Genomic DNA, 49932 nt, shown 5'->3' with positions numbered 1-49932 from the left:
GCAGCATCCCGCACGATGCAGGGAACCGGTGCGGTTTTCGCTAGCCGCTTCTGCTTCACCAGCAGCGACAGCGCCTGGAAGCGACGGCCACCGGCCGGGATCTCGAACATGCCGGTTTCGACACCATCAGCATCAAGCACCGCCCGCACGTTCAGGCTCTGCAGTAGCCCGCGGCGGGGATGTCCTCCGCCAGTTCCTCTACCGAGACGCCCGCCTTGATGCGCCGCACGTTGGACTGGCTCAGTACGAGCTTGTCGAAGGGGATGTCCCGCGAGGGGGACAGGGTAACTTTTTGGACAGCTTTGGCCATCAGGTCTTCTCCACGGCGGGCGCCGGAAGCCACTCTCCCGATCTCACTCCCCGTCCCTTCAATCTCAGCAACGCTCGTCCTCTTAAGGCGTTGGGGATGTTTACCCCAGTATACAGGTGCCAACTGCCGCGTCAGGTTTACCGGGGTAAACATCAGGCACACGCCAACCCCGCCGGATGGAGGCCTGTGTCGTGAGCGAACGGAACATCCGTATCGGATCAAGGTCTTCAAGCTGCGCGCGTTTGGCAAGCGAACGCAGGTAGGCGCGCGGATTTCGGATCCGACCGAACGACTCTACAAGCCCGATGACCGCCAAGGCACAGCCAAGCACACCCATGCTGCTGCGCGCAGTTTCGATATCGCCGGTTTGAAGGCCGATCGCTGGTGCGAGCTGCGTGGATAGTTTGACGACACTATCCCAGTCCCTTGTAGGCTCACAGGCGAATGTGGCGGCATTGGGTGCAAGGCTCATGCATTCGCCCACGGTGATATCTTCTGCCTTCTTGGCGTTCGTTACAGGTCCGCGATCTGGAAGGATCTCGGTAACGCCGCTCGTTCTCACGCGTTCAGAATCTAAATCTTCTTTATTCGAATTCTGAATGTGCCGGTCATTTTGGCTGTCGCTGGCGGTCAGAACGCTTGTCTCGCGCGCCTCCTGTGAATGGCTCGCGCAGGTTTCCTCGCGCAGTTTATCGACGATTGCTTGCAGATCGTCACTGGACAGGGCCCGCCGCAGGGCTCGATAGGCGGTTTCCGCGAGGTCGGGCGCAAGCAAGTGGCTGCTGTGGAACAACAGATCACGGATCACCGATCTGAGTGCCTTGCACCGAAGCGCGTCTTGTCGGCACTGTGCGGCAAGCGCCTGCAGATGGCCCCGTATCATGAACAGGGGCGATAGGTCGATGCCGTAGGTCAGACGAATTTCGGCGGCGTCATCGCGCACTTGGTATCGTTTGCCGTTCGGGCTTGACCGTCGTGCAAGCAAGCCGCCCGTTCTGAGATGTTCGAGGCGGCGGCGCAGGGTGCGCTCGTCAATCCCGTCGCAGCGCTCGATCAGGACACGGTTCGACGCGAAGACAATCCATTCGTGCGGACGGGCTGATCCCGGGACAAGAGACAACAGCCCTCTCAGGACCGTGACATCCCGATCCCGCAGGCCAAGGCGGTCACGGCATGTCCGGACAAGGTCGAGGAGCGACCAACGGGGGTCGGCCCCGTCCGGTTGTTGTACCTCCTGGGCGCGCGGGTTTCTCTGACATGAAGAAAGAGTGCGCCGTTCGTGCCGAGGCACGGGCGAAGACATGACATGTTCCATGATGCGATCTGCGGAACGTTCAGGTCTACCGTAGGGTGCCACAGCATGCACTACATCGTCGTCAGGCGACGCCCTTATCCCAGAAAAAGGATAAAAGATATCGGATCACCGCGATGCGATGTTGCGTGCGATTCGGGCCTGCGCTAATCTGCTCGTGCTAGAAGATGAGCATTCTCAGGGTTGGCGCCCTGTGCTTTGCGCGGGCCTTCCGGGTGGTTTCCATTCGGGAGGCCTATCCTTTTCCGACCCTGCTCCTCTGTTGTTGTCGTTGCATTGTCACTCAGCCTTTCGCTTTGAACTGAGCGAGAAATTCCTCATGGAGCCGTGAAAAGACGGTCTCCGCGTTCTGGTGAAGCCAGCCTGCGAAGGCGGCGTTGTGGGCCGATGGACGGAAGCCAAGCTTGCCTCTGGCCAGCTCCACCTCACCCAGCGCGGTGCCATCGTTTGCCTTGACCGGGACCGCTTGACTGGGCTTGCTAGGCTTTTGGGGCCGCGCGGTCGTGGCTTCGACAAGCGCAGCCGCCCAAGCGGTAAACCGTTGGTCCGTGGTGGACGCGGTGGGAAACGGGGCAGGGTGGATGGTCCCGACGTCGATCTTCTGCTCCAGCACTTTAACGGCAAGATCATACCAGCGCTTCCAGCCGACAGAGGGCGCGGCACCGATCCGTTCCAGCACCTCGCGCGGGAACGCCTCGCGGACCTTGCGCATGTGCGAGGTGTGGCTGCGGTTCACGTTCAGGGCGTCCTGCACGACGCGAGCATCATACCCTGCCTCTTCAAGATCGCCCGCAAACAGCGCCTTCTCGATGAAGGAGGGGTCCTTGCGCATGTTGTTCTCTTGCCCTTGGGCCAGCACCGCCTCTTCGTCCGAAAGGGTACGGATCAGGGCCTTGACCGGCGTTCCCAGGGCCTTGATCGCCGCAAGCCTGCGACGGCCATAGACGACCTGATATCGGCCGCTCAGTTTCGGGTGCGGCCGCAGAAGGATCGGGACCTGCTGGCCATGCTTTGCGATGCTGTCTCGAAGCTCTTCGATGCCGTCATCCAGGGGGCCGATCCGATCTTTCAACCCAGTGTCCTCGATCAGGTCCGGGTCGATGTCCTGCACAGACCGGCTGCCGACGCTGCGCAGATCGTTGCGGATGGCTGCAATGGGACCCGCCGTCTGGAACACCTCTGGCATCTTGTTGGACGGTCGGGGCAGGGGCTCCTTCGCCGCATCCTCGGACCGCGCGCCCGGCGTGATGCCCTCGAACATGTTCTTTCGGGCCATATCAGTCTCTCCCCCACGCTTTGTGGATGTCCTGTTCCAGCTCGCGCGCGACGGCGTTGATCGACTCCATCGCCCGGTCGTAGGTGTTGCGATTCATGCTGCCGCGACCGACCTCGAACAGCGTCTGGTGCGTCAGCCCAGCATCAGAGACGGCGGTCGATTTCAGGAAGGCCTCGGTCATCACGCGCTTGCCGAAGTTCGCTCGCAGCAATCCGGCAACCTGCGCCTGCGGGCCATCCGAAGGCTCAAACCGCGAAACGAGGTAGCGCAGGAAGTCGTAGTCCAATGTCATGCCCGCATCCCGGATTGTATCGAGAAGCGACGAGGTCATCGTCAGGAACTGGGCAAGGGACGCGACGTCAATGAAATTCGGCACTACGGGGATGATGATCGACGAGGACGCGACCAAAGATGACAGCGTCAGGAAGCCAAGCTGCGGCGGGCAGTCGATAAAGACGAGGTCATAGCTCGCCTCGACCGACAGGATTGCCTCGCGCAGGCGCAGGTAGAAGGGCGGTTCCGACCCCCTGCGCAAAGCATAGGGCGTCTCGGTTTCGTATTCCGACAGGATTAGACCGCCCGCCGCGATGTCCAGACCGTGGAAATAAGTCTTGCGGACCACCTCGCTCATCGGAAGCGGGTTCTCGTAGCGGATCGCGTCGTAAATCGTGCCTTTGTGCGTGAAGTCGATTTCGGGCCGCAGGCCGGTCATCGACGATAGCGAAGCCTGCGGGTCCATATCGATGACCAGCACCCGATAGCCGTGCAGCGCATACCACTGGCTAAGGTAGGCGGCGGTGGTCGTCTTTGCCGAACCGCCTTTAAACGAGACGCAAGAGATGATCTGCAAAGGCTCCGTCCCGACCCGACCACGCAGGTAGAGAGATGGGTCGCGCGTCGTGCGCGCGAGTGCGAGCCTGATTTGGGCAAGGTCTTCGGCGGAATAGAGTTTTCGCCCTCGCTCGTCGAGGGGAGCGTCAGGGATCTTGTCTTCCGCATGCAACTTGCGCAGATGCCCGGGTGCCATACCCAGAAACTCCGCTGCTTCACTTGATGAAAAGGTCCGAAGGAATTTACGAGCGTCGGGGGCGAAGTTGCGCTCCAGATGCATACGGATCGACTCATGCAGTGTTGATGCGTCACTCTGAAGCTCGGCAAATACCTGCTCTGCTGCCATGCTGCCCTCATGTATCTTACCGGTGCGGTTGATCCACACTCAGCGAACTCGTTCGATTATCTGTTCGTAGCGCAGAAATCTGCAATTCTCGCACTTTCCTGCTACGAATATGAATGCGCCAAGTAGGGCTGGGGCGCAAGATAATTCTACAGATCGTGCTCGATGACCGGCGCGGCGTGCCGCGCCATCCAGAGGGTGCCCAACTAAGTGTTTGAAATTTTGTCGTTTCGTCTGTATGAGTTCAGAATAGGCCTTCTATATGTTGTAGCAATTCATGTGGAAGGCCCTGCCGCATCGCTGCTTAGCTTCGAATCGTTAAGGGATCGGCCGGCTTTGATGATGTGACCGCCCCCCGACGGCATCGATGTGCCAAGGTGGGTCTGCGACGATCCGTGCTGGCATTAGTTGACGCCGCGAGGTGACTGCCCCACCCCAAGAATGGACATTCTGGGGCGGGGTGTCTCAGGTCGCGGCCATTGATCGGCCCGACGCAACGCGCTGGCGCAAGAGCAGCGATGCGCGGTTGCGCGGGTCGCCGCGTGGATAGCATCAAGCCCGGTCAAAGTGCGGCCTGCGCCGACTCTGTCGGCCCAGACCAAAGGCCCAGCGGGATAGTTCACGCCCAGGCAGAGGCGGCTGCGGAAATCTGAACAGCCGGGATAAGTGGATTTTCTGCGCAACAGCAGCATAATGCTGCGAGCGAGGAGAAGACCATGGCAAGACGACCGCGCCGGAACCACAGCCCGGCTTTCAAGGCGAAAGTGGCGGTAGCAGCGATCAAGGGCGAGAAGACCATGATCGAGCTTGCGCAAGAATTCGACGTCCATCCGAACCAGATCAAGCAGTGGCGTGACCAGTTGCTTGAGGGCGCGACCGGGGTATTCGGGGAAGCCCTTAAGGCGGAGCCGACCATCGATGTGAAGACCCTGCATGCGAAGATCGGAGAGCTGACGCTGGAGAATGATTTTTTGTCCGGCGCGCGACGCACTGCGCGGTGAGCGCCATCGGTTCGAGCGAACCGCGCAGGGGTCTGTTGCCGAGCGCAAAAAGATGATCGATCCCACAGCGTAGCTGAGCGTCAGCCGGTAGGCTATCGTGCTAGGGATCAGCCGGGGCAGCGTTTATTACAAGCTCCGCCCGGTGTCGGACGCCGATCTGAAGCTGATGCACCGGATCGACTAGCTGCACATGGAATTCCCGTTCGCGGGCAGCCGGATGCTGCGGGGTCTGCTGCTTCAGGAAGGGTTCAAGGTCGGGCGGCTGCACGTTGCCACGCTGATGAAGCGCATGGGCATCGCGGCCCTGTATCGCCGACCTAACACCTCGAAACCGGCGCCGGGGCACAAGATCTAACCGTATCTGCCGAGAAAGCTGCCGATCACGCGGCCCAACCAGGTCTGGGCGATGGACATCACCTACATCCCGATGGCTCGGGGGTTCATCTGCCTCGCCGCCGTGCTGGACTGGTTCACCCGGCGCGTTCTGGCATGGCGGGTGTTGATCACGCTTGAGGCCGATTTTTGCATAGAAGCTGTGGAGGAGGCGCTTGTACGTCACGGCGCGCCCGAAATCTTCAACACCGATAGTCATACGATCAATGCCAGTTCTCGGATGGTTTGACTCAAACACCGATAGACCATTTGCTGGGTTGGTGCCGCAGGGCTTTCTGGTGTGATCTGACCCTCACTCCGATCGATCCAACACGTGTCTTTCCCTGGACCTGTCGATCATCCGGGAACGCCCTGCGGCGAGGCTTTGCCTCGAAGGTGCTGCCGTGACCCAAGAAGGGCATGACCATCCTGTCCCTGCATCCTTCGGATGCAAAGAACAGACAGGCGGCCCAGGAAAGGATAATCGGATGGCAGCACACCCAGCAGAAACTCACGTCATCGGTGGCGTCGACACGCACAAGGATTTGCATGTCGCGGCTGTCGTTGATCATCGTGACCGTGTTCTCGGCACCGAGAGCTTCCCGACAACGCGGCATGGATATCGCTTGATGCTGGCGTGGATGAGGTCCTTCGGCGACCTTCGACGTGTTGGGGTTGAGTGCTCGGGAAGTTACGGCGCCGGGCTGCTGCGCTACCTGCAAGCCGCGGGTGTCGAGGTGCTGGAAGCGACCGCCCCAGACAAACTCGATCGCCGCCGACGCGGCAAGAACGACGACTATGACGCGGAAAGCGCGGCTCATGCAGCATTCGCGGAGCGCCACACGGTCACACCGCGCAGCCGGGACGGAATGGTCGAAAGTCTTCGGGTTCTGAGGGTTTGCCGTAAGACGGCTGTTCAAGCGCGCCGAATTGCGCTGGAAATGATCCAGATGACGATCGTCTGCGCGCCCGACAAGATCCGGGAGCCGTTGCGATCCATGACGCGGATGCAGCTGATCCGCACACTTGCCGCGTGGCGCCCCGATCTCACGGCATATCGCCAGGTCGAGGAAGCCTACCGGATCTCGCTCAAGCCCCTCGCGCGGCGCTATCTCGAATTGCATGACGAGGTCTCCGACCTGGACGACATGATCGGTGCCATCGTCAAGGATCTGGCCCCGGAGCTGCTGGCCCAAACCGCGATCGGTTTGAACAGCGCGGCGCAGTTGCTGCTCACGGCTGGGGACAACCCGGACCGGCTAAAATCCGAGGCTAGCTTCGCGGCATTGTGCGGCGTCAGCCCGGTCCCGGCCTCATCAGGAAAGACGGTGCGGCACAGGTTGAATAGGGGAGGCGATCGCGCGGCCAACAGCGCCATCCACATCATCGCCATCGGGCGCCTGAGACTGGACCCACGTTCGCAGGACTACGTCGCCAAACGCATCGCTGCGGGCCATTCCAAGCTGGAGGCCATTCACTGCCTCAAACGCTATATTGCCCGCGAAGTCTTCGGCATCATCATGAGGTGGCATCGGGAGATCAACCAAAGCCAGATCGCCGCTTGACTCTTAGAAGGGCGTCCAGGGCAGCCAGTTCACCTCGACCGAGTTCATCAAGGTGCTGGCCGCCCGCGAGATCCAGATCAGCATGGATGGCAAGGGCGCGTGGCGGGACAATGTCTTCGTCGAGCGCTTGTGGCGGACCATCAAATACGAAGAGGTCTACCTGCGCGCCTATGCCAGCGTGTCCGAAGCCCGGGCCGGGATCGGCCGGTATCTGACCTTCTACAATGGCCGCCGCCCGCATTCATCGCTTGACGGGAAAACCCCCGATCAGGCCTACTTCAACCAGCCGATGCCCGAAGGGGTGGCGGCGTAACCGAGGCGGAAAACTACTTAGAAAACGCAGGAACCTGTTCAGATCAGCCGAGCCACCTCTCTTCTCTTTCCACGCAATGCCGTTTTCAGGGTGGAACTTAAGTTGACCTAAGCGGCCCTATTGATTATATATCATATATCTAACGGGCGGGAGGCCAAGCGTGGACTATGTGATAGTTGGGGGTGGCTCTGCGGGCAGTGCTTTGGCAGGGCGACTTGCACAGTCTGGGGCGAAGGTGCTTGTGCTGGAATCCGGTCCGAAAGACTGGCATCCGCTGATTCATATTCCGGCGGGCTTCGTCAAGCTTCTGGATAGCAAGCTGCTCTACCACTACCAGACCGAACGGCAGGACGCGTTGAACGGTCGCGCGCCGATCATGCCACAAGGCAATGTGCTGGGCGGCGGCAGTTCCGTGAATGCCGCGATCTATATTCGCGGTCAGCGCAGCGATTATGACGGATGGGCGCAGGCGGGGGCGGCGGGCTGGTCCTACCGCGATGTGCTGCCCTATTTCCGCCGGGCCGAAGGCAATGACCGCCTGTCGGATGCCTGGCACGGCACCGAGGGGCCGCTCGGCGTTTCGGACCTGCGTCAGATCACCGATCTGACCCGAGCCTTCGTGCGCAGCGCGCAAGAGGCGGGCATCCCCTTTACCCCCGATTTCAACGGAGCGCGTCAACGCGGCGTCGGCTTCAACCAGACCACCACCCGCAACGGCCGCCGCTGTAGCGCCGCCGTCGCCTATCTGCGGCCCGCGCTGAAAACCGGAAATCTGGAGATTCGCACCGGCTGCCTTGTGACCCGCATCCTGTTCGAGGGCGACCGCGCGGTTGGCGTCGAATATGTGCGCGGCGGGCGGATCGAGCAGGCACGGGCGGCGCAGGAGGTGATCCTGTCGGCGGGGGCCGTGCAGTCGCCCAAGCTTTTGATGCTGTCGGGCATCGGCCCCGAGGCCGAGTTGCAGCGCCACGGCATCGCCATGCAGCACCGGCTTGAGGGCGTGGGCCAGAACCTTCAGGACCATCTGGAGTTTCCCGCCATCCGCCTCTGCACCGGGCGGCATGGCTATTTCGGCGAGGACAGCTTTCTGCGCAGCATCAAGAACGGCTTGCAGTATCTGCTGTTCAAGTCCGGCCCGGTGATGTCGAACGTCACCGAGGCCTGCGCCTTCGTCAACGTTGATGATCCGGAGGCAGAGCCAAATGTGCAGATGCACTTTGTTCCCATCGTTTTCATGGATGGCGATCAGGCGCCGGTGAAGAAGGCCGGGGCGACCATCAACCCCTGTGTGTTGCGCCCCGAAAGCCGGGGCGAGATCCGTCTGCGCTCTGCCGATCCGGCGGCGCATCCGGTGGTGGACCCGCGCTATCTGTCGGCGCCCGAGGATATGCGCCTGTCGGTCAAGGGGCTGAACATGGCGCGCCACATTCTGGCGCAACCCGCCCTCTCGCGGTTTGTCGAGCCGACCGAGGCTTTCCCCGGCGCTGCGTTGCAGGATGAGGCGGCGTTGCAGGCCTATATCCGCGCCAGGGGCAAGACGGTCTACCATCCGGTCGGCACCTGTCGGATGGGCAGCGATGACATGGCCGTTGTGGACCCCGAACTCCGGGTGCGCGGCATCCGCAACCTGCGGGTGGTGGATAATTCCATCATGCCGACGCTGATTTCCGGCAATACCAACGCCACTGCAATCATGATCGGCGAGAAGGCTTCGGATATTGTCCGGGGGATGACGCCCTTGCCACCGTCGAATGCCTGAGGAGGCCACCTTGCCGGGCAGGCCCGAGGCTGCGATGATGGGAAAACTGCCGTAGGGGGTGAGATGAGTCCGTTGCCGAAGATCGCCAAGGGCAACCTGTCCGAACAGGTCTATGGCACGATCCGCGCCTCGCTGATGGATGGCAGGTATGAGCCGGGCGAGCGGCTGACCATCGCCAGCCTTGCCGAGCAGTTGGGCGTGTCGATTACCCCGGTGCGCGAGGCGATCTTTCGCCTTGTGACCGAACGTGCGCTGGAAATGCGGGCGGCGACCTCGATCCATGTGCGCCGCTTGACCGCGCCGGAGCTGCGGGAAATCCAGCTGATCCGCCACCATCTGGAGGGCGAGGCCGCAGCGCAGGCGGCGCGCAAGATTGCGCCCGCCGGGCTTGCCGCGCTGGAGCGTTTGCAGGCCGCCTTTACCGAAGCTGCGGCGCATGATCCTCTGGAAGCGTCGCGGGTGAACCGCGAGTTCCATTTCCGGCTGGCCGCAGCCGCCGAGATGCCGCTGCTTTACGCCACGATTGAGGCGATGTGGGCCCAGATGGGGCCGCTGATCCACCTCTATCACCTGAACACGCCGACGCGGGTGCTGGCCAGTGGCGACCATGGCCACTATCCGCTGCTGCGTGCCCTTGCCGCCCGCGATGCCGAAGCCGCCCGCCGCGCCATTCAGGATGACATCGGGGTCGGCGTTGTGATGGTGGACTGGCTTGAGGCAAAAGGGGTGGCCGAAGCCACCCCCTGAGGTCTCAGAGCTCGATCCAGGTCGTTTTCAGTTCGGTGTATTTGTCCAGCGCGTGCAGCGACTTGTCGCGCCCGTTGCCCGACTGTTTGAAGCCGCCGAAAGGCACGGTCACATCACCATGGTCATAGCAGTTGACCCAGACCGTCCCCGCCCGCAGCTTGCGCGCCATCTTGTGCGCCCGGCTCAGGTCTCGGGTCCAGACCGCCGCAGCCAGACCGTAAGAGGTGTCATTGGCCACGCGCACCGCCTCTTCATCATCTTTGACAGTGATGGTTGACAGCACCGGACCGAAGATTTCCTCCTGCGCGATGGCCATTGAGTTTTTCACATCGGCAAAGATGGTGGGGTTGACGTAATAGCCCGCCAGATTGGTTTCGGGCCGCGCCCCCCCCAGAACCAGCCGCGCCCCCTCGGCCTGACCTTTGGCGATATAGCCTTCCACCCGGTCGCGGTGGCCGGATTCCACCAGCGCACCCAGCCGGGTATCGGGGTCAAGCGGATCGCCGGGGTGGATGGCGCGGGCCGTTTCTACCACGATGTCCAGAAACTGGTCCTGAATCTTCTCCGACAGGATCAGGCGCGAGGGGGCGACGCAAACCTCGCCCTGATTGAAGCAGATCGCGGTGGCGGCGCGTTCGGCGGCGATGCGCAATTCGGGCACGTCATCCAGAATGATGTTGGGCGATTTGCCGCCGCACTCCAGATAGACCCGCTTCATGTTCGACTGCCCGGCATATTGCAGGAACAACTTGCCCACCTCACCCGACCCGGTGAAAGCCACGCAATCCACGTCCATATGCAGGCCAAGCGCCTTGCCTGCCGTCGGGCCAAACCCCGGCAGCACGTTGAAGACGCCATCGGGAATCCCGGCCTCGGCGGCCAGTTCGGCCAGCCGCAGCGCGGTCAGCGGTGATTGTTCTGCCGGTTTCAGGATCACCGAATTGCCGGTGGCCAACGCCGGGGCCAGCTTCCACGCTGCCATCAGCATGGGGAAATTCCACGGCACCACGGCCGCCACAACACCAATCGGCTCTCGCGTGATCATGCCCAACTGACCGGGGCCGGTGGGGGCGATCTCGTCATACAGCTTGTCGGGGCATTCGGCATACCATTGCAGCGTATCCAGAACGACATTCACGTCGATGGTGCGACTTTCGGTGATGGGCTTGCCCATATCCAGCGTTTCCAGCACCGCCAATTCATCCATATGCGCCTCGAACAGGGCGGCAAAGCGTTGCAGCACCTTCTTGCGGGCCTTGGGGCTTTGGTCGCGCCAGACGCCCGCCTCAAAGGCGCGGCGGGCAGCGCGCACGGCGCGGTCCACATCCTCGGCATCGCAAGAGGCGACCTGTGCGATCACCTGCCCGTCGCGGGGCGAGATATTGGCGAAGGTCGCCCCCGAAGCCGCATCGACAAACCGCCCGTCGATGAAAGCCTGCCCCTTGAGCTGAAGCCGCGCGCGGATCGCGGCAATGTCGCTGCGTGTCAGTGTCAGAGTCATCGTTTCCTCCCGAATTTTCCCGGTGACATATATCATATATGATGCTACATCAAGCCGAAGCAAGGATTCGTTGCCGCCCCACGCGGTGACTGGAAGGGGAGGCTGGTGTGACCGCACCAATCAGAAACGACAATCGCCCGACCGAGGCGGAAATCGCGCATCTGCGCGACCGGGCGCAGTTCATCCGGCTGGAGACCATCCGCCTGATCGAGATTGCGAAGGTGGGGCATTACACCTCGGTATTTTCGGCCGCCGAGATATTTGCGGCGCTGTACTATGACGTGATGCGGCTGGAGGCTGATCCGAAGCACCCCGATCGCGACCGTTTCCTGATGGGCAAGGGCCACGCGGCTGTGGGGCTGTTCCCGATCCTGGCCGAGAAGGGCTATATCCCGCTGGAAGTGCTGAACGGCTATACCCGGCTGGGCAACCCGCTGGGCGACCACCCCGACATGCGCAAGGTGCCGGGGGTGGATTTCTCGTCCGGCTCCATCGGGCACGCGCTGTCGAACGGGCTGGGCATGGCCTTGGGCGGGCGGATGCAGGGCCGCGATTTCACCACCTTTGTCATGCTGGGTGATGGCGAGATGCAGGAGGGTCAGGTCTGGGAGGCTGCGATCAGCGCCGCGCACCATGGGCTGAACCGCCTTGTCGCCATCGTTGACCGCAACGGCTTTCAACTGGACGGCGCCGTCGATGACGTGATGGGGATTGAACCTCTGGACGCCAAATGGCGCGCCTTCGGCTGGGAGGTGCATGTGGTGGAAGGTCACGACATTGCGGAGCTGACCGCCACCCTGCGCCGCGTCAAGGCCGATGCCGGGCGCACGCAGCCCTGCTGCATCATCGCCCGTACGCTCAAGGGCAAGGGCGTGTCCTACATGGAGACTGAACCGGGTTGGCACCTTGGCTATCTCGACCCGACCGACGCCGAGGCGGCGCGGCAAGAAATCCTGTCGAAGGTGATCTGACATGACAATCCACAGCCGCCCGCAATCGCCGAACTCGTGGCATTACCGCGAGTTGAACATGAAGAACCCGGGGCTGGACCATCTGTCCAACGGCCTGATTTCGCTGGTCGAGGCGGGGCATCCGGTGGTGGCCGGGTCTGCCGACCTGCAATATTCCAACGGGCTGAACCGCTTTGCAGAGCGTTATCCCGACCGCTACATCGGCTTTGGCATTTCCGAGCAGAACATGGTGTCCGCCGCTGCCGGTCTGGCGACGACAGGGATGATGCCCTATGTCGCCACATTCGCCTCGTTTCTGGGCCTGTTGACCTGCGAACAGATCCGCATGGATGTGGCCTATTGCGCGTTGCCTGTGCGGCTGATCGGGCACCATACCGGCATTTCCATGGGCTTCTACGGCACCTCGCACCACGCGACCGAGGATATCGGCACCATGCGCTCGATTGCCGATCTGACGGTGGTTTCCACCGCCGATGGCCCGCAGCTTGAGGCTGCGATCCGCTCCAGCGCCGACCATGACCGCCCGATCTATTTCCGCACCGGGCGCGGGCGCGAGCCGGACCTGTATGATCCGACGCAGCCTTTCACCTTTGGCCGCGCCATCGAACATGCGCGCGGTGAGGAGGTGACGATCATCGCCTGCGGCTTGCCGGTGCATCCGGCGGTTCAGGTGGCGCGCAAGCTGGCCGCCGAGGGGCGCAGCGTCGGCGTGCTGGACATGGCGACGGTCAAACCCATTGACCGCGATGCCATTCTGGAGGCCGCCGCCCGGTCGAAATTCATCCTGACCATCGAGGAACACAACATCCTTGGAGGCCTTGGAGCCGCTGTGGCCGAGGTGCTGGCCGAAGAGGGCGGGCCCTGCAAACTGCGCCGCCACGGCATCCGCGACGAATACGCCCTGATCGCGCCGCCCAGCCATCTTTATGCCCATTACCGGCTGGACGAACCGGGGATCGAGGCCGTGGTGCGCGAGATCATCGGCTGATCTGACGACCCGCGCGCCGGGAGGGTGCGCGGCAAGGCCCGGGGCCAACCCGGGTTTCCACAAGGGAGAGAGAGCATGAAACACGTCACGAAAGCGTTTGCGCTGCTGGCTTCGGCTGCGCTGCTGAGCGGCCCGGCATGGGCTGAAGGCAAACACGAGATCTATACTCTGCTGCCGAACTCCGCCCTCTCTGGGGTGATTGACCCCGATATGGCCGACCGCAGCGCCATCGCCAAGGCGCTGCCCGTCGCACCGCGTGCGCCGGACGACAAGCTGGTGATCGGCTGGACCGAAATCACCCTGGGCAACCCGTGGTTCGTGGCGGTGGTCGATACCGCCAAGGCCAAGGCCGAAGAATACGGCTATGAGCTGGATGTGCAGGTGGCCGATGGCGACCCGGCCAAGACCAGCGCGCAGATCGACGCCTTCATCGCCAAGGGCGTGGATGTGATCGTGCTGGACCCGACCGATCTTGCCGCTGCGGCCGCCGATGCGCAGCGCGCCGTTGATGCGGGCATTCCGGTGATCGCTCTGGGCACTGTCCCCGACGACAGCCCGCTTGTGACCACCGTGCTGGCCAATCCCTATGGCAACGGGTTCGAGGCAGGCCGCTATGTGGCGCAGACCATGGGTGCCGAGGCGCAGATTACCGCCGCCGCCATTCTGGGCACCGTGGGCAACTCGACCTCGGAAAGCCGGGTGAATGGCCTGATCACCGGCATCATCTATGAGCGGTCCGAACAGCTTGGCCTTGGCCTGTCGAAAGAAGACGCGATGCTGACCGGCTTCAACAAGTTTCAGGAGCTGAAGAACCACGGTTCCTTCACCTATCCCGAGGCAAAGTTCGACGTGAAGGCGATGGGTGTCGGCTTCTGGACCGAAGAAGGCGGGCTGGATGCGGCGGAAGACATCCTGACCGCGCATGGCGCGACGCTGAACCTGATCCTGGCAGAGAATGACTTCATGGGCATCGGGGCGCTGACCGCGCTGGAAAATGCCGGGCTGAAGGGCAAGGTTCTGGTGGCCTGTGCGGCGGATGGGTTCCGCGTGGCGCTGGACCTGGTGAAATCAGGCGACATGCTGGTCACGGGCCTTAACGCCGGGTCGATGACCGGGCAGGCGGCGGTGGAACTGATCCACGAGATCTTCGATCAGGGGCTGGATGCCAACAACCTGCCGCTGGGGTCTTACTTTCCTTCGGCCATCGTGACGAAGGATACCGTGGACGAGGTCTATGACACCGACACCGCGAACCCCTTCTTCAAATACACGGTTCCTCCTTTCAAGACGATCACCGACCTGCGGGGCTAAGAGTGTCAGCACGGCGGGCCGGATCGCGGCCCGCTGCCACAAGCAAGGGAGGGGTTGTGATGGACCGGCTGGACATGCGGGCCATATCGAAAGAGTTTGGCGGCATTGCGGCCCTGCGCGGTGCCGGTTTTTCTGCCCGCGCGGGCGAAGTTCATGCCCTGATGGGCGAAAACGGCGCGGGCAAATCCACGCTGATGAAAATCCTCGCCGGGGCCTATGACCACCAGGGCGGCGAGATCCGCATCGACGGCGCCCCGGTGGCCATCCACAGCCCGCAGGACGCCATCGGCAAGGGCATCTCGGTGATCTATCAGGAGTTCTCGTTGGCCCGCCACCTGAGCGTGGCCGAGAATATCCTGATCAAGCAACTGGGCCGCCGGGTGTTGGTTGACCGCAAGGCGATGCGGGCGCGGGCGGCGGAATTGCTGGCCGGGATGGGCTTTGCCGACATTGACCCCGATCAGGTGGTGGGCGGTCTGCCGGTGGCCTATCAGCAGGTGGTCGAAATCTGCAAGGCGCTGTCGCGCGACTGCTCGATTCTGGTGCTGGATGAACCGACAGCGGTGCTGACCACCCATGAAGCGGAAAAACTGTTTACGCTGGTGCGGAAGCTGCGGGAACGCGGGGTCTGCATCATCTATATCTCGCACCGCTTGGACGAGATCTTTGCGCTGTGCGACCGGGTGACGGTGCTGAAAGATGGCGCGACGGTCGGGACATGGGACACCGCGGCGCTGGACCATGACCGGCTGACCAGCCTGATGATCGGTCGTGACCTGAGCGATTTCTTCCCGCCGCGTCAGGCCGAAATCGGCCCGGTTGCGCTTGAGGTGCGCGGCCTGTCAGCGCCGCAGGTTCACGATGTCAGCTTTACGGTCCGCAAGGGCGAGGTTCTGGGCATCGGCGGTCTGGTCGGCTCCGGGCGGACCGAGGCCTTGCGCGCCCTGTTCGGCGCCGATCCCCGCAGCGCGGGCGAGGTTCTGCTGCATGGCAGGGCCATCCGCATCCGCAACCCCGGCGATGCGGTGCGCGCCGGGATCGGCCTTCTTCCTGAAGATCGCAAGCAGCAGGGCGTACTTTTGAACCTGCCGATCCTGACCAATGCGATGCTGACGGCGGTCAACGCCAACCTTGGCCCGCTGGGCCTGTTGCGCCCCCGGGCCGAGCGGGCGGCGGCGCAGGCCCTGCGCGAGGAGTTGCAACTGAAAGCCGCCAGCCTTGAGGCCGAGGTGGGCACGCTCTCGGGCGGCAATCAGCAGAAGGTTGCGCTGATGAAATGGCTGGTTTCGGGCAGCGACGTGCTGCTGCTGGACGAGCCGACGCGCGGCGTCGATGTGGGCGCGAAGGTGGAAATCTACCGCGTGATCAACGAACTGGCCGCGAAGGGCGCGGCGGTGGTGGTGGTGTCTTCGGAAATGATCGAGCTGATCGGCCTGTGTGACCGCGTCCTTGTGATGCGCGCGGGCCGGGTCGCCGGTGAACTGTTAGGCCCTGGCCTGACCGAAGAACGGATCATCGAACTGGCAATGGGGCGGGCGCATGTCCACTGAAACAGCACGTCCGGGGGCTCTGGCGCTTCTGGTGAAATACAATATCTACCTGATGCTGGCGGTGCTGATCATCGCCTCGGCGGCACTGTCCGAGCATTTCCTGACGCTGCAGAACCTCTACAATCTGCTGCGGCAACTGGCACCGCTGGCGTTGGTTTCGGTGGGAATGCTGTTGGTGGTGCTGACGGGCGGGATCGACCTGTCGGTTGGGTCTGTCGCAGCCATCGGCGGGATGAGCGTGGCCATGGCGATGCCCGCGCTGCCCTTTGACGGCGGGTTCGCCTTGCTGATCTGCGTGGCCGGGGCGGTGGCCTTTGGGGCAGCACTGGGGGCGGTGAACGGGCTGCTGGTGGCGGGCTTCGGCATGGCGTCCTTCGTGGCGACACTGGCGATGATGACCATGGCGCGCGGGCTGGCCTATATGCTGTCGAACGGCCAGCCGGTGCGCTTTCCGCGCGAACTGCCGACGGCGCAGATCCTGACCACCTTCGGCAGCAAAGGCCTGCCCGGGTTGGGCACCCCTTGGCCGGTAGTGGCGGCGCTGGTGATCGTGGCCCTCTTCATCTTCCTGCTGCGCCGCACAAGCTGGGGTCGCCTGACGGTGGCCACCGGTAGCAACGAGACGGCGGTTCGGTTGGCGGGCCTGCCGGGCGGGCGCTACAAATTCCTCGCCTACGCGATCTGCGGCGGGCTCAGCGCGCTGGCGGGTATCTTCGTGACCGCGCGCACGGCGGTCGGCACGCCTGTCACCGGCGTCGGGCTGGAGCTGGACGCGATTGCCGCCTGCGTGATCGGCGGGGCGCTATTGTCGGGGGGCAAGGGCACGGTGGTCAATACGATGATCGGGGTGCTGATCCTGGGCCTGATCGGCAACATCATGAACCTGATGAGTGTTCCGGCCTATCCGCAGCAGATCATCAAGGGACTGATCATCATTTTCGCAGTGCTTTTGCAAGGCGTTGGTGCGCGTGCCAACCGTCGGGTCTGACCTCCCGACCCGGCCAGACTGCCCGCGCCGGTCGGACCGGCGCGGGCTTCTGTCAGGCCAGAAAATCAACCAGCAACCCGACCTGCTGCTCTACCATATGGAGCCCCTTGTGAATCGCCAGACCCCGCGCTTCGGCGGCGCGTAACAAGGGCGTCACATCGGGCTGCATCACCACTTCGGCAACCAGCGTGCCGGGGCTCAGGCGGTCGGGATCAAGCGGCAGCGCATCGCCTTCGTGCATGCCCAGCGAGGTGCCATTGATCACGAGGTCATGCCCGCGCGGATTGGCGGGGCCAATGCCAAGCCGCGCCTGCGGAAAGGCGCTGCGCAACTGTTCCACAAGAAGGGCTGCCTTCTCGGCTGAGCGGTTGGCGATGGTCAGGCTGTCGACACCGGCCGCAACAAGCGCATGGGCCACGCCCGAGGCCGCACCGCCCGCCCCGATCAACAGCACACGCCGCCCTGCCGGATCGTGGTCTTGATGGCGCAGCCCTGCAACAAAGCCCTCGCCATCGAACATGCCGCCGGTCAGGCTGCCATCCGCCTCGCGCCTGACGATGTTGCAGGCACCGACAAGGGCCGCCGCGCCCGTCAGCCGGTCACACAGGGTGGCAATGGCGGTCTTGTGCGGGATGGTCACCACCATTCCCGCCAGATTTCCGACTGCCCTCAACGCGGCCACGGTCGGTTGCAGCATCTGCGGCTGCACGTCCAGCGGCAGCATGACCATGTCAATCTGTCGCGCCGCACATTCGGCATTGAACACCTTGGGCGTGCGCACATGACGACAGGGATGGGCGAGCAGCGGGGCAAAGCGGGTGGTTCCTGTGATCATGGAGGGTGTCCTTTTTGGAGTCTTTGAAGAACGTGCTTGCGAGAGATGCAATATCATATATCATATATTATAAAGAATGGGCGGAGTAAAATGACGAATCCCCTCAATATTTTCGACGCCGCTGTGACGGTCTTCGGGGCCCCTGGGCGCTATGTGCAGGGGCCGGGCGCACTGGACCGGACTGGCCGCTTTGGCGCCCAACTGGGCCAACGCGCGGTTCTGGTGGCCGATGCGCTTATCCTGCCGTTGATTGAGGCGCGGCTTGCAGCCTCTTTCGCGACGGCGGGGGTGGCGCTGGAGGTTCTGGGCTTTGCAGGCAAACTGGGGGCGCAGACGGCGGCGGAATTGGCCGCGCGGATGGTTTCGGCCCCGCAAGTCGTGATCGCCGCAGGGGGCGGGCGGGCGATCGACGCGGGCAAGGCGCTGGCCGATCTGGCAGGGTTGCGGCTGATCACACTGCCCACCGTCGCCTCGAATGATGCGCCGACCAGCAAGAACTATGTGCTTTACGACGCGCAGGGCCATCTGTCCGAGGTGCGGCATCTGGCGCGTAACCCCGATTTCGTGGTGGTCGATACCGCGCTTCTGGCAACGGCGCCGCAGGCCATGTTTGCGGCAGGCCTGGGCGACGCCCTGTCGAAAGCGGCCGAGGCCGAGGCCTGTGCGGCGGGCGCGGGCACGACGATGTTTCTGGCCCGCCCGACACGGCTGGCCATGGCGATTGCCGGTCAGTGCCTTGCCACGCTGCTCGCCCATGGGGCCGCCGCTTTCGATGCTGCAGGCAGCGGCCATGCCACCCACGATTTCGAGGCGGCGGTCGAGGCGATGATCCTGATGGCCGGGCTTGGCTTTGAAAGCGGCGGGCTCTCGGTGCCCCATGCCCTGACCCGGGGGCTGACGCTGTTGCCCGGCGGGCTGGCCGCGCAGCACGGATTTCAGGTGGCTTACGGGCTGGTCGTGCATCATCGGCTGCTGGGGCAGGCGCTGCCCGATCCGCTGGCCGCCCTTTACGCCCATGCCGGATTGCCCTGCAGTCTGCGCGCCCTGACCGGGCAGCCGGTCACGACCGCCCAAATGCATACGGTTGCTGAAGCGGCGATGCCGGTGCGGCACATGCTCAATTTCCCGCGACCGCTCGATCTTGGGCAGGTGGTGGCCGCGATGGTCGCGGTCGAGGCGCAGGACCAGTCAGAGGCAGGCGCCCCGCGCGCCGCCGGGTGAGGAGACAGATATGCAGGTGAATACGGATACACGGCCCCTTGCCGTGGTGACAGGTGGTGGCACCGGCATTGGCCGCGCGGTGGCCGAGGCGTTGCTGGCGGGCGGCTACCGGGTGCAGGCGCTGGGGCTGGACCGGGAAGACGATCTGCCAGCAGCGATCGGCTTTGCCCGGGTCGATGTCACCGATACGGCGGCCTGTATGGCGGCGCTTCCGGCAAACGCTCCGGTGGCCGCGCTGGTCAATTGCGCCGGAATGTTGCGCCATCAGCAGGAATGGCAGACCGAACCGTTCGAGCAGGTGATGCGTGTCAATGTGACCGCCGGATTTGCGCTGGCCAATGCGCTGCTTGAACAACTGGTCGCGGCGCAGGGGGCGGTGGTCAATGTGGCGTCGATGTGGGCGATCTTCGGTTCGCCTGGTGCGCCGGCCTATACCGCCAGCAAGGCCGCCGTTGCGGCGCTGACCCGCTCTCAGGCCGTGGCCTGGGCACCGCGCGGGGTGCGGGTGAACTCGGTCGCGCCCGGCTGGGTGGAAACGCGGATGGCCGAAAAGGCCCGCACCGACCCCGAGCGCGCTGCCCGCATCGGTGCCCGCATCCCGATGGGTCGCTGGGCGGCACCGGGAGAGGTTGCCTCGGTCGTGCGCTTCTTGCTGTCGGCAGAGGCGGGGTATGTGACCGGGGTGATGATCCCGGTCGATGGCGGCTATTCGGTATGTTGAAGGAGCGCACGATGAAAGCCTGGGTGCATCACGAAACCGGCGGTCCCGAAGTTCTGCGGCTGGAGGATCGTCCCCTGCCGCAGCCCGGCCCAGGCGAGGTGCTGGTGCGCAACCGCGCCATCGGACTGAACCCGGTGGACTGGAAGTTCATCCTCTGGGGCCATCCCGCCTGGGACTGGCCGCATATTCCCGGCGTCGATGGCGCGGGCGAGGTCGCGGCGCTGGGTGAGGGGGTGGCGCATCTGGCCCTTGGCGCCCATGTGGCCTATCACAACGATCTGCTGCGGCCCGGCTCCTTTGCCGAATACACCGTCATTCCGGTGCGGGCGGCTATCCCCCTGCCTGAATCGCTGTCCTTCGCGGCGGCGGCGGCCATTCCCTGCCCCGGACTGACCGCGCGGCAGGCTGTTGACAAGCTGCCGCTGGCGCCGGGCGCGCAGGTGCTGGTGACAGGGGCTTCGGGTGCGGTGGGCGGAGCGGTCTTGCAACTGGCGCGCGGGCGGGGCTGGGTGGTACATGCCGTTGCCTCACAGCCGCAGGCGGCGCGGGTGCTGCGGCTCGGGGCCGCTACCGTGACGGATTATCGCCACGCCGGTTGGCAGAACGACTGGGCCGTCCGCATCAAGGACCAGCCGCTGGACGCGATCATTGACATGGTCAGTGGGGTCCATGCAGCGTCGCTCGCGCCGCTGCTGTCGGCAAATGGCCATCTCGTCTGCATCCAGGACCGGCAGGAAGCCGCGCCGCTGCCCGCCTTCACCACCACGATTTCCTTGCATGAGGTGGGGCTGAACGCGCTGCACGCTCATGGGTCAGACCGCCAATGGGGGGCCTTGGTCGCTGCCGGGGCGCAGATGGCGCAGGCCATCGCCGCGGGCCATTTTGACCCGCAGATCATCGAGGTTGCGGGTTTCGGCGACCTTCCCGGCGCGTTGGAGCGGCTGCGGGTCGGACCGAACCCCGGCAACCGGGTGGTGGTGCTGTAAACTTGGCGCCGAAAGCCCCACCTGTAATACCTGACGCGGATCGCCTTGAGCGGAAGGGGATCCGCGTCAGGGCGCTGCGAAGGCCGCCTGGCAACTCTGACCGCATTGCAGCAGTGTTTCCTGCAAACGCGGGAGCATGAAATCCAGAAACAGCCGCAGCCGGTGCGGCACATGCAGACCGCCCAGAAACACCGCGTTCACATCCTCGTTGTCGCCTTCGGCATGGGGCATAACCGGCAGCAACCGGCCCGCCGCAATATCCCCGGCCACATGGAAATCGCCCAACCGCGCAAGACCGGCACCCGCGATGCACAACCTGCGCAGCGTTTCGCCGTTATTGGCCAGCAGGCTGCCCGCGATCTGCCGGTCAACCAGCTTGCCACCCGCCTGCACCTGCCAGACCGGACGGGCACGACGAAAGTTGAAGCCAAGACAGTTGTGGCGATCCAGATCCTCGGCGCTGGCGGGGCGGCCGTGTCGCGCCACATAGTCAGGCGCGGCGACGATCAACCGATGCGCCGTGCCGATCCGGCGCACGGTCAGACCGGAATCGGCCAGAGGTCCGATGCGAAAGGCAACATCGGTGCGGTCGAGATAGATGTCCACCACCTCATCCGACAGCGACAGATCCACCACAATCCCCGGATGTTCGGCCCAAAAGGCGGGCAGCAGCGGTTCCAGACAGAGCGTTCCGAAAGCGACGGAGGCGTTCACGCGCACCGTGCCGCTGGCCTGCCGCGCGCTCCGTGTCAGCGCGGCCTCTGCCTCGTCCAGCTCGGCGATCAGCCGGGTCGCGGCTTCGTAATAGCGTTGCCCGTCGGGCGTCAGCACCAGCGCGCGGGTGGACCTGTCGAAAAGCCGCAGCGCCAGCCGGTCCTCCAGCCGCCGGATCAACTTGCTGACGGTCGAGGGTGTCATGGTCATGGCCCGCGCCGCCGCCGAAAAGCTGCCCAGTTCGACCACGCGCGCAAAGACGGCCATTTCGCCGATCCGATTGTCCATGAGGGTGCCTCCTGTTTGCCGAAGCATGGGGCATGCAGGCGAAGGGGGGAAGGGCCATCTGTGAACTTGGTTCACAAATATTGCGAAACGCCGCTGGCTTCTGTGACGCGCGGATAAGGCGGATAGTCAGCTTCTCTCGAATCTGAATGGAATCCCTCCCATGCCTTTAGCCCTTTTCGCGTTGACGATCGCCGCCTATGCGATCGGAACGACTGAGTTCGTCATCGTCGGACTGCTGTCCACCGTTGCCACCGACCTGAATATCACCCTGCCGCTGGCCGGTCTGATTGTCAGTGTCTATGCCCTTGGGGTGACCTTTGGCGCCCCTGTCCTGACCGCGCTGACAAACGGGATCGGGCGCAAACCCTTGCTGGTTGGCCTGATGGGCCTATTCACGCTGGGCAATGTCGCCGCAGCCATTGCTCCCAACTACGAGATGTTGCTGGTCGCCCGCGTTCTTGCGGCCTTTGCCCATGGCGTGTTCTTTTCGGTCGGGGCGACCATTGCCGCCGATCTGGTGCCAGAAGACCGCCGCGCCTCGGCCATTGCCATGATGTTCATGGGTCTTACCGTTGCCATCGTGACGGGTGTGCCCTTGGGGACGTGGATCGGCCAAAGCTTTGGCTGGCGCGCGACCTTCTGGGCGGTGGCGGCCATCGGCCTTGTGGCACTGATCGGCGTGGCGGCCTTGTTGCCCGCGACCCTGCGCAAAGCCCCGCCGGCGCGATTGCTTGATCAGGTGCGCGTGCTTGGCTCTGGCCGGTTGCTGATCGTCTTTGCCATGACGGCTCTGGGCTATGGCGGCACGTTTGTGGCCTTTACCTATCTCACCCCGATCCTTGAACAGATCACAGGCTTTTCCTCTGCCAATGTCAGTCTGATCCTTGTGCTTTACGGTCTGGCCATTGCGGCGGGCAACATTGTGGGGGGCCGTCTGGCGAACCGCAATCCGGCTGTTGCGCTGGTCTGGTTGTTTCTGGCGCAGGCGGTTGTGCTGGTGCTGTTCGGCTTTGCCCTGCTGTCGCCGGTTCTGACCCTGATCACCCTTGTTGCGCTTGGGTTCCTGCAATTTGCCAATGTGCCGGGCCTGCAACTTTATGTCGTGCAACTGGCGCGGGAGCATCGTCCCGAAGCGGTCGATGTGGCCTCGGCGCTGAACATTGCAGCCTTCAATCTGGGGATCGCCTTGGGCGCGTGGCTGGGCGGCGTGGTGGTGGAAAGCCCGCTGGGCCTTGGGGCAACGCCCGCCGTGGGGGCCGCGCTGGTGGTCGGGGCGGTGATCCTGACCTTGTGGAGCGTGCGGTTGGACAACCGCTCGCCGCGCCTGAACCTTGCCAGGTAATTTTCACAGGAGCAATGACATGCACAAACTGTCCGCAAATGGCGCCGCGATCCCGGCCCTTGGCTTTGGCACTTTCCGCATGAGCGGCCCAGAAGTGGCCGAGGTGCTGCCCGCCGCACTGACACAGGGCTTTCGCCATATCGACACGGCCCAGATCTACGGCAACGAGGAGGCCGTGGGTGCGGCGATTGCCGCATCGGGCGTGGCACGGGCGGATGGCCGCATCGTCAACCCAGAGGGGCTGGCCCCAAAATGGGACTGAATTACGCAGATCTGCCCCGCAGGCCTGACCATTCCTCAGAAGGCCCTGGTATGAATCCGAATGATAAACCCGACGCCCTGGATCTGATCCGGCGGAAGGACGGTGGTCTGACCCTTGGCATCGAGTTGCCGCTGGACAATGACTGGGCGCCTGATCGTGTTGCGGCAGCGCAGGCCGAAGGGCGGCCCTTTGGCGTGCCGGACCTGACGCAATATCGAGACCGGGTTGTGCAGGTCGATCAGGCCGGGTTTGCCGCTGTCTGGCTGCGTGATGTGCCAGTGTTCGATCCCCAGCGATTTGGCGATGCGGGGTCGATCTATGATCCCTTTGTCAATCTGGGCTTTCTGGCGGGGATCACCAAACGGGTGGCGCTCGGGACGGCGGCAGTGGTTCTGCCGCTGCGCCACCCCTTGATGGTGGCCAAGGCCGCCGCCTCGGTGGATCACCTTTCGGGCGGGCGGCTGATCCTCGGTGTCGCCTCGGGGGATCGGCCCGTCGAGTATCCTCTGATGGATCTGGATTTCGAAGGTCGGGGCGAGGCCTTCCGCACTTCCGTCGATTGGATGCAGCGGCTGTGGCAAGGTCCGGGGGTGCCTTGGCGCGCGGGCGTGGTCGAAGGGCTGGATCTGTTGCCCCGCCCGGTTCAGGCCCGGATTCCGATGCTGGTGGCAGGGGGTGGCCAGCAGACGCCGGACTGGATTGCGCAGCATCTTCAGGGCCGTTTTGCCTATCCTGAATCCCCTGACAGACTTGCCGCGCGCATTGCAGACTGGCGGCAGCGGCGGTGGACGCTTGGGCGCGACAACGGCATCTTCGTCAGCGCGATGCACCTTGATCTGGCGGAGGATCCGGCCACCCCGATGCAGCCCTTCCGGTTTGGCGGGCGCATCGGGCGCCAGGCCCTTGCGGCGCATCTGCACGCGATGGCAGAGGCGGGGCTTGATCACCTCGCCTTGCTTTTGCGCCCCTCGCGCCGCCCGGTTGAAGACGTGATCGAAGAGCTGGCGTGCGACATCCTTCCGGCGCTTTAGCGCCTGTTGTCCAACGGCTTGCCTGCCTTGGCCCATCCTCGATCTGGTCCGGTTGAAGATGGGCCCCTAGGGCAAAACCAGCCGTTCGAGCGCGGCCATGTCGGTCAGGGCCTCGACACCGGCAGGCGCGGCAACGGTTGCGTGGGGCACGAAAACGGTGCGGATACCCGCTGCCAGCCCCGCTGCGGCACCGCTGGCGCTGTCCTCGACCACCACGGCCTGATCCGGCGTGCAATCCAGCAGCCACAGTGCCCGAAGATAGCCCTCGGCGGCGGGTTTGCCCTGACGCAGGTCATTGCGACTGACGCTGATCAGACCAGGGCGGGAGAGGCCGATCGCGCGCAGATTGGCATCGACGATCATCCGGTCACTGTTGGACACCACCGCCTGCGCGATGCCCGCTGCCTCGAACCGTCGCCAGGTCGCCAGCGCATCCTCAAAGCCGCGCAAGCCACCGATGGCCGCGAAGTAACCCGCATGTTTGCGCTGTTCCCAGACCACCGGCGGCAGCGACAGCCCCAGATCGCGCACGAAGCGATGGTAAAGATCATCCGCCGCGCATCCGACCACGGTTTCATACAGGTCATCCGGCACCTGCAACCCGGCCTCGACCATGGCCAGGCGCAATGCCTCGACCGCAATATGCTCGCTGTCGGCAAGGGTGCCGTCCATGTCCCATAGCACTGCTTTGATCGTCATGGTAATGGCTCCGACAGGGTTGAATTGAGCGACGCCATCAGCGTGCGGATTTGATCGAACCGCGCGGCAAGGGCGGCGTAACGGTCTCGGTTGGCGGCAATCGGCTCGACCGGGGGGCGAAAGCGCACCAGCGCACGGGCGGCTTCATGGGCATCGGCAAAACGCCCCAAGGCTGAATGGGCTAGTGCCGCCACGCCGATCAGCCCACATTCGGCCTCTTCGGTGGCAATGATAGGGGTGCCAAAAACATCGGCCTTGATCTGCAACCACAGGGGCGAGCGGGCCCCCCCGGCGGCGGCGATGATCTGCTCGGGCGGGCCGGTAAGAGCCGAGACCGGTGCAAAGGCCGCCTTCATCGCCAGCACGACCCCCTCCATGACCGCACGGTGCAGATGGGCCGTGCCATGAGCTGCGGTCAGACCCAGAAACCCGGCCTTGGAGGTGGGCCCCTGACCCAGCCGCTCGCCGGTCAGATAGGGCAGGAAGATCAGCCCTTCGGCACCGGGTGGCACCGCTGCAGCCGCATCGGACAGGGACTCGAAGCTGCGACTGTCATTGTCGAGCACCCGGGCGGCCCACCGCACGGCGTCCCCGGCCGCATCGACCACGGCAAAGGCGCCCCAGCCGCGCAGGGGCAGCGCCACGTTCATCACCTGCGGATGGACCAGCGGTGCGCTGCCGATCCGCGTCAGAAGGAACGAGGTGCCGGTAACATCCGAGACCTGCCCCAACTCGGTCACTCCCGAGCCAAGGATGGCACAGGGAAAATCCCCCGCGCCGACAAGCACCGGCGTTCCGGCCGCAAGGCCCGTCGCCTCGGCGGCGCTGGCCTGCAACGGGCCGAGGATGGTCTGCGATGTCAGAAGGGCGGGCAAGATGTGCTGCGCTACCCCCAGCCGTGCCGCCATCACCGCAGACCAGTCGCGCGTGCCCGCATGGCACAGGAAGCTGGAGCCTGCCTCGCTCCAGTCCATCGCCAACTCACCTGTCAGGCGGAAGTTGATGTAGTCCTTGGGCATCAACAACGTATCGGCGCGCGCCAGCGTCGCGGGGTCCGTCTCGGCCAGCCATTTCAGCTTGACCCCCGGCCAGGCGGGGGTCGCGGGGTTGATGGCGCCGGGCAGCCCGCGCAGGTTGGGCAGCGCGTTCAAAGCGGCGGCCTGTGGCGCGGCGCGCTTGTCGTTCCACAGCGGCACGCGCTCCTGTACCAGTTGCCGGTTGCGGTCCAACAGCACGGGCGCGTGCATCTGGCCGCAGACCGCAATGGCGCCGATCTGATCGGGCGGCAAGCCTGCCATCTGGAGCATCTGGCGGATGGTCGCAACCACGCCTTCCCACCAGTCCTGCGGGGCCTGTTCAACCCAGCCGTGGCGGGGGAAATGCGTGGCATGCGCCCGCGCGGCGGTGGCGATCAGCCGCCCTTCGGCATCCACCACACCTGCTCGAACCGAGCCGGTGCCAATATCAAGACCAAGGATCATCCGCGTCAGCCCGGCAGAAAGTAAAGTCGGACAAGGTTGAAGACGATCATCAGGATGGCTGCCCAGAACAGGAACTCCATCGGCCATTTCAGCAGGCGCAGCCTGTCATTCGCCAGCTTGGCCACTAGGATCGTCAGAAGGGCTGGCAGGGTGGCAGGCCAATGCGACAGATCGCCCGCGATCGCGGTGCAACTGCCGCCGAGAACGGCCATGATACCCAGCAGGATCAGCCAGTTGGCGCGAGTCGCAGTCATGCGTGGCTCCTGTCGGTAAAGGCGGCCTGAGCCAGAGTGCGGCCCGTCGCGTGGTCGAAAAGATAGATGTGGTCTGCGGGCGCGCGCAGATGCACGCGATCCCCCTCGCGGAAGCGGTCGCTTTCGCCGGTGGGGCGGCGCAGCTTGAAATCGCGCCCGCCAAGGGTGAAGGTCAGCAGGTTTTCCGGCCCCATCGGCTCGACCACCTCCAGCGTCGTGGTGAATCCGCCGGGCAGGGGATGGGCCGAAAGCTCCAGATGCTCGGGCCGGATGCCCAGATCATGCGCGCCGGGCGAAATGCGGTTGCGCGCCAGCCAATGCGTATCGAGATCGGCCGAAAAGCCTTCCGCCTGCGCCCGGCCATCTGCGAGTTGCACCGGCAGGATATTCATCTGCGGCTCGCCGACGAAACCGGCGACAAAGGCGTTGGCGGGGCGGTCGAACACCTCTTGCGGTGGGGCGAATTGCTGCACCGCGCCGTTGTTCATCACCGCGATACGGTCGGCCATCGACATTGCCTCAAGCTGGTCATGGCTGACGAAGACGGTGGTGCGGCCAAGCTGCTTTTGCAGGTGGCGCAACTCGGCCCGCATATGGGCGCGCAATTTGGCGTCCAGATGGCTGATCGGTTCATCCATCAGGAACACATCGGCATCGCGTACCAGCATCCGCCCGATCGCCACCCTCTGCGCCTGACCGCCCGACAGGCTGTCGGTGCCCCGTCGCAGCGTATCGCTGATCTGCAACATCGCCGCGACCTCCTCGACCTTGGCGCGGGTGGCGGACGAGGACAGGCCCCGCACCTTCAGCGGATAGGCGAGGTTCTCGTAAACCGAGAGGTGGTGGTAAAGAACGTTGGACTGGAACACCATTCCGACATTGCGATAGCGCGGTTTGAGATAGGTGACATTGCGCCCCCCCAACTCGATCCGCCCATCCGAGGGCATCAGCAGCCCTGCGATCATCCGCAGGGTCGTGGTCTTGCCGCAGCCCGAGGGGCCAAGGAAGAACACGAACTCGCCATCGGCGATGGTAAAGGAGATGTCCGCAACGGCGGTGAACTCTCCAAAGCTGCGGTGCAGCCTTTCGACCCGAACTTCGGCCATGACCCCTCCCTAGCGCACCATGCCCATCGACAGGCCGCGGATGAATTGCTTCTGCACGGCGATCACGAAGATCATGATCGGCGCGGTGATGATCAGACAGGCAGCGCCCAGCACATCCCAACTGACTTCGGCATTCACCGCAAAGGTGACGACGGCGGGCGGCAGGGTCTTGGTCGTGCTGCCCGAAAGGAACAGGGCGAAGGCATACTCGTTCCACGACAGGATCAGCACAAAGATCGCGGTCGCGGTGATCGAGGGTGTCATCAGCGGCAGCACCACCCGGCGGAAGGCGCCAAACCATGTATCCCCATCGACCAGCGCGATTTCTTCAAGCTGGCGGGGAATATCCTCGAAATAGCCTTTCAGCATCCAGACCACGAAGGGCAGTTGCATCGCGGTATACAGCAGGATCAGCCCGAAATAGGTGTCCAGCAGGTTCAGCGTCTTGAAGATCAGAAACATCGGCAGGATGACGGCAACGGCAGGCATCATGCGGTTGGTCAGAATCCAGAAGGATACGTCTTCTTTCCCGGCAAAATCGAACCGGGCCAGAGCATAGGCGCAGAACATGCCCAGCGTCACCGACAGGAAGGTCGATGTGACCGAGACGATCAGGCTGTTTTTCAGATAGCCCAGCATCCCCTTGTCCACGATCAGCACGCGGAAGGCATCCAGCGTGGGGGTGAAGATCCATTGCGGTGGCACGGCCTTGGCCACATCGCGCGGCATGAAGGCGGTCATCACCATCCAGACCACGGGCAACATGGCCACCACACAGATCACCAGCAGCACAAGATGAACCCACCAGTTGCGTTCGGCTTCGGGGGCGGCGGGCGAGGTCACGGAAGTCAGATCACGGGCCATGGGCTATTCTCCCTCGTCGATGCGGGTGCGGCTGAGAATGCGGATGAAGATGGTGCTCATCACCAGGATCAGCACGAAGATGATCAGCGACAGGGCAGCACCTTTCGAGACATCGAAGAACCGGAAGGCCAGATTGGTCAGCCAGATGTTCAGCGTCTCGGTCGAATTGCCGGGGCCTCCTGCGGTCAGCACCGCGATCTGGTCATAGGTGCGGAAGGCGTCCATCGTGCGGATCACCAGCGCAATCAGGATGGCGGGTTTCAGCATGGGCATGGTGATGGTCCAGAACACCCGCCATGCGCCGGCGCCGTCAATCTCGGCGGCTTCATAGGGTTCGGCGGGAATGGCGGCCAGACCGGCATGCAGGATCAGGAACATGAACGGCGTCCATTGCCATACGTCGATGAAGATCAGGGTCTGCAGTGCCGAGCCGGGTTCATTCAGGAACGTCGGCGGCGCAATCCCGATCAGCCCGGCCAGCGCGTTGGCGTAATAGGAAATCAGGCCCGAATTCGGGAACAGCATGTATTTCCAGATCAGCCCCACCACCAGGGGCGGCACCACCATGGGCAAGAGGATCGCCAGCCGATACAGCGCCTTGCCCCGGATCTGACGGCGGAACAGCAGCGCAAGGCCAAGCCCGGCCCAGAATTCCAGAAACACCGCAGAGACGGTGAAGATCAGGGTGATCCGCAGCGCGTTGAAGAAATCGGGGTCCTGGATCAGGTACTGATATTGCTCCAGCCCGACGAAATAGGTCTCGAGATAGGGCTTGGACAGGATGATATTTGTTGAAGCGAGATACAACGAATAGCCGAAGGGAAAGATGCCGACGGCAAACAGGATCAAAAGCGTTGGCCCCATCAGGAGCCAGGGAAACCAGCGGCGGTTCTGAAGTGCAACCTTCGGGGCTGTGCGCAATGCGTCCGGCATTTTGTGCGTCCTTCATGGCAGGGGAGGGGCGCCGCCCGGGAAGGGGCGGCGCCTGTGAGGATCAGCCCCAGTCGGCGGGTTTGCGGTCGTAGTAGGACAGGTCACGCCACAACTGCTTGGGGTTCTGCGCGCCGCTGCGATAGTAGCCGCCGCGCTTGAACGCGCCGGTCATATCCGCCTGCATCGCCTCAAGCGCCTGTTCGGCCGTGATTTCACCGCCCCAGGCGCGGTTGCCATGCAGGCCCATGATCTCGGAAATCTCGGCCCATTCCGGCACGCGGATCCGCTCGTCGGGGTTGGCGGTCTTGTCCATGTAGTCGTAAAGCTTGGCGCCCCAGGGCTGCGCCGCCTGATACTCGGCATCCTGGAAGGTGGAGTGACGCACAGCCGGGTTGCCGCCGATGCAGGCTTTGCGCAGGCGTTCCTTGTGGGTGATCCACTGCACAAAGAGCCAGGCCGCCTCTTTGGCCTTGGAGTCGACCGAGATCGACAATCCCCAGGAGCCGAAGAACGGATCGGTCCGCCCCTTCGGGCCGATCGGGCTGTGCAGGGCGATGTTCTTGCCCTTGATGTCCAGGCCGGGGCCTTCGTAATGCTCGCCGATGAAGCCCGAATAGGTGATCGAGCCACCCGCCTTGCCCTGCTGATAGACGGCGAGTTGCTCGCCATAGCCGTAGTTGAGGTCATCCTTCGGCGTGAACTGCTTGAGCCCAAGATAGAAGTTCAGCGCGGCAAGGTTGTCTTCATTGTTGATGGTGACTTCCCAGGCCTCGTTGACGAATTCGTTTCCGGCTTTTGCAGGGTCCTGGAAGGCATACATCAGCGGCGTGAACATCCAGCCCCAGAACCAGCGTTGCGGGCCGGTGACATAGCCTGCCTGACCCTTGGACGGGTCGTTCAGCGCGGCGCAGATTTCCATCATCTTGTCGGTGGTGAAGCTGCCGTCGAACCGATCCGGCACCTTCAGCCCCGCCGCTTCGATCCAGTCTGCGCGGAACATGTTGCCCACGGTGCCGCAATCGAAGGGCACGTTGTACATCGTCCCGTTGTACACGCCGGTGCCCGAGAACACGCGTGAGACGAAATCGTTTACGTCATAATCTTCGGCGGTCAGTTCGGGGTCGGCGATATATTTCGCAACCGGCTCCAGATATCCGGCGGCGGCATATTCGGCCAGCCACATGATATCCACGGTGAACAGATCGAAACGCCCGGTTTTCGAAGACATATCCAGAAGCGTCTTCTCGCGGGTGTTCTCGAAGGGTGCGTATTCGATGTTCACCTTGATGCCGGTCGCGGCCTCGAATTCGGGCACCTGGGCCCAAAGCGCGGCATGGCTGCCGAACTGCACGGCCAGCAGGTTCAGTGTGGTGCCTTCGAAGGCCTTCATGCGGGCCGCTTCGGCGCGCAGAATGGCCGGTGTGAACAGGATCGAGCTGCCAAGCAGCAGTCCCATCCGGCGGCGTGTGATATTCATGGTTCCTCCTCCTCCGTTGAAGCGCGGTTTCGCCGCGCCGTTGGTCATTCTGCCGGGACAAGCCCAGGGTCCGGGTGCGCCAGCGCCAGCCCGGTTTCAGCGTCGAACAGGTGCAGGGCCTGCGGGTTGACGCGGAAGTGCAGAGGGGCCCCGATAGCGGGCAGCGGGCGGCCATCGGCTTGCCTACGCGACCAGAGCCGCAGGACGGTGCCACCGATCTCGATGTCGTAAACCGTTTCGGAGCCGAGGGTTTCCACGGCATAGACCCGGCCGTCCTCGACATTCGGCTGCCCGGTGTCTTCGCTTGGGACCAGGGTCAGGTGCTGCGGACGCAGACCCAGAACCACCTTGCCGGGCTTGCGGTTCTGCAAGCCGTGGCGCTGCACCCACGCGACATCCAGATGGACTGCGAAATCCTGCGAAACCGCTTTCCAGCCCGTCCCGTCCTGCATCAGATCGCAGGTCAGGGTATTCATCGCCGGTTCCCCCACGAACTCGGCCACAAAGCGGTTGGCGGGGCGGTCGTAAATATCGCGCGGGGTGCCGATCTGCTGCACGCGGCCCTGATCCAGCACGATGATCCGGTCGCCCATGGTCATGGCTTCCAGTTGATCGTGGCTGACATACAGGATCGTGGCGGCAAACTCGCGCTGCAACTTCTTGAACTCGACCCGCATATGGGCGCGCAGCTTGGCGTCCAGGTGGCTGATCGGTTCGTCCATCAGATAGATCGAGGCATCGCGGACCAGCGCCCGTCCGATGGCCACCCGCTGCTGCTGGCCGCCCGAAAGCTGGCCTGGACGGCGATCAAGCAACTGGCCGATGCCCAGAATCTCTGACGTGCGGTCGATGCGGGCCTTCATGTCGGCGTCAGTCAGGCCGCGCAGCCGCAAGGGATAGGCCATGTTCTCGAACACGTTCAGATGCGGATAAAGCGAGTGCTTGTCATAGACCATCGCCACATTCCGCTCTCGCGGGGCGATGCCGGCCATGTCGCGACCGCCCAACAGGATGCGCCCGGCGTCGGGATGATCCAGTCCGGCCGTCAGGCGCAGCGTCGTCGTCTTGCCTGCGCCCGAGGGGCCTAGAAGGAAGACGAACTCACGCTCGGCCACGTCAAAGCTGATGCCGTCCAGCGCGGGTTTCCCGCTGCCGAAGCGACGCTCCAGCCCTTCGATGTGCAGCTCTGCCATTCTTGCCTCCCCCCTCGTCGAACCGATTTTCACGGCATTGCGGTAATAAGAAAACAAATTACTTGCTTGTCAACTTATATCGAATAAAATTCCATACGAACACCAGAAGCAGTGGAGGAAAACAGGTCATGGATCTTGGATTGGCAGGAAAGAAGGCCCTGATTTCAGGGTCTTCAGGCGGTATTGGCGAGGCAATTGCAGTCTCGCTGGCGCGTGAGGGGGCAGAAGTCATCATCAACGGGCGCAGCAGAGAATCAGTCGAGGCCGCCATTGCGCGCCTTCAAGCGGCGGTTCCGGGGGCCATTGCGCGGCCCTTGGTGGCCGATCTGGGCAGCGCCGCAGGATGCGAGGCGGCAATTTCAAGCCTGCCAGCGGACGGGCTGGACATTCTGGTCAACAACCTCGGAATCTATGAGCCGGTCGATTTCTTCGACGCCACGGATGCCCAGTGGCAACGCCTGATCGAGGTGAACGTGATGAGTGGCGTGCGCCTTGCGCGGCATTTCCTGAAGGGGATGCTGGCACGCGGCACGGGGCGGGTGATCTTCATGGCCTCCGAATCCGGTATCAATCCCGCACCGGAGATGGCGCATTACTCGGCCACCAAGACCATGCAGATTTCCGTTTCGCGCAATCTGGCCGAGCTGACCAAGGGAACCGACGTGACAGTGAACGCGGTGCTGCCCGGTCCGGTAAACACCGACGGGGTGGGCACGTTCATCGCCAACCTGTTCCCCGAACTGTCGCGCGATGAGGCGCATCGCAAGTTCATGCGTGAGAATCGCCCGACATCGCTGATCCAACGGCTGACGCGGCCCGAAGAGATCGGCGATTTCGTGTGTTTCATCGCCTCGGACCGGGCCAGCGCCGTGAATGGGGCTGCCCTGAAGGTGGATGGAGGGATGATCCGCTCGGTCTTCTGATTTTCTCTGCGGCGTATGAAAGTTATTTCCTTTTCTGTTGCAATCAAAGGAAATAACTTTTATATAGAATCATACGGAAGAGAATTCCTGCGAAGGGGAGGGAAGATGTCGATCATCGACAGGATCGGGGCAGCACGGCTGCTTCCGGTGGTGGTTCTCGAACGCGCCGAAGATGCCGTGCCGCTGGCGCGGGCGCTGCTGGCGGGTGGGCTTGATGTGGCGGAAGTCACCTTCCGCTCGGACGCCGCCGAAGAAAGCATCGCCCGGATTGCCCGTGAGGTGCCGCAAATGCTGATCGGGGCGGGCACCGTGCTCACCCCAGGTCAGGTGGATCAAGCCGTGAATGCCGGGGCGAAATTCTTGGTGACACCGGGCTACAACCCCGCCGTTGTGGCGCAGGCCGCCGCGTGCGGCGTGCCCATCGTGCCGGGTGTGAACAATCCGACCGGCGTGGAAACCGCCATGAGCGCCGGTCTGTCGCTGGTCAAGTTCTTCCCGGCTGGCCCTTCCGGCGGCGTGCCTTTCATCAAGGCGCTGATGGGTCCCTATGGCGCCATGCGCTTCATCCCCACCGGCGGCATCTCGGCCGCCAACCTGAAGGACTACCTCGCGCTGAAGGCCGTGCTGGCCTGTGGCGGCTCTTGGATGGTGGAGCCGGCGCTGATCCGCGCCGGAGCCTTTGACCGCATCACTGAACTGACCGCCGAAGCCGTGGCGCTCGCCCGCTCGGCCTGACCTTTCACCTACGCGCCCCAAGGGGCCTGACCAGAGGAATGACCATGTCCACCAATACCCTGTCTGCAGGACTTTCTTTGAAGGGCAAGACCTGCATCGTTACCGGGGCCGCATCCGGCATCGGCGAAGCCGTGGCGCGGATCTATGCGCAGAACGGCGCCAATGTGGCGATGATCGACTTTGACCGCGCCCGGCTTGACCGGATTTCCGGTGAAATCGCGGCCGAAGGCGGCAGCGTTCTGCCGATCTTTGCCGATGTCTGTGAAGAAGACGCCGTGCGCACCTTCTTCAAGCAGGTGAACGACACTTTCGGTTCGGTTGACGTGGTCGTGAACTCGGCCGGGCGCGACAGCCTTGCCCCGCCGGTCACCCAGGTTACGCTGGAAGAGTGGAACAAGACCATCGGTCCGAACCTGACGGCGGTGTTCCTGTGCTGCCGCGAGGCCTTCGTGTACATGGAACAGCAGGCCGAAGGCGGTCGGATCATCAACATGGGTTCGTCCTCGACGCGGGTTGCCTCTGGCCCCGGCCACAGCCCCTATCGCGCCTCCAAGCACGGGATGCTGGGCTTTTCCAAGAACATCCTGCTGGAAGGCATGCACAAGAAAATCGGCGTGACCGTGCTGAACCCCAGCCATGTGAAAACTCCGATGACCGAGATCATCGACAAGGGGCTCTACGATGGCGATCTGGTGGCCTACACCGATGGCTGGCTGGACGAGAAGGAACTGAAGGAAGGCATCCATTCCTCGTGCATCGAGGTGGATAATGTTGCCTGGCTGGCACTGTACGTCGCCACGCGGACCCCGGACGTCACCATCCCGACCATCGCACTTTACCCGACCCACAAGGCACACCGCTACGGGATGGAGGTCTGAGCCGATGCTGGCCGCCGTTTTCAAAGGCAGGGGAAAGGTCACGCTCGACGAGCGTGACCGCCCGGTGCCCGCCGCAGATGAGGTTCTGGTCCGGGTCCGGGCCGCCTCGATCTGTGGCACGGATACCAAGATCATCCGGGGCGGCCATTTCCGCGTCGGGCCGGACGAAACCCGCGTGTTGGGGCATGAACTGGCCGGTGACATTGTCGAGGTCGGCGCGCATGTGCGGGGCTGGCAGGTGGGGCAGCGGGTTTCGGTGGTGCCGAACATCGGCTGCGGTCGCTGTGACATGTGCCGCAGGGGTCTGAACAACATGTGCCCCGATTACGATGCTTTCGGCATCAACATCGACGGTGGCTTTCAGCAATACATGGTCGTCACGGCGGCAGCCCTTGCCGGGGGCAACCTGTTCGAGATGCCTGCGGCCATGAGCTATGAAGAAGCTTCGCTGGTCGAGCCGCTGTCGTGTTGCTTCAACGCCTGGAAAGATCTGACGGTCACGCCGGAAGACCGGGTGCTGATCCTGGGCACGGGGCCGATTGCGGGGATGTTCCTGCAACTGGCCCGGGCTTATGGGGCGCGGCAGGTGATCGTGGTCGGCCGCCGCGCCGAGCGTCTGGCCGAGATCGCGCCGCTGGGGGCCACTGATACGGTGGACAGCAGTCGCGCGGACGTGGTGGACGAGGTGATGCGCCTGACGGGCGGGCGGGGGGTAGACGTAGCGCTGACCTGCGCCCCGGCACCCGGGTTGCAGCAACAGGCCATGGCCGTTCTGGCGCGCTATGGGCGGCTGAACTACTTTTCGGGGCTGACCAAGGGGACCACCGTCGAGATCGACACCAACAAGGTGCATTACTGGGGCCTGAAACTGCTTGGGTCCACCGGCTCCAGCATTCAGGACTATGCCCGCGCGTTGCGGCTGGTCGAAAGTGGCAAGGTCCGGGTCAGCGATGTGGTCACCCACCGCTTCGGTATGGCCGATGCCGTGGCGGCTTTTGACCACGCCCTGTCAGGCAAGGGCATGAAAACCATCATCTTCCCGCAGGAGGAAAGGCTTTGATGAAAGCAGCGGTTCTGTATGCGCCCGGCGATCTCCGGGTCGAGGAAGTCCCGGTCCCGGTGATTGGCGCGGGCGAGGTTCTTGTGCGCGTCATGGCGGCAGGGATTTGCGGCTCGGACATCGGGCGCGTGATGGTGACGGGCACCTACAGCTTCCCCACCATTCCGGGCCATGAGTTCGCGGGGCAGGTCGCAGCCGTCGGGGAGGGCGTCACCCATCTTGCCCCTGGCGACAAGGTGGCGGTGGCGCCCCTGATGCCCTGCGGTAAGTGTGAGTGGTGCCAGGCGGGCAAGTTTTCGCTCTGCGATACCTATGATTTCATGGGTTCGCGCAGCGATGGCGCCTTTGCCGAATATCTGAAGGCGCCCGCGCAGAATGTTCTGAAGGTGCCCGACAGCGTTTCCTACGAGGAAGCGGCCACCATCGAGCCTGCCGCGATCATCCTGCATGGCATCCACAAGCTGAACCTGGCGCTGGGGGATGCGGTGGCTGTGGTTGGCTGCGGGGCGCTGGGGTATTTCGCGCTACAATTCGCCAAGCTTTCGGGCGCTCAGCCGCTGATCGCCATTGATGTGGACGATGACAAACTGGCTTTGGCGCGGGCGGTGGGGGCGGATATCTGCATCAACCCCGCCAAAGAGGATGCCGTGGCAGCTGTGCGGGCGGCAACCAGCGGGCGCGGCGTGGCCGTGGCGCTGGAATGTGCAGGCTCGGCGCCGGGGCGCGATCTGTCGATCCTAGTCACCGCCAAGCAGGGCAAGGTCATGCTGTACGGCACGGCTTACGGCGACGTGACCTTTGCCGAAAAGGCCTTTGCCCGCATGGTGCGCGAGGAGCTTGAGGTGGTCGGATCGTGGAATTCCTACTCGCTCCCCTTTCCGGGGAAGGAGTGGTTCGACATCATCGCACTTCTGGCGAAGGGCCGGTTGAAGATCGGCCCGCTGATCACCCATCGCGCCGGGCTTGAGGAGGCCCCCGCGATATTCAAGGCGCTGAAATCCCGCAGTTTCGGCCCCTACCACAAAATCCTGTTCACGCCGCAGGGCTGACAGGCGGCGGACGGCGGGCCAAGGGAGGAAACCATGACCCAATCCTATGTGATGGCACTAGATGAGGGCACGTCGAGCGCGCGTGCGATCCTGTTTGACCGGGGCGGCAATATCGTCGCCATGAGCCAGCGGGAGTTCCGCCAGATCTATCCCAGACCGGGCTGGGTCGAGCATGACGCGAACGAGATCTGGTCTACCCAGCTTTCCGTGGCCCGAGAAGCGATCCAGCAGGCGGGCATCGCGCCCGAGCAGGTGGCCGCCATCGGCATCACCAATCAGCGCGAAACTTGCGTGGTCTGGGACCGCCGCACCGGACAGCCTTTGCACAACGCGCTCGTCTGGCAGGATCGCCGCACCTCGGGCACCTGCGATTCGCTGAAGGCGCGGGGGCTGGAGCACTATGTCAAGGAAAACACCGGTCTGGTGATCGACGCCTATTTTTCGGGGACCAAGCTGGCCTGGGTGCTGGACCATGTGCCCGGCGCGCGGGAGCGGGCCGAACGGGGAGAGCTTGCGGCCGGCACCATCGACACTTGGCTGATCTGGAACCTGACCGGCGGCCGGGTGCATGTGACGGATGCCTCCAACGCCTCGCGCACGCTTCTGTTCAACATCCGCAGCGGCGATTGGGATGACCGGCTTCTGGCCGAACTGAACGTACCCCGCAGCATCCTGCCCGACGTGCGCGACAGTTCCGAGGTTTACGGCACGACCGACCCCGATCTGTTCGGCGCGGCGATCCCGGTGGCCTCCTCCATCGGCGATCAGCAGGGCGCGCTGTTCGGCCAGTCCTGCTTTGGTGCGGGGCAGGTCAAGGCGACCTATGGCACCGGCGGCACGCTGTTGATGAACACGGGCGAAGTGCCGGTCTTTTCGGACAACGGGTTGCTGACCACGGTGGCCTGGCGGATGGGGGGCAAGCTGGAATACGCACTGGAAGGCACGCTGTTTTCGGTGGGCACCGTGGTGCAATGGCTGCGCGACGAGCTGAAGCTGATCCACTCCGCCGCCGAGACCGAACCTGCCGCGCTGGAAGTGCCCGATACCAACGGTGTCTATGTTGTGCCCGCCTTTACCGGCCTATCTGCGCCGTTCTGGGACCAGTATGCGCGCGGAACCATCGTCGGCATCACCCGTGGCGCCAATCGCAATCACCTGATCCGGGCCTCGCTGGAAAGCATGACCTATCAGATCCGCGACGTGATCGGGCGAATGGAGGCGGATTCGGGCATCGCGCTGGCCGAATTGAAGGTTGATGGCGGTGCGGCGATGAACAACTTCGTTTTGCAATTTCAGGCCGATCAACTGGGCGTCGCCGTGCTGCGCCCGACGGTGATCGACACCACGGCACGCGGGGCCGCGTTCCTTGCCGGGCTGGCTGTCGGCTACTGGACCGACCGCGCCGACCTGTCTTCGGCCTTCTTGCTGGACCGGCAATTCACACCCTCTCAGGACCGCGCGGCGGCGGACAAGCTTTACCGGGGCTGGAACCGTGCGGTTGACCGCGCACGGGACTGGGCCGACCACGATCAGGATTGATGCGATGACCTATGAACCTGCCACTCGGCCGACGATGTACTTCATCGGCGTCACCACCGGAAAATCCTCGATCATGCGGGTTTTTCCAGCCTGGGCGAAACATCTTGGCATCGACGCGGTGCTGAAGGGCATCGACTTTGCCCCGAATTCGGACCCGGCGGCCTATCGGGACGCGGTGGGTTTCATCAAGGCCGATCCCCTGTCGCTTGGTGCGCTGGTGACGACGCACAAGGTGAACCTGCTGAAAGCCTCGAAAGACCTGTTCGAGGATCTGGACCCCTATGCGCAAACCCTGCATGAGATTAGCTCGATCTCCAAACAGGGCGGGCGGCTTGTTGGCCATGCCAAAGACCCGATCTCGGTCGGCGTCAGCCTTGAGGCGATCGTGCCCCCCGGCTATTGGGCGCAAACCGGCGCAACGCTGTGCATCCTTGGCTCTGGTGGCTCATCGCTGGCGCTGACGCTTTATCTGCACAACAAGAAACTGGCGGGGGGCGATGTTCCGCAGCGGATCATCGTCACCGCCCGGCGTGAGGCCAGTCTGGCCGAGATGCGTCATGTCCATTCCCAGATCGGCCTGAACATCGAAATCGACTACCGGCTTGCTCCCACGCCGGTCGATGCGGATGCGATTGTGGGCCAGCTTGCTCCGCGCTCGATGGTGGTCAATGCCACGGGCCTTGGAAAGGACGGGCCGGGCTCTCCCATCTCGGATGCCGTCCTCTTTCCCCAGGGCGGGCTGGTCTGGGAATTCAACTATCGCGGCGATCTGGTCTTTCTGGATCAGGCCCGCGTCGCCGCCGCTGCGCGTGATCTGACGGTGCAGGATGGCTGGGTCTATTTCATCCACGGCTGGACCCGCGTGATTGCCGAAGTTTTCCATATCGACATCCCCATGGCGGGGCCGGCCTTTGAGGCACTCGGCCGGATTGCCCGCGACGCAACCTCCTGAAAGGAGACGACAATGACCGACATGACCCCAACCAAGTTCGACTTCAACACCGTGACCGGCCTGTCGAAAACCGCCAAGCCGATTGCCCGACCGCTGTCCACGCTCAAGGGCTATTTCCACGATGCGGCAGCGTTCGACGCCGCGCTGTCGGCGGGCGATCCGCTGGTCTACGAATATTTCGACATGGGCGTGCCCGAGACGGACGGCAACGTCGCCTATGGCACGACCTCAATCAAACCCGGCAAGATCGGGGATGAGTATTACATGACCAAGGGCCATTTCCACACTGTGCTGGATACCGCCGAAGTCTATTACTGCCTGTCGGGCCATGGTGGCATGATGATGGAAACCCCAGAAGGCAAGGTGGAATGGCGCGAGATGAAGACCGGCGATGCCGTTTATGTGCCGGGACGCTGGGCGCATCGGTCCATCAACATCTCGCTGACCGAGCCCTTCGTGATGTTCTTCGCCTTCCCCGGTCACGCCGGGCATGACTATGGCACCATCGCCACCAAGGGTTTCCGCAAGCTGATGGTCGAACGCGACGGCAAGCCCGTCATGGTCGACAATCCGCGCTGGAACGGCTGACACCGTAACCCATCATGTCAGGTAAAATCGCTGTCACCCCGCGCTCCCTTTCGGGCGCGGGCCACCCCGCGCTGTCTTTGCTGACCGAGCGCGGCTATGAAATCGTCTTTCCCGCTCCGGGCAAGACACCCTCCGAAGATGATCTTCTGCGTGCCCTGCCGGGCTGTGTCGGCTGGCTGGCGGGGGTGGAGCCCATCGGCCCGCGCGTGCTGGCGGCGGCCGAAGGGCTGCGCGTGATCAGCCGCAACGGCGTGGGGGTCGATAACATCGACTTGCCCGCCGCCGAGGCGCGCGGGGTTCGGATTGAAAAGGCGCTGGGGGCCAATGCCCGTGGCGTGGCCGAACTGGCGGTGACGCTGATGCTGTCGGCCTTTCGCCATGTGCCATGGTCGGACGCTAGGCTGCGCGGTGGCGATTGGCAGCGCCGTATCGGGATTGAGGCCGAGGGCCGGGTTCTGGGTGTTGTCGGCTGTGGGGCCATCGGGCGGCAGGTGGCCGATCTGGCGCTGGGTCTGGGGATGCAGGTGGTGGGCTATGATCCTTTCCCCTCGAACACCTTCCGGCGTGAGGGATTCCGCTATGCCCCGCTGGCCGAGGTTCTGGCGGTGGCCGATGCGGTCACGCTGCATTGCCCCCCCGCCGAGCGCGCCATCCTGAACGCTGACAGCCTTGCCACCATGCGGCACGGGGTCACGGTGATCAACACGGCGCGAGCCGAGCTGGTGGACGATGCAGCGATGCTGGCGGCGCTGGACAGTGGGCAGGTCAGTGTGCTGGCAACTGATGTGTTTCACACCGAACCGCCCGCGCCTTCAGCGCTTTTGGCGCATGACCGCGTGATCCTCACCCCCCATGCCGGCGGCTTCACCGAGGAAAGCGTCGAACGGGCGACCCGCACCGCGATTGAAAACATCCTGAAGGTGCTGGAGCCATGAGTGTCTGGACCATCTCCCCCGCCGCCACGCCAGAGTCGGTGTCGATGCCCGCGCAGGGGGCTGCCCTATGGTGGCTGGGGCAGGCGGGGTTCCTGATCCGGCAGGGCGGGCTGTCCATTGTGATCGACGCCTATCTCTCCGACAGTCTGGCCGAGAAATATCGCGGCACGAAGTTCCCGCATCAGAGGATGATGGCGCCGCCGGTTGCTGCGGAGGCGTTGCGCGGCATCGACTGGCTGCTGTGCACCCACGCCCATACCGACCACATGGACCCGGGCACCATTCCCGCCCTACTGGCGGCCAACCCTGGCGCTCGGGTGCTGGCACCGCGGGCGTGCCGCGATCAGGCGCTGGCGCGTGGCGTGCCAGAGTGTCGTTTGGTGCTGATGGATGCGGGCGAGACGCTGGATCTGGGCGGCGTGCAGGTCACCGCCACCCCCGCCGCGCATGAGGATCTGCGCATCACGCCCGAGGGGCATCTGTTCCTTGGCTATGTGCTGCGAGGCGGCGGGGTCACGCTTTGGCATTCGGGCGATACGATCCCTTTCCCGGGGCTGATCGAGACGCTGGCGCCACATCGGGTGGACCTTGCGCTGTTGCCGGTGAATGGCCGCGATGCGGAACGGGCGGCCAATGGCGTGCCCGGCAACCTGACTCTGGATGAGGCTGTGGCCCTGACCGACGCCATCGGCGCGCGGGGGATGCTGGGGCATCACTTTGGTCTGTTTGCCTTCAACACGCTGGACCCCGATACGGGCCGCGCCCGTCTGGCTGAACTGCGGCCCGCCGCCGAGGTGGCGCTGGCCGGGCCGGGGCAGGTCTGGCACGTCGCGCCCACCGCGCGGCGGCCTTTGGCGCTGCTGGCGATCTGCAAGGGCAATATCTGCCGCTCGCCCTTGGCCGAGGGGTTGCTGCGGCAGCATCTGGCCGGGCGCAATGTGATGATCGACAGTGCCGCGCTGATGGACTGGAATGTCGGGTGCTCCCCCGACCCGCGCTCTGTCGCGGTGGCGGCGGGGCAGGGGATCGACATTTCCGGGCAAGTGGCGCGGCAGATCCGTGAAAGTGATTTCGACGATTTTGACCTGATTCTGGCGATGGACGCCGAAAATATCGCCGGGCTTGCGGCGCTGGCCCCGGCAGGCGCCCGGGCGCGCATCCTGCGGCTGGGCGATTTGCTTAGCCCCGGAATTTCACAGGATATTCAAGACCCTTACGAATACGGCCCCGAAGCCTTTGCAGAGGTCTTCGATCAGCTTGATCGCGCGGCACGGATCATCGCGCAGAATTTCATTCCTTAATCATATATAGAATGAAATTCCTTTACTTTTGCGTCCCGTCGAAATAAATTCGACTCATGGACAGACTCGGCGGAGAGGAGCCCCGACCTGTCGCAACACGGAGGAGAGACCATGAAAAGCGCACGACTGCTCATGCTGAGCGTCGCAGCCAGCAGCTTTGCGGCCGCCGCCCTGGCAGACGATCTTTGCGGCTATGCCGCACCCACTGCGCTTGCCGAAGGCGCGCAGGCAGATCCGGCCACGATCCAGAACGGGGTGGACGGCATCAACATCGCCTTCCTGCCGATGGGGACCGAGTTCAACTATCACGTCGCCTTGGGCGAGGGGATCAAGCAGGTCGCCGACAGCCGCGACGATGTGGATATGTTCCTGCTGTCCCCCTATTCCGGCTCGGATCTTGCCGGGCAGATGGGGATGCTTCAGGATGTGACGGCACGCGCCGATGTCGATGCCATCGTGCTGATTTCCTTTGACGAAGCGGCCCTGGCGCCCTTGGTCAAAGAGGCGGTCGCGGCGGGCAAGGCGGTGATCATCGTCAACTCGGACATCCCGAATTTCCCGACGCCGGTGCATGGTGTGGTGGGGGTGAACCAACGCGCTGTGAACAACGCGCTGGCCGAATGGGCCCGCGAACAGGCCAAGGGCGAGCCGCGCACTGTCGGCATTCTGGACGGCGAGCCGGGCTATCTGGCCACGGAACGCGCTGGTGGCTTCACCGATGGCATCGACGGCAGCAACTGGACCGTCAAGGCCCGCATCAACGGCGGCTGGAGCGTGGAAAAGGGCAACACCGCCGCGATGGACCTGATGCAGGCCAACCCGGATGTGCAGGTGATCTATGCCGCGAACGACTATATGGCGCTGGGGGCTTCGCTTGCCGCCAAGGCGCTGGGGCGCGAGGATCTGACGATCCTTGGCTATGACGGTGACACCGGCGCGCTGGAAGACATCGCGGCTGGGGGCATGGATGCCACGTCCGACACCTCGCCGGTGATCATGGGGCGCAAGGCAGCCTGCTTTGCCATCGACCTGATCGAGGGCAAGACGCCGGGCGGCTATGTCAACACGCCGACGCGGATCGTCAGCGCCGCCAACGCGATCGAGGTGCTGCAAAAGCCCGATGACCTCTTTCCGAAGCCTTCCAGGGCCTACTGACCTCCCGAGCCTGCGGGGGCTGCGGCCCCCGCGTTTTTCCTGCAACCCCGGAGGCGACCATGACGACCCCACTTTGGGAACTCGTGAATATCTGCAAGGCGTTTCCTGGTGTCCGTGCAAATGACGGCATCTCGATCCGGCTGAACGCAGGCGAAATCCATGCGCTCTTGGGCGAGAATGGCTGCGGCAAGTCCACGCTGATCAAGATTCTGTCGGGCGTCCATCAGCCTGATAACGGCGAAATTCGCCTGAACGGCGTGCCGTTGACGCTGGGCAGCCCGATTGATGCCCGCACCAAAGGTGTGGCAACGGTGTTTCAGGAATTCTCGCTGGCCCCGACGCTTTCGGTGGCCGAAAACATCTTTCTGGGCCGCTATCCCCGGCGGGGGCCTTTTGTGGACTGGGCACGGATGCAGGCCGAGGCGGAGCGGATTCTGGCCTCGCTGGAAATTCGGATCGACCCGCGGCGTTTGGTCGGTTCGCTGTCCGTGGCCGAACAGCAACTGGTCGAGATTGCCAAGGCGATCTCGGTCGAAGCGACCCTGCTGATCCTGGACGAGCCGACAACGGCGCTGGGTGCGCATGAGATCCTGGTGCTGCACAATCTGTTACGCCGCATGAAAAGCCGTGGCGTTGCCGTGCTTTATATCTCGCACCGGCTGGATGAGGTGGTCGAGCTTGTTGATACCGCAACGATCTTGAAAGATGGCCGCGTGGCCTCGACCGCCGAAGCGACCCGGTTGGACATTCCTTCAATCGTCACGGCGATGATCGGGACATCGGTGGATGAACACTACCCCAAAGAGCAGAACGCCACCAATGAGGTGCTGATCGAGGTCGAGGGTCTGTGGTCGGCCGCCGGTGCGCGCGGCGCCAGTTTTTCGGTCCAGCGGGGCGAGGTCTTCGGTCTTGGCGGTGTGATCGGCTCGGGTCGGACCGAGATTGCCCGCGCTGTGTTCGGGGCTGACAAGATCACCGGCGGGCGCGTCCGGGTGGCGGGGCGCAAGCTGCGCCTGCGCAGCCCGCGCGACGCGATTGCGGCAGGCATCGCCCTTGTGCCGGAGAACCGCAAGTTCGATGGGCTGTTCTTCAACTTCAACGGCGGGCCCAATATCACTTCGGCCGCCATCGGCAGCATCCGCCGCCTGTTCCTGCTGAACAAGTCGGAGGAGGCACGCATCACCACCAACTATATCCGCGATCTCGAAATCTCTCCTGCCGCCGCGACCAAGTTCGTCAACCTGCTCTCAGGCGGCAATCAGCAGAAGATCGTCATTGCCCGCTGGCTGTTTGCCCAATCGCAGGTGCTGATCCTGGACGAGCCGACCCAGGGCATCGACATCGGCGCCAAGATTGCCGTCTACCGGCTGATCAACCAACTGACCGCGCGCGGCTGTGCTGTCATCCTGATCAGCTCCGACCATGCCGAACTGATCGCCATGTCCGACCGCATCGGCATCGTGCGGGGCGGCGCGGTGGTCGAGACGCGCCCCGCTTCACAAATCACCCATGCCCATCTGGTGCAGGCCTCGGCCAGCGCCGCGACCGCAGCCTGACGAGGACACCATGACCCAACCCTCTGCCTTCAAGCGCCTTGCCGGTCAGGAGTTCTTTGGCCCGTTTCTGGCGCTGCTGATCATTTCCCTGTTCGTCGCCCTGACCACCCCCAGCTTTCTGGACCCGCAGAACTTTCGCAACATCGCGTTGCAGGTCTCGATCCTGTCCATCGTCGCCATTGGCTCGACCATCGTGATCATCACCGGGGGCATTGATCTGTCGCCCGGCTCCATGATCGCCTTCCTGACGATGTGTCTGGCGGTGTTCATCAAGAATCAGGGGATGGACCTGGGCCCGGCCATCGCGCTGACGCTGCTCATCGGCTGTGCTTTGGGCATCGGCAACGGGATTCTGGTGGCCTATGTCGGCATTCCGGCTTTCATCGTGACGCTGGCGGGACTTTCCGCCTTCAAGGGGCTGGCCCTGACGCTGAACGGTGGCACCCCGGCCTTCTCGTTGTCAGAACAGTTGGGGCAGGTGTTTTACGGCACCTTCCTCGGCCTGCCGCTGCCGTTCTTCTATGTCATTGGCAGCTATCTGCTGTTCATGGTAATCATGGAACATACACGGCTGGGCCGCGAGATTTATGCCGTGGGCGGCAACGAGAATGCAGCGCGCCTGTCGGGGATCAACGTGGCGCGTGTCCGGCTGATCGCCTTCAGCTTTGCCGGAGCCTGCGCCGCTTTTGGCGCGGTGCTGCTGGCGGCGCGACTGAACTCGGGTTCGCCCAACTATGGCGCCAATATCGAATTGCAGGCCATCGCCGCTGCCGTGGTCGGGGGCGCCAGCCTTGCCGGGGGGCGGGGGCGCGTCGTGTCGTCGCTGATCGGCTCGCTGATCATCGTGGTTGTGCAGAACGGGCTGAATCTGAACGCTGTGACGACCTCGATGCAAAGCCTGACCATCGGCTTGATCATCCTTATCGCCGTCGGCCTTGACGTGTGGCGGGCGCGGTTGGGCCGCGGTCTCGCGCGGCTGACCGGCCAAAGAACCGCCTGAATGGGAGAGACTGAGATGGATTTCGGACTGAAGGACAAGGTTGTCGTGGTCACGGGGGGCGGAACCGGCATCGGGTTTGCCATCGCCAAGGCGTTCCACGATGAGGGCGCGGTGGTGGTGATCAACGGGCGCGACAAGGGGCGGCTGGACGCGGCCTGCACCCGGATCGGCCCGCGGGCGCATGGGGTGGTGGCCGACTTGATGACGCCCGAAGGGGCCGTGACGTTGGCCGACTTCGCCGAAGGGCTGGGCCCGGTGGCGCATCTGGTCAACAACATCGGCGTCTTTGACGTGAACGATTTCTTCGAGGTCAGCGATGATCGCTGGATCGAGTATTTCCAGCACAATCTGATGACCGCCATCCGCATCACCCGCCTTCTGATGCGCAAGATGCTAGACCGGAACGAAGGCAGCGTCGTCTTCATCTCGTCCGAGGCCGCCATCCGGTCCATCGGCAACATGGTGCCTTACTCCACGACGAAAACGGCGATGCTGGGCCTTGCCCGGTCGCTGGCCGAACTGACGCGGGGAACCGCGGTGCGGGTGACCAGCTATATGCCCGGCACCACGGCGACCGAGTCTGTTCAGGGCTATTTCGAAGGGCTGGCCAAGGAGCAGGGCAAGACGGTCGAGCAGGCGCTGGCTGACTTTTACCGCGACGTGCAGCCCGGCAATCTGGTGCAAAAGCTGATCGACCCGGCGCTGCACGGGCGCGGCGTGGTGCAACTGGCCACCAATGCCGCGATGAACGGTGTCACCCACCGGGCCGATGGCGGCACCATCCGCAGCATCATCTGAGCGAGGCAAGCCATGTCGCAACTGGGCATACACGCGCTTGTCTGGGTCACGGAGTGGAGCGAGACCGACATTGCCCGCGCCTGCGCGGCCACCGCCAAGGCGGGTTATGGCCTGATCGAGGCGGTGATCTTCGATCCCGCCAAGGCGCGGCCCGAAGCAACCGCGCGGTGGCTGGCGGCCAATGATCTGGCAGCGGTCACCGGTATGGCGCTGAACCCGGCGGCCGATATCTCCAGCCCCGATCCGGCGATTGCGGCGGCGGGGGAGCGGCTTATTTCGGACGCGATCCTTGCCACGCGCGACATGGGCTCGCCCCTGTTGGGCGGGGTGACACATTCCGCCATGCACCGCTATCCGACCGCAGCGGCACCCGGCACGCTGGCGCGCGTAATAGATACCTATGCGCGCCTCTCCGACAAGGCACAAGCAGCGGGCATCCGGCTGGGGATCGAGGCGGTGAACCGCTACGAATCCAACGTGGTCAACACGCTGGACGATGCGGCGGCCATTGTGCGGGCCGTCGGCTCGCCCGCGCTGTTCGCGCATATCGACAGCTTCCACATGAATATCGACGAGCATGACATCGCCGCAAGCATCGCCCGGAATATCGACGTGATCGGCCATGTCCATGTGGGTGAAAGCCATCGCGGTTATCTCGGTTCCGGCTCGGTGGATTTTCCGGCGTTCTTCCGGGCGCTGGTCCGGGCAGGCTATGACGGCCCGATCGTGTTCGAGGCGTTTTCGGCGGCCACCCTGAGCGCTGATGTGGCCAACGCCCTGGCCACCTGGACCGCGCATTGGACCGACAGCGCCGACCTTGCGCGCCACGCGCTTGGCTTCATGCAATCCGGGTTGGAGGGGGCGCGGCTGTCGCTGGCCCATCCCGGCCCCATCGCCCGCCGTCAGAACGGCTGAGGAGGACAGATGGCACAGTTCGGCGTTCACGCCCTTGTTTTCACCAGCGACTGGAACGCGGCCAGCGCAAAAGCCGCCTGCCAGACCGCCCGCGAGATCGGCTATGATCTGATCGAGGTGCTGATCTTCGACCCCGCCACGCTGGACGTGGCCGCGACTGCCCGTGCCGCGCGCGAGGCAGGCATCGGTCTGCGGCTGGGCATGGCGCTGTCGGCAGGCAGCGACATCTCCTCCATCGACCCGGTTGAGGCGGCGCGGGGGGAGGCCACCGTCGCGCGCTGTCTGGAAATCGCCTCCGAACTGAGCACGCCGGCGGTCAGCGGCATCACCTATGCCGCTTTCAACAGCTATGCTGCGGCCCCCACAGCCGCACAGCGTGCGCAGGTGGCCGAGGCTCTGGCCCGGTTGGACACCCGCGCCGGGCAACTCGGCGTGAAGCTGGGGCTGGAGCCGGTGAACCGCTATGAAAGCTATTTGGTCAACACGCTGGACCAAGGGGCAGAACTGATCCGCATGTCTGAAGCGCGGAACCTGTTCCTGCACATGGACACCTTCCACATGAACATCGAGGAGGCCGATATCGCCGCCACGATCCAGCGCAACGCGGCGCTTCTGGGATATGCCCATCTGGCCGACAATCATCGCGGTCTGCTGGGCACCGGTGCCTTTGATGTGAAGGGCTTCTTCCGCGCGCTTTGCGCCGTGGGCTACTCCGGCGACTATACGGTGGAAAGCTTCTCCCCCGTGGCACTGTCTCCTGATCTGGCAGGTGGTCTGCGCCTCTGGCGGCAGGCATGGCAGGAACCGGCCCATGCGGCGCGCGTGGCGCTTGAAGCGATGCAACGCGGCCTTTCCGAGGCGCGGGCCGCCGTGACGCCCTGGTAAGAAAAGGAATTCGCTTTCAGTTTCCGTGCAAGCTATAGAATTGCAAGGATGGCAGCAAAGCAGGACCGAGATGGATAGCGCAACCGAGCAAAAGCAGGGCATTCTTGCACGCATCCGGTGGAAATCCGGCTATATGAACCCGGCCCTGCGCCGCATTGCGGACAGGGTTCTGAAAGAGCCCGACAACATCAAATCCATCTCGATCAAGGATTTGGCCACGCAATGCGATGTGTCGGAAAGCACCGTCACCCGCTTTGTCCGCGAAATCGAGGTGTCGAGCTTTCAGCACTTCAAGATCCTGATTGCCGAGGAACTGTCGCAGGGCAGTTCCAACGGCATCCCACGCCTTGCCGACCGTCATGTCTATGAGGACATCACCGAAGAGGATGACACCGCCTCGGTGCTGACCAAAGTGACCGCCCGCTATGCGATGACCATTGCGGACACCTGCTCCGGTCTGCCCGCTGCCGAGTTGGAGCGCGCCGTCGCCGCGATTGAGGCTGCGGATTCGCTGTCCTTCTTTGCGATGGGGGCTTCGCTGATCTGCGTCGAGAATGCGCTCTTGCGCTTCATGCGGGTCGGCAAGTCCTGCCAGTTCTTCCGCGACCTTGGTATCCGGCAGATTTCGATCTCGACTCTCGGCCCAAAGTCGCTGGCCATCGGCATCAGCAATTCTGGCCGGACGATATCGACGGTGGACAGCCTGAAAGAGGCCAAGGCACAAGGTGCCACCACATTGTGCATCACCTCTTTCCCCGACAGCCCCATCGTCCGGCATGCCGATATCTGCCTTTTCACTCCGACTGTGACCGGGGTTGTCGGGCCAGCGGAATACCATGAATCCATGGTCTCCAAGATCGCACAGTTGCAGGTGATCGACGTGCTCTACTCGCTTTACGCGGTTCGCAACTTCGGCAGCGCGATTGCAGGTCTGGAAAAGACCTCGGACGTAACTTCGCTGACCCGCTACTAGGACCGGGCGAACTGGATTTCGGTCATGAACCGGCCAACCAAAGGAGAATTGCCGTGAAGATCGGGGCACCGAGGGAAATATTCGAGGGCGAGAACCGGGTTGCGATGACGCCCGATTCGGCGCTGCAACTGGTGAAGCTGGGGCA

At 63.7% G+C, this 49932-nt stretch carries 45 protein-coding genes and 3 pseudogenes; 33 read left to right on the top strand and 15 right to left on the bottom strand.

Translation table 11 applies throughout. The annotated features are described in order from the left end of the window. The 4 genes and pseudogenes from BMX43_RS18010 to repA form a co-directional block, all read right to left on the bottom strand. Window positions 1-310, bottom strand: a pseudogene (locus tag BMX43_RS18010) (ParB/Srx family N-terminal domain-containing protein); the annotation flags it as partial. 100 nt (window positions 311-410) lie between these two features. Then, the gene (gene repC, locus BMX43_RS18005) at window positions 411-1613 is read right to left on the bottom strand and encodes a plasmid replication protein RepC (RefSeq protein WP_245749531.1); all 1203 of its coding nucleotides are present in this window, start codon (window positions 1611-1613) and stop codon (window positions 411-413) included. 292 nt (window positions 1614-1905) lie between these two features. Beyond that, window positions 1906-2898, bottom strand: coding sequence for a plasmid partitioning protein RepB (gene repB / locus BMX43_RS18000; RefSeq protein WP_091303534.1), 993 nt, complete (start codon window positions 2896-2898; stop codon window positions 1906-1908). Window position 2899: 1 nt separating this feature from the next. Then, window positions 2900-4075: a plasmid partitioning protein RepA gene (gene repA, locus BMX43_RS17995; RefSeq protein WP_091303541.1), complete on the bottom strand. Its 1176-nt coding sequence runs from the start codon at window positions 4073-4075 to the stop codon at window positions 2900-2902. Window positions 4076-4788: 713 nt separating this feature from the next. Here repA and BMX43_RS17990 point away from each other — a divergent pair. From BMX43_RS17990 to BMX43_RS17970, 5 genes and pseudogenes are all read left to right on the top strand, one after another. Then, a pseudogene (locus tag BMX43_RS17990) lies at window positions 4789-5659 on the top strand (IS3 family transposase); the annotation flags it as partial. A 274-nt stretch (window positions 5660-5933) separates the two neighbouring features. Further along, window positions 5934-7010: an IS110 family RNA-guided transposase gene (locus BMX43_RS17985; RefSeq protein ID WP_091303533.1), complete on the top strand. Its 1077-nt coding sequence runs from the start codon at window positions 5934-5936 to the stop codon at window positions 7008-7010. A 16-nt stretch (window positions 7011-7026) separates the two neighbouring features. Next, window positions 7027-7323: pseudogene (locus tag BMX43_RS17980) on the top strand (transposase); the annotation flags it as partial. A gap of 160 nt (window positions 7324-7483) precedes the next feature. Next, window positions 7484-9082 (top strand): GMC family oxidoreductase, encoded by a 1599-nt coding sequence (locus tag BMX43_RS17975; RefSeq protein ID WP_091303532.1) that lies wholly within the window; start codon window positions 7484-7486, stop codon window positions 9080-9082. A 63-nt stretch (window positions 9083-9145) separates the two neighbouring features. Then, window positions 9146-9829: a GntR family transcriptional regulator gene (locus tag BMX43_RS17970; RefSeq protein WP_091303531.1), complete on the top strand. Its 684-nt coding sequence runs from the start codon at window positions 9146-9148 to the stop codon at window positions 9827-9829. Window positions 9830-9833: 4 nt separating this feature from the next. Here the strand turns inward: BMX43_RS17970 and BMX43_RS17965 are convergent, their stop codons facing one another. Next, window positions 9834-11330: an aldehyde dehydrogenase gene (locus tag BMX43_RS17965; RefSeq protein ID WP_091303540.1), complete on the bottom strand. Its 1497-nt coding sequence runs from the start codon at window positions 11328-11330 to the stop codon at window positions 9834-9836. A 107-nt stretch (window positions 11331-11437) separates the two neighbouring features. Here BMX43_RS17965 and BMX43_RS17960 point away from each other — a divergent pair, with 107 nt between their 5' ends. From BMX43_RS17960 to BMX43_RS17940, 5 genes are all read left to right on the top strand, one after another. Next, window positions 11438-12301 carry a transketolase gene (locus BMX43_RS17960; RefSeq protein WP_217643989.1) on the top strand — a complete coding sequence of 288 codons (864 nt, stop codon included), beginning with the start codon at window positions 11438-11440 and terminating at the stop codon, window positions 12299-12301. 1 nt (window position 12302) lies between these two features. Then, window positions 12303-13289 carry a transketolase family protein gene (locus BMX43_RS17955; RefSeq protein ID WP_091303530.1) on the top strand — a complete coding sequence of 329 codons (987 nt, stop codon included), beginning with the start codon at window positions 12303-12305 and terminating at the stop codon, window positions 13287-13289. Between the two features lie 75 nt (window positions 13290-13364). Then, the gene (locus BMX43_RS17950) at window positions 13365-14600 is read left to right on the top strand and encodes a sugar ABC transporter substrate-binding protein (protein ID WP_091303529.1); all 1236 of its coding nucleotides are present in this window, start codon (window positions 13365-13367) and stop codon (window positions 14598-14600) included. A gap of 59 nt (window positions 14601-14659) precedes the next feature. Beyond that, entirely contained in the window at window positions 14660-16150 is a 1491-nt protein-coding gene (locus BMX43_RS17945; RefSeq protein WP_091303528.1) for a sugar ABC transporter ATP-binding protein, read from the top strand. Then, window positions 16140-17138 carry an ABC transporter permease gene (locus BMX43_RS17940; protein ID WP_091303527.1) on the top strand — a complete coding sequence of 333 codons (999 nt, stop codon included), beginning with the start codon at window positions 16140-16142 and terminating at the stop codon, window positions 17136-17138. Before BMX43_RS17945 ends, BMX43_RS17940 begins: the two co-directional genes overlap by 11 nt. Window positions 17139-17190: 52 nt before the next feature. Here BMX43_RS17940 and BMX43_RS17935 read toward each other — a convergent pair whose 3' ends face one another. Then, window positions 17191-17973, bottom strand: coding sequence for a shikimate dehydrogenase family protein (locus BMX43_RS17935; protein WP_091303526.1), 783 nt, complete (start codon window positions 17971-17973; stop codon window positions 17191-17193). A 90-nt stretch (window positions 17974-18063) separates the two neighbouring features. Between BMX43_RS17935 and BMX43_RS17930 the strand changes: the two genes are divergently transcribed. The 3 genes from BMX43_RS17930 to BMX43_RS17920 are packed head-to-tail and all read left to right on the top strand — an operon-like array spanning window position 18064 to window position 20901. After that, a complete protein-coding gene (locus BMX43_RS17930) occupies window positions 18064-19194 on the top strand; it encodes an iron-containing alcohol dehydrogenase (RefSeq protein ID WP_091303525.1) in 1131 nt (376 codons plus the stop codon). A gap of 10 nt (window positions 19195-19204) precedes the next feature. Then, window positions 19205-19915 (top strand): SDR family NAD(P)-dependent oxidoreductase, encoded by a 711-nt coding sequence (locus BMX43_RS17925; RefSeq protein WP_091303524.1) that lies wholly within the window; start codon window positions 19205-19207, stop codon window positions 19913-19915. Window positions 19916-19926: 11 nt separating this feature from the next. Beyond that, entirely contained in the window at window positions 19927-20901 is a 975-nt protein-coding gene (locus BMX43_RS17920; protein ID WP_091303538.1) for a zinc-binding dehydrogenase, read from the top strand. A gap of 66 nt (window positions 20902-20967) precedes the next feature. Here BMX43_RS17920 and BMX43_RS17915 read toward each other — a convergent pair whose 3' ends face one another. After that, on the bottom strand, window positions 20968-21903 hold the full coding sequence (locus BMX43_RS17915; RefSeq protein WP_091303523.1) for a LysR family transcriptional regulator: 936 nt from the start codon (window positions 21901-21903) through the stop codon (window positions 20968-20970). Window positions 21904-22063: 160 nt separating this feature from the next. On the opposite strand from BMX43_RS17915, the gene BMX43_RS17910 reads away from it, so the two are divergent. Genes BMX43_RS17910 through BMX43_RS17900 form a run of 3 tightly spaced genes read left to right on the top strand, consistent with a single transcriptional unit; the run spans window position 22064 to window position 24538 of the window. Further along, complete coding sequence (locus BMX43_RS17910; protein ID WP_091303522.1) at window positions 22064-23245, top strand: MFS transporter; 1182 nt, start codon at window positions 22064-22066, stop codon at window positions 23243-23245. Window positions 23246-23264: 19 nt separating this feature from the next. Then, window positions 23265-23507 (top strand): aldo/keto reductase, encoded by a 243-nt coding sequence (locus BMX43_RS17905; protein ID WP_091303521.1) that lies wholly within the window; start codon window positions 23265-23267, stop codon window positions 23505-23507. 50 nt (window positions 23508-23557) lie between these two features. Continuing rightward, window positions 23558-24538, top strand: a complete 981-nt coding sequence (locus tag BMX43_RS17900) for a TIGR03571 family LLM class oxidoreductase (RefSeq protein ID WP_091303520.1) — start codon at window positions 23558-23560, stop codon at window positions 24536-24538. A 66-nt stretch (window positions 24539-24604) separates the two neighbouring features. Here the strand turns inward: BMX43_RS17900 and BMX43_RS17895 are convergent, their stop codons facing one another. The 8 genes from BMX43_RS17895 to BMX43_RS17860 form a co-directional block, all read right to left on the bottom strand. Then, window positions 24605-25237, bottom strand: a complete 633-nt coding sequence (locus BMX43_RS17895; RefSeq protein ID WP_091303519.1) for an HAD family hydrolase — start codon at window positions 25235-25237, stop codon at window positions 24605-24607. Next, the gene (locus tag BMX43_RS17890; protein WP_175482177.1) at window positions 25234-26718 is read right to left on the bottom strand and encodes a xylulokinase; all 1485 of its coding nucleotides are present in this window, start codon (window positions 26716-26718) and stop codon (window positions 25234-25236) included. Before BMX43_RS17890 ends, BMX43_RS17895 begins: the two co-directional genes overlap by 4 nt. A 5-nt stretch (window positions 26719-26723) precedes the next feature. Further along, window positions 26724-26972 carry a hypothetical protein gene (locus BMX43_RS17885; protein ID WP_091303517.1) on the bottom strand — a complete coding sequence of 83 codons (249 nt, stop codon included), beginning with the start codon at window positions 26970-26972 and terminating at the stop codon, window positions 26724-26726. After that, entirely contained in the window at window positions 26969-28078 is a 1110-nt protein-coding gene (locus tag BMX43_RS17880) for an ABC transporter ATP-binding protein (RefSeq protein WP_091303516.1), read from the bottom strand. Before BMX43_RS17880 ends, BMX43_RS17885 begins: the two co-directional genes overlap by 4 nt. 9 nt (window positions 28079-28087) lie before the next feature. Continuing rightward, window positions 28088-28942 (bottom strand): carbohydrate ABC transporter permease, encoded by an 855-nt coding sequence (locus tag BMX43_RS17875; protein WP_091303515.1) that lies wholly within the window; start codon window positions 28940-28942, stop codon window positions 28088-28090. 3 nt (window positions 28943-28945) lie between these two features. Further along, window positions 28946-29875: a carbohydrate ABC transporter permease gene (locus BMX43_RS17870; protein ID WP_091303514.1), complete on the bottom strand. Its 930-nt coding sequence runs from the start codon at window positions 29873-29875 to the stop codon at window positions 28946-28948. A gap of 61 nt (window positions 29876-29936) precedes the next feature. Next, window positions 29937-31352 carry an ABC transporter substrate-binding protein gene (locus BMX43_RS17865; protein WP_175482176.1) on the bottom strand — a complete coding sequence of 472 codons (1416 nt, stop codon included), beginning with the start codon at window positions 31350-31352 and terminating at the stop codon, window positions 29937-29939. Window positions 31353-31396: 44 nt separating this feature from the next. Beyond that, a complete protein-coding gene (locus BMX43_RS17860) occupies window positions 31397-32545 on the bottom strand; it encodes an ABC transporter ATP-binding protein (protein WP_091303512.1) in 1149 nt (382 codons plus the stop codon). A gap of 128 nt (window positions 32546-32673) precedes the next feature. On the opposite strand from BMX43_RS17860, the gene BMX43_RS17855 reads away from it, so the two are divergent. From BMX43_RS17855 to BMX43_RS17775, 17 genes are all read left to right on the top strand, one after another. Beyond that, a complete protein-coding gene (locus BMX43_RS17855; RefSeq protein WP_091303511.1) occupies window positions 32674-33468 on the top strand; it encodes an SDR family NAD(P)-dependent oxidoreductase in 795 nt (264 codons plus the stop codon). A 105-nt stretch (window positions 33469-33573) separates the two neighbouring features. Next, window positions 33574-34203 (top strand): bifunctional 4-hydroxy-2-oxoglutarate aldolase/2-dehydro-3-deoxy-phosphogluconate aldolase, encoded by a 630-nt coding sequence (locus tag BMX43_RS17850; protein WP_091303510.1) that lies wholly within the window; start codon window positions 33574-33576, stop codon window positions 34201-34203. A gap of 44 nt (window positions 34204-34247) precedes the next feature. Beyond that, window positions 34248-35081 carry an SDR family NAD(P)-dependent oxidoreductase gene (locus BMX43_RS17845; RefSeq protein WP_091303537.1) on the top strand — a complete coding sequence of 278 codons (834 nt, stop codon included), beginning with the start codon at window positions 34248-34250 and terminating at the stop codon, window positions 35079-35081. A gap of 4 nt (window positions 35082-35085) precedes the next feature. Beyond that, window positions 35086-36141 carry a zinc-dependent dehydrogenase gene (locus tag BMX43_RS17840; protein ID WP_091303509.1) on the top strand — a complete coding sequence of 352 codons (1056 nt, stop codon included), beginning with the start codon at window positions 35086-35088 and terminating at the stop codon, window positions 36139-36141. After that, on the top strand, window positions 36141-37190 hold the full coding sequence (locus tag BMX43_RS17835; RefSeq protein ID WP_091303508.1) for a galactitol-1-phosphate 5-dehydrogenase: 1050 nt from the start codon (window positions 36141-36143) through the stop codon (window positions 37188-37190). Before BMX43_RS17840 ends, BMX43_RS17835 begins: the two co-directional genes overlap by 1 nt. A 33-nt stretch (window positions 37191-37223) precedes the next feature. Next, window positions 37224-38729 carry a glycerol kinase GlpK gene (glpK, locus tag BMX43_RS17830; protein WP_091303507.1) on the top strand — a complete coding sequence of 502 codons (1506 nt, stop codon included), beginning with the start codon at window positions 37224-37226 and terminating at the stop codon, window positions 38727-38729. A gap of 4 nt (window positions 38730-38733) precedes the next feature. Next, window positions 38734-39681, top strand: a complete 948-nt coding sequence (locus BMX43_RS17825; protein WP_091303506.1) for a shikimate dehydrogenase family protein — start codon at window positions 38734-38736, stop codon at window positions 39679-39681. Between the two features lie 12 nt (window positions 39682-39693). Then, the gene (locus tag BMX43_RS17820) at window positions 39694-40269 is read left to right on the top strand and encodes a glucose-6-phosphate isomerase family protein (protein ID WP_091303505.1); all 576 of its coding nucleotides are present in this window, start codon (window positions 39694-39696) and stop codon (window positions 40267-40269) included. A gap of 14 nt (window positions 40270-40283) precedes the next feature. After that, window positions 40284-41204 (top strand): phosphoglycerate dehydrogenase, encoded by a 921-nt coding sequence (locus BMX43_RS17815; RefSeq protein ID WP_091303504.1) that lies wholly within the window; start codon window positions 40284-40286, stop codon window positions 41202-41204. After that, window positions 41201-42505 (top strand): arsenate reductase/protein-tyrosine-phosphatase family protein, encoded by a 1305-nt coding sequence (locus tag BMX43_RS17810; RefSeq protein ID WP_217643987.1) that lies wholly within the window; start codon window positions 41201-41203, stop codon window positions 42503-42505. Before BMX43_RS17815 ends, BMX43_RS17810 begins: the two co-directional genes overlap by 4 nt. A gap of 111 nt (window positions 42506-42616) precedes the next feature. Then, window positions 42617-43660: a sugar ABC transporter substrate-binding protein gene (locus tag BMX43_RS17805; protein ID WP_091303503.1), complete on the top strand. Its 1044-nt coding sequence runs from the start codon at window positions 42617-42619 to the stop codon at window positions 43658-43660. A 59-nt stretch (window positions 43661-43719) separates the two neighbouring features. Continuing rightward, window positions 43720-45216: a sugar ABC transporter ATP-binding protein gene (locus BMX43_RS17800; RefSeq protein WP_091303502.1), complete on the top strand. Its 1497-nt coding sequence runs from the start codon at window positions 43720-43722 to the stop codon at window positions 45214-45216. A gap of 10 nt (window positions 45217-45226) precedes the next feature. Then, entirely contained in the window at window positions 45227-46216 is a 990-nt protein-coding gene (locus tag BMX43_RS17795) for an ABC transporter permease (protein ID WP_091303501.1), read from the top strand. Window positions 46217-46231: 15 nt separating this feature from the next. Beyond that, window positions 46232-47014: an SDR family NAD(P)-dependent oxidoreductase gene (locus tag BMX43_RS17790; RefSeq protein WP_091303500.1), complete on the top strand. Its 783-nt coding sequence runs from the start codon at window positions 46232-46234 to the stop codon at window positions 47012-47014. Window positions 47015-47026: 12 nt separating this feature from the next. After that, window positions 47027-47929, top strand: a complete 903-nt coding sequence (locus BMX43_RS17785) for a sugar phosphate isomerase/epimerase family protein (protein WP_091303499.1) — start codon at window positions 47027-47029, stop codon at window positions 47927-47929. 9 nt (window positions 47930-47938) lie between these two features. Continuing rightward, a complete protein-coding gene (locus BMX43_RS17780) occupies window positions 47939-48814 on the top strand; it encodes a sugar phosphate isomerase/epimerase family protein (protein ID WP_091303498.1) in 876 nt (291 codons plus the stop codon). Window positions 48815-48884: 70 nt separating this feature from the next. Continuing rightward, a complete protein-coding gene (locus BMX43_RS17775; protein WP_091303497.1) occupies window positions 48885-49787 on the top strand; it encodes a MurR/RpiR family transcriptional regulator in 903 nt (300 codons plus the stop codon). Window positions 49788-49932 lie beyond the last annotated feature (145 nt).

Source organism: Gemmobacter aquatilis, from assembly GCF_900110025.1.
GTDB lineage: Bacteria > Pseudomonadota > Alphaproteobacteria > Rhodobacterales > Rhodobacteraceae > Gemmobacter > Gemmobacter aquatilis.
Note: the sequence above shows the minus strand (reverse complement) of the source record. Positions and strands in the feature narration are given on the sequence as shown.

Excerpts from the sequence above, each read along its gene's own strand:
- repC (WP_245749531.1), bottom strand. The coding sequence starts at position 1,613 with ATGTCTTCGCCCGTGCCTCGGCACGAACGGCGCACTCTTTCTTCATGT.
- repB (WP_091303534.1), bottom strand. The coding sequence starts at position 2,898 with ATGGCCCGAAAGAACATGTTCGAGGGCATCACGCCGGGCGCGCGGTCC.
- repA (WP_091303541.1), bottom strand. The coding sequence starts at position 4,075 with ATGGCAGCAGAGCAGGTATTTGCCGAGCTTCAGAGTGACGCATCAACA.
- BMX43_RS17985 (WP_091303533.1), top strand. The coding sequence starts at position 5,934 with ATGGCAGCACACCCAGCAGAAACTCACGTCATCGGTGGCGTCGACACG.
- BMX43_RS17970 (WP_091303531.1), top strand. The coding sequence starts at position 9,146 with ATGAGTCCGTTGCCGAAGATCGCCAAGGGCAACCTGTCCGAACAGGTC.
- BMX43_RS17965 (WP_091303540.1), bottom strand. The coding sequence starts at position 11,330 with ATGACTCTGACACTGACACGCAGCGACATTGCCGCGATCCGCGCGCGG.
- BMX43_RS17955 (WP_091303530.1), top strand. The coding sequence starts at position 12,303 with ATGACAATCCACAGCCGCCCGCAATCGCCGAACTCGTGGCATTACCGC.
- BMX43_RS17950 (WP_091303529.1), top strand. The coding sequence starts at position 13,365 with ATGAAACACGTCACGAAAGCGTTTGCGCTGCTGGCTTCGGCTGCGCTG.
- BMX43_RS17945 (WP_091303528.1), top strand. The coding sequence starts at position 14,660 with ATGGACCGGCTGGACATGCGGGCCATATCGAAAGAGTTTGGCGGCATT.
- BMX43_RS17940 (WP_091303527.1), top strand. The coding sequence starts at position 16,140 with ATGTCCACTGAAACAGCACGTCCGGGGGCTCTGGCGCTTCTGGTGAAA.
- BMX43_RS17935 (WP_091303526.1), bottom strand. The coding sequence starts at position 17,973 with ATGATCACAGGAACCACCCGCTTTGCCCCGCTGCTCGCCCATCCCTGT.
- BMX43_RS17930 (WP_091303525.1), top strand. The coding sequence starts at position 18,064 with ATGACGAATCCCCTCAATATTTTCGACGCCGCTGTGACGGTCTTCGGG.
- BMX43_RS17925 (WP_091303524.1), top strand. The coding sequence starts at position 19,205 with ATGCAGGTGAATACGGATACACGGCCCCTTGCCGTGGTGACAGGTGGT.
- BMX43_RS17920 (WP_091303538.1), top strand. The coding sequence starts at position 19,927 with ATGAAAGCCTGGGTGCATCACGAAACCGGCGGTCCCGAAGTTCTGCGG.
- BMX43_RS17915 (WP_091303523.1), bottom strand. The coding sequence starts at position 21,903 with ATGGACAATCGGATCGGCGAAATGGCCGTCTTTGCGCGCGTGGTCGAA.
- BMX43_RS17910 (WP_091303522.1), top strand. The coding sequence starts at position 22,064 with ATGCCTTTAGCCCTTTTCGCGTTGACGATCGCCGCCTATGCGATCGGA.
- BMX43_RS17905 (WP_091303521.1), top strand. The coding sequence starts at position 23,265 with ATGCACAAACTGTCCGCAAATGGCGCCGCGATCCCGGCCCTTGGCTTT.
- BMX43_RS17900 (WP_091303520.1), top strand. The coding sequence starts at position 23,558 with ATGAATCCGAATGATAAACCCGACGCCCTGGATCTGATCCGGCGGAAG.
- BMX43_RS17895 (WP_091303519.1), bottom strand. The coding sequence starts at position 25,237 with ATGACGATCAAAGCAGTGCTATGGGACATGGACGGCACCCTTGCCGAC.
- BMX43_RS17890 (WP_175482177.1), bottom strand. The coding sequence starts at position 26,718 with ATGATCCTTGGTCTTGATATTGGCACCGGCTCGGTTCGAGCAGGTGTG.
- BMX43_RS17885 (WP_091303517.1), bottom strand. The coding sequence starts at position 26,972 with ATGACTGCGACTCGCGCCAACTGGCTGATCCTGCTGGGTATCATGGCC.
- BMX43_RS17880 (WP_091303516.1), bottom strand. The coding sequence starts at position 28,078 with ATGGCCGAAGTTCGGGTCGAAAGGCTGCACCGCAGCTTTGGAGAGTTC.
- BMX43_RS17875 (WP_091303515.1), bottom strand. The coding sequence starts at position 28,942 with ATGGCCCGTGATCTGACTTCCGTGACCTCGCCCGCCGCCCCCGAAGCC.
- BMX43_RS17870 (WP_091303514.1), bottom strand. The coding sequence starts at position 29,875 with ATGCCGGACGCATTGCGCACAGCCCCGAAGGTTGCACTTCAGAACCGC.
- BMX43_RS17865 (WP_175482176.1), bottom strand. The coding sequence starts at position 31,352 with ATGAATATCACACGCCGCCGGATGGGACTGCTGCTTGGCAGCTCGATC.
- BMX43_RS17860 (WP_091303512.1), bottom strand. The coding sequence starts at position 32,545 with ATGGCAGAGCTGCACATCGAAGGGCTGGAGCGTCGCTTCGGCAGCGGG.
- BMX43_RS17855 (WP_091303511.1), top strand. The coding sequence starts at position 32,674 with ATGGATCTTGGATTGGCAGGAAAGAAGGCCCTGATTTCAGGGTCTTCA.
- BMX43_RS17850 (WP_091303510.1), top strand. The coding sequence starts at position 33,574 with ATGTCGATCATCGACAGGATCGGGGCAGCACGGCTGCTTCCGGTGGTG.
- BMX43_RS17845 (WP_091303537.1), top strand. The coding sequence starts at position 34,248 with ATGTCCACCAATACCCTGTCTGCAGGACTTTCTTTGAAGGGCAAGACC.
- BMX43_RS17840 (WP_091303509.1), top strand. The coding sequence starts at position 35,086 with ATGCTGGCCGCCGTTTTCAAAGGCAGGGGAAAGGTCACGCTCGACGAG.
- BMX43_RS17835 (WP_091303508.1), top strand. The coding sequence starts at position 36,141 with ATGAAAGCAGCGGTTCTGTATGCGCCCGGCGATCTCCGGGTCGAGGAA.
- glpK (WP_091303507.1), top strand. The coding sequence starts at position 37,224 with ATGACCCAATCCTATGTGATGGCACTAGATGAGGGCACGTCGAGCGCG.
- BMX43_RS17825 (WP_091303506.1), top strand. The coding sequence starts at position 38,734 with ATGACCTATGAACCTGCCACTCGGCCGACGATGTACTTCATCGGCGTC.
- BMX43_RS17820 (WP_091303505.1), top strand. The coding sequence starts at position 39,694 with ATGACCGACATGACCCCAACCAAGTTCGACTTCAACACCGTGACCGGC.
- BMX43_RS17815 (WP_091303504.1), top strand. The coding sequence starts at position 40,284 with ATGTCAGGTAAAATCGCTGTCACCCCGCGCTCCCTTTCGGGCGCGGGC.
- BMX43_RS17810 (WP_217643987.1), top strand. The coding sequence starts at position 41,201 with ATGAGTGTCTGGACCATCTCCCCCGCCGCCACGCCAGAGTCGGTGTCG.
- BMX43_RS17805 (WP_091303503.1), top strand. The coding sequence starts at position 42,617 with ATGAAAAGCGCACGACTGCTCATGCTGAGCGTCGCAGCCAGCAGCTTT.
- BMX43_RS17800 (WP_091303502.1), top strand. The coding sequence starts at position 43,720 with ATGACGACCCCACTTTGGGAACTCGTGAATATCTGCAAGGCGTTTCCT.
- BMX43_RS17795 (WP_091303501.1), top strand. The coding sequence starts at position 45,227 with ATGACCCAACCCTCTGCCTTCAAGCGCCTTGCCGGTCAGGAGTTCTTT.
- BMX43_RS17790 (WP_091303500.1), top strand. The coding sequence starts at position 46,232 with ATGGATTTCGGACTGAAGGACAAGGTTGTCGTGGTCACGGGGGGCGGA.
- BMX43_RS17785 (WP_091303499.1), top strand. The coding sequence starts at position 47,027 with ATGTCGCAACTGGGCATACACGCGCTTGTCTGGGTCACGGAGTGGAGC.
- BMX43_RS17780 (WP_091303498.1), top strand. The coding sequence starts at position 47,939 with ATGGCACAGTTCGGCGTTCACGCCCTTGTTTTCACCAGCGACTGGAAC.
- BMX43_RS17775 (WP_091303497.1), top strand. The coding sequence starts at position 48,885 with ATGGATAGCGCAACCGAGCAAAAGCAGGGCATTCTTGCACGCATCCGG.